The sequence below is a fragment of the Bacteroides faecalis genome (assembly GCF_003865075.1).
GTDB classification, from domain to species: Bacteria; Bacteroidota; Bacteroidia; order Bacteroidales; family Bacteroidaceae; genus Bacteroides; species Bacteroides faecalis.
In genome coordinates this window covers 1-57,671 of record NZ_BHWB01000022.1, presented here as the reverse complement: position 1 = coordinate 57,671, position 57,671 = coordinate 1, and the positions used below count along the sequence as shown (strand labels likewise).

The window sequence follows — 57,671 nt, the reverse complement described above, 5'->3', positions numbered from 1 at the left end:
CCCATTTTGTTTTTAATGTGTTCGGTGTCATCTGGGTGTTGATTATCTTCCATCCTTTTATGCAGTTCGTAAATTGGGTTGTAGACACATTCTTCCAGACAAGTAATCCTGAAGTGGCTATATCTTATAAACTATCCGCTTTCCATTCCATCTTCAATATCTGTAATGTATTCATATTGATTTGGGCTGTAAAACTCATAGAACGTACCGTATGTGCTTTAATACATCTGAAAGATGAAGACGAAGAGCCACGTCTCCGATTTATCACAGGTGGTATGCTTTCTACAGCAGAACTCTCTATTCTCCAGGCACGTAAAGAGATTCACCTGTTTGCAGAACGTACTCATCGTATGTTTGGAATGGTTCAGGATCTGCTGCATACCGAAAAAGATGATGACTTCAATAAGTTATTCAGTAGAGTAGAGAAATACGAAAATATCAGCGACAACATGGAGTTAGAAATAGCCAACTATCTGAATCAGGTTTCCGAAGGACGGTTAAGTTCTGAAAGTAAGTTACAGATTCGCGCCATGCTACGTGAAGTTACTGAAATTGAAAGTATTGGTGACAGTTGTTACAATCTGGCTCGTACCATCAACCGGAAACGTCAGACAAACCAGGACTTTACAGAAAAGCAATATGAGCATATTCACTTTATGATGAAACTTACGAGCGATGCTCTTTCACAAATGATTGTAGTGGTAGAAAAGCCGGAACATCAAAGCATTGATATCAATAAGTCTTTTAATATTGAGAATGAAATTAATAACTACCGCAACCAACTGAAGAATCAGAATATTCTAGATGTGAACAACAAAGAATATGATTATCAGATGGGAGTTTACTACATGGATATTATCGCCGAATGTGAAAAGCTTGGTGACTATGTGGTCAATGTGGTGGAAGCGAGTAGTGACGTGAAAGAGAAAAAGATCCCTTAATTCAATAATGGAATAACGAATCTCTTATTTTACATAAAAACGCACAGGGTGTTCGGAAACGGACACCCTGTTTTTACATATACATCTATAAATAAGCGCATTACTTCTTTGGCACAAACTTTGATTTATTGTCCAAAACTTATATAAAAAAAGATAGATGTATGGATAAAGCTATCTCCAAAGAAGAACGACAAAAAGAGTTTAAAAAGAAAATTATCAAATACTCTATCATCGGAATTGGTATCGGTATCATCATCGTGATACTTATTTCACTGATGAGAAGTAGCATAAATGAGAAAGACTTAAGTCTCTCTACAGTAGACAAAGGAGTCATTGAGGTTTCTGTCAGTGCAGCGGGTAAAGTGGTTCCTGCATTTGAAGAGATAATTAATTCTCCTATCGACACACGTATTCTTGAAGTATATAGGAAAGGAGGAGATTCTGTGGATATTGGAACTCCGCTTCTTAAACTGGATCTGCAAAGTACAGAAACAGAGTACAAGAAACTACAGGATGAAGAACAGATGAGAAGTTATCAGTTGGAACAACTTAAAGTAAACAACAAAACAAAAGTAAATGCTCTTGCCATGCAGATTAAGGTTTCTGCAATGAAATTGGACCGAATGGCTGTAGAATTGAGAAATGAGCATTATTTAGATAGTCTCGGAGCAGGCACTACAGATAAAGTTCGTGAAGTGGAACTAAACTATAATGTAGCTCAACTTGAACTAGAACAGTTGAAACAGCAATATGAAGATGATCAGCAAGTTCGAATTGCCGACTTAAAGGTGAAAGAGCTTGAATTCAATATCTTCCGTAAATCCATGGAAGAGATGAAACGAACACTAAATGATGCACAAATCCGCTCTCCTCGCAAAGCTATTCTTACTTATATTAACAACCAGGTAGGAGTACAGGTTCCCAAAGGAAGTCAGGTAGCTATTATTTCAGATCTTTCTCATTTCAAAGTAGACGGTGAAATAGCTGATACCTACGGTGATCGGATTTCAACCGGCAGCAAAGCAATCGTTAAGGTAGGTAATGAGAAACTACCGGGTATTGTCAGTAATGTTACTCCCCTTTCTAAAAATGGAGTCATTTCATTCTCCGTTCAATTGGATGAAGATAATCACAAGCATTTACGTTCGGGGCTTAAAACGGATGTATATATAATGAACGCTATGAAAGAAGATGTAATGCGAATCACAAACTCTTCTTATTATATGGGTAAAGGTGAGTATGAACTGTTTGTACTCCATGATAATGAGATTGTGAAACGTAAGGTAAAATTAGGGGAAAGCAGCTTCGAATATGTAGAAGTGCTGTCGGGACTTGATATTGGTGATCAGGTAGTAGTCAATGATATGACTAACTACAGAGCCAAAAATCGGATGAAAGTAAAATAATAAAATGTTATACAGCATTGACAAAATGAAAATAAACAAATAGATAAATCAATAAAAACAACGATTATGATAAAACTAACTTCACTTAATAAGATATATCGCACAGATGAAATCGAGACGATAGCATTGGAAAACGTGAACCTGGAAATAAACAATGGTGAATTCCTCAGTATTATGGGACCTTCCGGATGTGGCAAATCAACCTTGCTAAATATTATCGGACTGCTCGATGCACCTACCTCGGGAACTGTAGAAATCAACGAAGTACAAACAGCTACTATGAAAGACAAAGAACTGGCTGCTTTCCGTAACCATCAACTGGGTTTTGTTTTTCAAAGTTTCCACTTGATTAATTCTTTAAATGTAATGGATAATGTGGAACTACCACTATTATACCGAAAAGTACCATCCTCCGAACGAAGAATACTAGCACAGGAAGTACTCGCCAAAGTAGGATTAACGCACCGGATGCGCCATTTTCCAACACAGCTTTCCGGCGGACAATGCCAGCGTGTAGCCATTGCCCGTGCGATTATCGGAAATCCACAGATTATCCTCGCCGATGAACCAACTGGTAATCTAGACTCCATCATGGGTGCGGAAGTTATGGATATTCTCCATCGATTGAATAAAGAAGACGGGCGGACTATTATCATGGTGACCCATAATGAAGAGCAAGCCAAACAGACATCAAGAATTGTCCGTTTCTTCGACGGGCGTCAAGTTTGCTGAATACCCACCGAATAAGACTCAACAAATATGATAAAACAATATCTCAAACAGGTCATTTATCAATTGAAGGAAAACAAGCTAATTAGCTGTATCTCTATTGCTGGAACTGCTTTCACTATTGCCATGATTATGGTGATGGTCATCCTTTTTCAAATAAAGAATGCCAATTATCGTCCGGAGGTAAATCGTAACAGAACAATGTATGTACAGTTCGGTGAAACATTTGGAAAAGCCGATAATAAAAGATTTTCGACAAACTTTAATTTAACCCTACCTTTTATCAAAGAATGTCTGTATTCACTGAAAAGTGCAGAAGTAGTTACTGCCATGACAAGTAACACATCTCCATTTTCGGTTCCAGGAAGTAATGAGTTTATCTCCGGCAGGGTGAAATACATAGATACCGCATTCTGGAAGATGTTTGATTTTGAATTTCTAGCTGGAAAACCATTTACCGAGGCAGACTTTCAGTCAGGTATCAAACAAGTGGTCATACGTGAAAAGATAGCACAAAAACTTTTCCACACGACAGAGGTAGTAGGAAAAAGCATTCATGTACAAGGGATACCTTATACTATTTGCGGAGTTGTACGCAACTATTCAAAATGGGCCTCCTTTGCTCATGCTGATATGTTTATTCCCTATACAGTAGTAGAAGGATGGCAAAACTATAGATTACAAGGTCCATTTATCTGCTTGATCCTTGCTCCCAACAAAGATGCTTTTGATGCTATCCGGCGAGAAACAGATGCCAATGTAGAGCGTTTCAATGAACAACAATCCGAATTAATCATTGGCATACGTAAACAGCCCTATTCTCACTTTCAACAACGATTCTTTACTTGGGGACTTGATTTACCTCATGTAGCTGAAAACGTAAGACGCTATGTTATCATATTACTTGTTCTTTTACTCATCCCAGCCATCAATCTAAGTAGTTTGACTCTATCGCGCATGCAAAAAAGAATGCAGGAGATAGGGATACGCAGATCTTTCGGAGCTACTCGGAAACAGATCGTAAGTCAAGTATTGAGTGAAAATTTGATTATCACACTATTAGGAGGTTTATTAGGTTTGCTACTTTCTTATCTGGGTATATACCTGATGCATGACTGGCTACTAGATGGCGATCCGTATATCTCACCCGAAATGGTAGCTTCGCCTGTGGTCTTTGTACTAGCGTTCCTGTTTTGTCTGATACTAAATTTACTTAGTGCCAGTATTCCAGCATGGCGCGTTGCCAGAAAGAATATAACAGATGCACTCCGATAACTCATAAATACAGATGAACTATGATAAAAAATATATATAAGCAATTATGGAATCAACGCAAGGCTAACATATGGATTGTTACTGAATTATTTTTGGTATCTATTTTCCTATGGGTAATTGCAGATCAACTATTATTTCAATATAATCGTTTCAACCGTCCGATGGGATATGACATCGAAAATACTTATACTATATGGCTATATCAATTAAATTCTTCTGCCGAAGGCTATATATCGGAGGAAGAATCAGGAAGTAATCCACTTGATGACTTATTGACCATCTTTTCACGTCTCCGAAAGGTGGAAGGAGTAGAAGAAGTAGCAGCAAGTACTTGTTCCCGCCCTTATAGTAGTTGCAATGCAGAAATTATGTTTAGGTCGATACATGGAAATGATACTATCACCCATTCGGGAATAGTACGAATCGTTTCACCGGAACACTTCAAAGTATTCCAAATCCAGACGCCAGATGGACATGATCCGGTAAGCCATCCTTTTCAACGCCAATCAGTACTTTCAAAAGATCTTGCAGACAGCCTGAAAGTATCCCGTGGAGATTCCATTACGTGTGACTGGGCTAATATTCCTCTCTTTGCTGATATTTGCACAGAAATACGATATGCAGAAACATGGGATGATGTATCCAACGGATATTTAGTAATGCCGGAAGCTGAATTGGTAAGAAACCAGTGGCCGCAAGACATTTCTATTCGCCTATGTGATAATTTAAGTGAAGATCAGCGTATTGCTGTATGGGAAAATATAAAAGCAGCCTGTCATATCAATAATTTCTCATTCTTTCTTTCAAGATCCTATAAGGATATTAGAAAAGAATATGTATCCTATACGGTAGATGAGATAAAAAGCATGAGTTGGTATGCCATATTTCTAATGATCAATATATTTCTTGGAGTCATCGGTACATTTTGGTTTCGCACTCAGCAACGTCGAAGCGAGATTGGGCTCAGACAGGCTTTAGGAGCTAGCCGACGCTCTATTTTCACTCAATTGATAACTGAAGGAATTATACTGTTAGCTGTTGTAATCATACCTACTGTCATTGTATTAATCAATGCATGGTATCTTGATTTATTATCTCCGAATGGTTCCGTAACCCGGTTTTTATTCTGCATGCTAACTACTTGGCTATTGACAATGCTCATGATTATAGTCGGTATCTGGTATCCTGCTTGGCAAGCCACGAAAGTAAAACCTGCTGATGTTTTACATGAAGAATAAAAAGACAAAACATGATGATAAAAAAACGTATTAGTCTATTTGTATTAACATTGACCAGCCTCATTCCAGTATCGGTTACCGCAAAGCAACTAACTCTGGCGGACGCCATCAACATCGCCCGTGTACAAAGTGTGGATGCCGCTGTGGCTCTCAATGAGCTAAAAACAGCCTATTGGGAATACCGAACTTATTATGCTGATCTTTTGCCAGAAGTAAATTTTTCAGGAACTATTCCCAATTATAACAAAAGATACAACTCCTATCAACAGGACGACGGCTCGTACACCTTTGTCCGCAACAACAGTTTGGAAATGAACGGGCAACTTTCCATTGACCAAAACATCTGGATAACTGGAGGTAAACTGTCTCTCAACTCTTCATTGGACTACCTGAAACAACTAGACGGTAGTAGTGAACGGAGTTTCATGAGTGTCCCAATTACGCTAACCTTAACGCAACCAATCTTCGGAATTAATAATATCAAATGGAAACGACGGATTGAGCCTGTTCGATACCAGGAAGCCAAAGCAGCTTTTATCTCTGCCACAGAGGAAGTAACGATGAAAACGATTACTTATTTCTTTAACCTGCTCCAGGCAGAAAATAACGTTGCCATTGCTCGTCAAAACAAAGAGAATGCCAATCATCTTTATGAAGTGGCACAAGCAAAAAGAAAAATGGGACAGATCTCGGAAAACGAGCTATTGCAGTTGAAGTTGAAAGCTCTTCAAGCAAAAGCGGCAGTAACCGAGAGCGAAAGTAATTTGAATGCAAATATGTTCCAATTGCGCGCCTTCCTGAATCTTGGCGAGAACGAAACAATCGAACTAATAATGCCGGAATCGGCCCCAAACCTACATATGGAATATGAACGGGTGCTCAACAAAGCATTGGAAAATAATTCTTTTGCACTCAACATCCGCCGACGACAATTGGAAGCTGACTACAATGTAGCGGCTGCTAAAGGTAACTTACGTAGTGTAGATTTGTTTACCTCTGTCGGATTAACAGGAAAAGGAAGAGAATTTTCAGACACCTACAACACCAAGCATTTAAAAGATAACCAAGTCATAGAGGTCGGAATGAGGATTCCAATTCTGGATTGGGGAAAGCGCCGCGGAAAAGTGAGGGTAGCGGAAAGCAACCGAGAGGTAATCGCCTCCAAAATTAAACAGGAGCAGATGAACTTTAGCCAGAATATTTTTCTATTAGTGGAACACTTCAACAACCAAGCAGAGCAACTGAATATCGCCTGGGAAGCAGACAAAATTGCACAGCAGCGATATAAAACAAGTATAGAAACGTTCCTCATCGGAAAGATTAATACACTCGATCTTAACGATGCACAGACTAGTAAAGACGAAGCCCGGCAGAAGCATGTATCCGAACTTTATCTGTATTGGTATTATTATTATCAAATTCGTAGCCTGACACTTTATGATTTCAACTCCAACACCACGTTGGATGCCGCATTTGAGAAAATAATCAAACAATAATTTGCGTTTCATGATAAACCTTTATCTTTGTACTTAAATCATCTAGTAAACATGATCTTAATAATAGACGACGATAGCGCGATACGTTCCTCTCTTTCTTTCTTGTTAAAAAGGGCTGGTTATGAGGTGGAAACAGCTGTCTCACCCAAAGAAGCAATCGAAATAGTACGCTTTATCTCCCCTGAACTCATATTGATGGATATGAACTTTTCACTGAGCACGTCAGGAGAAGAAGGACTGGTATTGCTGAAACAAGTGAAAATATTCCGTCCTGAAACACCGGTTATTCTGATAACTGCTTGGGGAAGTATTTCTCTTGCCGTACAGGGAATGCAAACCGGTGCATTCGATTTCATAACCAAACCTTGGAATAATGCTACACTATTGGATTCCATACACACAGCTCTGGAACTTAATAAAAAAGAAGAAAATACTCCGGCCAAAGACCGCAGAGAGATTGACAATAAATTCTGCTTCGACAAAATAATAGGTAAATCTCCAACTTTAATTGAGATTCTGAATACAGTAGCACGTATCGCACGCACCAATGCATCAGTGCTTATCACAGGTGAAAGCGGAACCGGTAAAGAACTGATTGCGGAAGCAATCCATGCCAATAGCAAACGTTCGAAAGAGGCTTTCGTGAAAGTAAATCTTGGAGGTATTTCACAAAGTTTATTCGAAAGTGAAATGTTCGGTCATAAAAAAGGAGCATTTACAGATGCCTCAACCGATAGAACCGGACGTTTCGAACTTGCGAACAAGGGAACAATCTTTTTAGATGAAATAGGTGATTTAGATTTAAGTTGTCAGGTGAAATTATTACGTGTTTTACAAGATCAAACTTTCGAAGTACTTGGAGATAGTCATCCTCATAAAGTGGATATACGCATAGTCAGTGCAACCAACTGTGATCTGCGGACAATGGTAAATGAGCATACTTTCCGGGAAGATTTATTCTACCGCATTAATCTGATTACTATTCATTTACCGGCACTTCGTGAACGAAAGGAAGACATTCCATTATTAGCGCAACATTTTGCTGATAAGCTAACCCTGGAGAATGGGCTTCCCACCGTTCGTTTTTCTTCGGATGCAATGGATTTCTTGAAACGTTTACCTTATTCGGGTAATATCCGGGAATTGAAAAACCTGGTAGAGCGTACCATATTAATCAATAATAAGGACTCTCTTGATAGTATAGACATAGAAAAACAGTATCAGAATCATACTAGCAATCAGGATACGACAATTTGCCCCGGTATGACATTGGAAGAAATAGAAAAGCAAACGATCCTACAAACTCTCGAAAAACACAAAAATAATTTATCGCAGGTTGCAACAGCATTAGGCATCAGTCGTGCAGCTTTATACCGTAGACTCGAAAAATATAACATTACCATATAATGAGTCTTAAAGGAATATATTGGATATTGTGTAGTTTATTACTTGCGATACTATCTATCTTAACATACGTATCAATTCAAAGTAATTTAATTCTCTTCTATTTGCTAGAAGGGCTCATATTGCTGACCTTCATTCTTCTACTGTTCTTCTACCGGAAAGTGGTGAAGCCACTACATACCATTGGTAATGGCATGAGTTTACTACAAGAACAAGATTTTAGTTCACGACTTAACAGGGTCGGTGAATTTGAAGCCGACCGCGTAGTGGAAGTTTTCAACCGCATGATAACACAACTGAGAAATGAACGTCTACACCTCAGAGAACAAAATCAACTACTTGATCTTTTGATTAACGCTACTCCAATGGGAGTACTCACTTTAGGGAATGATGAAAGTATTACGTCACTGAATCCTACGGCACTAAAAATCTTAAATATAAACAAACCCGAAGAAGCCACAGGAAAGAAACTCAAAGAGCTAGATTCCATACTTGCCTATGAATTGTCTACCCTTTCTATGAACGAAGTACGTACAGTACGTCTCAACGATGCCAACATTTATCGTTGCTCCCTCCTTTCATTTATAAATCGAGGCTATAAACATCCTTTCTTTTTGATAGAAAGTCTAACCGACGAAGTGAGAAAAGCGGAGAAAAAAGCCTATGAGAAGATTATACGCATGATCGCCCACGAAGTCAATAACACGACAGCAGGTATTACCTCTACTCTTGACACTGTAGAACAAGCTCTGGGAGACATAGAACAAACGGAAGACATAAGACAAGTTATGCGGGTATGTATAGAACGCTGCTTTAATATGAGTCGGTTTATCACCAATTTTGCAGATGTAGTAAAAATCCCTGATCCTCAAAAAATTTCCGTGAATCTCAATGAATTGCTTCTTTCTTGCAAATGCTTCATGGAACCACATTGTCTCAACAAGAATATAATCATTCACACAAACCTATGCAACATACTAAATGAAATGAGATTAGATCCGATTCTTTTTGAGCAAGTGATTGTAAACATCATAAAGAATGCAGCGGAAAGTATAGAAGAAAATGGCAAAATTTTTATTACTACCACTCAAAATCCGGTTTGCATTGAAATCTCTGACACGGGGAAAGGAATCAGTAAGGAGACAGAAGCTAAACTATTTAGCCCCTTCTTTTCCACCAAGCCCAACGGACAAGGGATCGGACTGATATTTATACGAGAAGTTCTTTTTAGGCATGAATGTACCTTCTCTTTAAAAACTTATGCTGACGGCTTGACTAAATTCAAAATAATATTCAAAACGACTTGAGAAAAATGGTCGGATATGTTATCCATACATACCCGACCAATTCAATTCGCAGAATCTTTATTTCTCTCTTTTATTCTTCATACGGTTCGAAATCTTCTTTACCTACTCCGCAAAGAGGGCAAACCCAATCATCTGGAATATCTTCAAACGCTGTACCTGGATCAATTCCACCATCCGGATCTCCTTGTTCTGGATCATAAATGTAGTCGCAAACCGTGCAAATGTACTTTTTCATACTGTTCGTTTTTTATTGGTTTTCTATATAATAGAACACAAATATAAGCAAATTGTTCAGATTCCTTTTTTTATAAAAAGGAAAAAGGTATCTTTGTAATCACATCCCGAACAAAATACATCATGCACACAATATTGCTATTAATCTTCATTGTCATATGTATCGTCCTACTAAGCACTCTCTTGTGGGAACAAAGAAAACGTATTTACATGCAGCAACAATTACTCCAAGACGCCAAAGAGTTGAGGCATACCCATCATATTACAAATGCTATATTAAGAAATGTACATGCTTTTATTTTATTGATAGATAATGATTTTAAAGTACAAGAAACCAATTATTACCAACTAACAGGAGTATTGGAAAGCTTGGACAGAAAAAGAGTCGGCGATTTATTGCAATGCCGCAACGCACTATCTGCGATAGGAGGCTGTGGTACACATGTTTATTGTGGTACTTGCCCGATACGCCAAGCCATTCAACAAGCTTTCGATCAGAAAAAGAGTTTTACCAATTTAGAAGCAACTTTAAATGTAGTTACATCGGATAGCGAAACTGTTGAATGTGATGCTATTATCTCCGGAGCATATCTTCTGCTTGACAAGGAAGAAAAAATGGTAATTACCGTACATGATGTCACCCATCAAAAACAAATAGAAAAGGCATTAGTACAAGCTAAAAATAAAGCTGAAGAAGCCGATATTTCAAAATCTGCATTTTTAGCAAACATGAGTCATGAAATACGTACTCCACTAAATGCGATCATGGGATTTTCTGAAATTCTGGAAGCAACCAATAATGCAGAAGACAAAGCACAATATCAAAAAATAATCAAGACGAATGCTGAACTGCTATTACAACTGATCAACGATATTCTGGATATGTCAAAAATAGAAGCAGGAACTCTCGAATTCGTATATGCCGAAGTGGATATCAATCAGTTAATTTCTGAGTTACAACAACTTTTCCAGATGAGAATAGCAGGAATCGGAGAAAACGTAAAGATATTGACAGAAACCCCTCTCCCCTCCTGTCTGATACAAACAGACCACAACCGTATCTCGCAAGTACTCGCCAACTTCATGACCAATGCTATCAAATTTACAAAAGAAGGAAGTATCCGCATTGGCTACGAAGCCAGAGAAAATGAACTTTATTTCCATGTCACTGATACCGGAATTGGGATCTCGGCTGAAAAGTTACCGAATGTATTCGAACGTTTTGTAAAATTAAACAAGGATAAGAAGGGAACAGGATTGGGACTTTCTATTGCTAAAACTATTATTTCCAAGTTAAACGGATCAATTGGCGTAGATTCAGTAGAAGGAGAAGGTTCTACTTTCTGGTTTACAATCCCCTATAGTTCATGCGGCAAACCACAGTGAATAATTGCAACTTCATAAAAAATTTTAATTAAACATCTTATCACAATTTAATATTGTACTTTTGCAATCCTAACTAAACGCATGTATCTGCATGAGTGCAAAAAAAGATGATTCTAATCATTTAGGACTTACTGATAAGGAAGTCCTACAAAGCAGGGAAAAAAATGGTGTAAACCTGCTAACACCTCCTAAGCGTCCATCTCTTTGGAAACTTTATCTCGAAAAGTTTGAAGATCCTGTTGTACGCGTATTATTAATAGCCGCCGTATTTTCGTTGATTATCTCTATCATCGAAAATGAGTATGCCGAAACTATCGGAATTATTGCAGCGATTTTGCTTGCTACAGGTATCGGTTTCTTTTTCGAATACGATGCTAACAAAAAATTCGATCTGCTAAATGCCGTTAATGAAGAGACGCTAGTCAAAGTTATCCGAAACGGGCATGTTCAGGAAGTTCCTCGTAAAGATATTGTTGTAGGGGATATTGTAATTCTGGAAACAGGAGAGGAAATTCCTGCGGACGGAGAATTACTGGAAGCTATTTCTCTACAAGTTAACGAATCCAACCTAACCGGTGAACCGGTAATCAATAAAACTGTTGTTGAAGCTGATTTTGATGAAGAAGCAACATATGCTTCTAATCTGGTTATGCGTGGAACAACAGTGGTGGACGGTCATGGAACAATGCGTGTTTTACATGTGGGAGATGCAACGGAGATTGGAAAAGTAGCCCGCCAAAGCACAGAACAGAATCTTGAACCGACTCCATTAAACATCCAACTAACTAAACTTGCTAACCTGATCGGAAAAATCGGATTTACAGTTGCAGGATTGGCCTTCCTTATATTCTTTGTAAAAGATGTGTTGCTATATTATGATTTCAGCGCACTTAACAGTTGGCATGAATGGCTTCCTGTTTTGGAACGGACACTGAAATACTTTATGATGGCGGTTACCTTAATCGTTGTAGCTGTTCCGGAAGGTCTGCCTATGAGTGTTACATTAAGTCTGGCGCTGAATATGCGCCGTATGCTTTCCACTAATAACCTGGTAAGAAAGATGCACGCTTGTGAGACAATGGGTGCAATTACGGTCATTTGTACGGACAAAACCGGTACGCTGACTCAGAACCAGATGCAAGTATATGAACCAAACTTTTATGGAATCAAAAATAACAACCAGTTATCTGATGACGATATCAGTACTCTTATTGCAGAAGGAATTAGTGCAAACTCAACTGCTTTCCTTGAAGAAACTACAAATGGCGAAAAGCCTAAAGGAGTAGGAAATCCAACTGAGGTTGCTTTATTATTATGGCTCAATAACCAGAGAAGAAATTATCTGGAACTCAGAGAAAACGTACATATACTTGACCAATTAACGTTCTCTACAGAACGCAAATTCATGGCTACGCTTGTTGAATCACCGATTATCGGAAAGAAAATCCTCTATATCAAAGGAGCTCCCGAAATCGTTCTCGGCAAATGCAAAGAAGTTATATTAGACGGACGCAGGGTAGATACAGTAGAATATCGCTCTACGGTAGAAGCACAGTTACTGAACTATCAGAACATGGCAATGCGTACTCTCGGCTTTGCTTTCAAAATAGTAGGAGAAAATGAACCGAATGACTGCACAGAACTTGTCTCCGCCAATGACTTAAACTTTTTAGGTGTAGTTGCCATTTCAGACCCTATACGTCCGGATGTACCTGCTGCCGTAGCTAAATGCCAATCAGCCGGTATCGGTATTAAGATTGTCACCGGAGACACTCCGGGAACTGCTACAGAGATTGCACGCCAAATCGGACTATGGAATCCTGAAACAGACACTGAATGGAATCGTATAACTGGTGCTGCCTTTGCTGAATTAAGTGATGAAGAGGCATTAAAACGTATCATAGACCTCAAAATCATGTCACGTGCACGTCCTACGGACAAACAACGCCTAGTGCAGTTGCTTCAACAAAAAGGAGCAGTAGTTGCCGTAACAGGAGACGGTACGAATGACGCACCTGCCCTGAATCATGCTCAAGTGGGATTGTCAATGGGTACAGGAACTTCCGTAGCCAAAGAAGCAAGTGATATCACACTGCTTGATGATTCGTTCAATAGCATTGGAACTGCCGTTATGTGGGGACGTTCACTCTATAAAAATATCCAACGGTTCATCGTATTCCAGCTGACAATTAACTTTGTCGCTCTGTTAATTGTACTACTAGGCTCTGTCATTGGTACAGAATTACCACTAACCGTTACACAAATGTTATGGGTAAATCTTATTATGGATACCTTTGCCGCTTTAGCTTTGGCATCTATTCCTCCCAGCGAGACTGTAATGCAGGATAAACCCCGACGTAGTAGTGATTTTATCATAACGAAAGCAATGAAGCATAATATATTAGGTGTAGGTTCTGTCTTCCTTATCATACTGCTTGGAATGATCTATTATTTCGATCATACTCCTCAGGGTATGGATGTACAAAATCTCACTATCTTCTTTACTTTTTTTGTCATGCTTCAATTTTGGAATCTCTTCAATGCTCGTGTATTTGGTACTACTGATTCTGCTTTCAAAGGGATTTCCAAATCGTATGGTATGGAGCTAATTATTTTAGCCATTTTAGCCGGTCAATTCCTCATTGTACAATTCGGAGGAGCAGTATTCCGCACGACACCGCTCGACTGGCAAACCTGGCTTTGTATTATAGGCGTTTCGTCCATAGTGTTATGGGTTGGAGAACTTATTCGCCTTGTTCAACGTATTACTCACAAAAAGAAAAATGAAAAGTAAAGGAATTAAAAACCTCCTTATTGATCTTGGCGGGGTACTTATAAATCTAGACCGCCAACGTTGTATTGACAATTTTAAGAAATTAGGATGTGAACATGTAGAAGACCTGCTGAATTTCTATCATCAGCAGGGAATCTTCATGCAACAGGAAAAAGGAATGATAACTTCTGCTGAATTTCGCAATGGAGTCCGCGAAATGATGGGGAAAACGCTCAGTGATCAGCAAATTGATACTGCTTGGAATAGCTTTCTTGTGGATATACCTACCTATAAACTTGAACTCTTGTTGAAACTTCGCGAGAAATATGTAGTCTACTTGCTCAGTAATACGAATGCTATCCATTGGAAATGGGTTTGTGAGAATGCTTTCCCTTACCGCACATTCAAAGTAGAAGATTACTTCGAAAAGACTTATCTCTCTTTTGAAATGAGAATGATTAAACCTGAAATGGAGATTTTTAAAGCTGTCATCGAAGATGCAGATATTGATCCCAAAGAAACTTTCTTCATTGACGACTCTGATATAAACTGTAAAATGGCTCAGAAATTGGGTATTTCGACCTATACTCCAAAAGCCGGTGAAGATTGGAGCCATTTATTCAATAAAAAAAGGTAATTTTGCAGCTATGCAGATTATACGTGATACAGACGCTATAATTCCTGAGCCATGTGTAGCCACCATCGGTTTTTTTGATGGAGTACATATCGGACACCGCTATTTGATTCAACAAGTGAAAGAGATAGCGGCAGTCAAAGGTTTGCGTTCCGCCTTAGTTACTTTTCCCGTTCATCCTCGTAAGGTGATGCATTCGGATTATCGTCCGGAATTACTAACGACTCCGGATGAAAAAATCAATTTGTTAGCCGATACCGGAGTAGACTATTGCCTGATGCTTGATTTCACTCCAGAGATTTCTAGCTTGACAGCCTTGGAGTTTATGGAACGATTGTTGAAAGAACGATTTCAAGTACAATGTCTGGTTATTGGCTACGATCATCGTTTTGGACATAATCGGAGTGAAGGATTCGAAGATTATGTACGTTATGGTCAATCTATTGGTATTGAAGTCATTCGTGCTCTTGCATGTACGGATTATATAGAAATAAATGATACTAAAAAGATAACAGTAAGTTCTTCACTTATTCGGAAACTGCTTCATCAAGGGGATGTCGATCTAGCAGCCCATTGCCTGGGATACGAATATTTTCTGGATGGTACGGTCGTAGGTGGTTATCAGGTAGGACGGAAAATAGGATTCCCGACAGCTAACTTAAGTGTTGATGATCCTGATAAATTAATTCCTGCAGACGGAGTATACGCTGTTTGGGTGACTTTTGATGAGAAAACTTATATGGGAATGTTGAACATTGGAGTACGTCCTACTATTGACAATGGTTCTAACCGGACTATTGAGGTAAATATCCTACATTTCCACTCGGATATTTACGATAAATTCATAAGGCTTACTTTTGTAAAAAGAACACGTCCCGAATTAAAATTCAACAGCATTGAAGAGTTAATTGAAGAACTCCATAAAGATGCCAAGGAAGTAGAAGCTATATTAAGCTAAATACTGTCTATATTCATAGACTAAAGAATATAACAAATATGAGAACTGCAATCAAACTAATTTTATTATACCTCGTCATTGCGCAAATTGTCGCTCCAATTCTAGTAATGATTCCTTGTGTAATTTATCAGATAATAACCACTGGAAGTTTAAATAATGAAGCATTAATGAACATGATTATAATTCCAGCACAATTAACTGGACAACTCATGATGCTTATATATTTATGGAAAGCCGGCTACATCAGCAAACAAAAAACAACCTGGTCACCGGTATCCGGTTCTTATTTACTTCTTAGTGTGCTGGCAATTCTTTCCTGCACTTTTGTTGTATCCGCTATTACAGACTTAATGAAATGGATCCCTAATATCATGGAATTCCCTTTCGAGATTCTCCAATCTAACTGGATTGGAATACTTGTCATATCACTTATCGGTCCTATATTTGAAGAATTACTATTTCGTGGAGCAATCACCAAGGCCTTGTTGCAACAGTATAATCCAACAAAAGCCATTCTTCTTTCAGCATTTCTATTTGGCATAATTCATATCAATCCGGCTCAGATACTTCCCGCATTCTTAATCGGAATACTATTAACATGGATTTATTATAAAACAGCGAGTCTGATTCCTTGTATTCTTATACATGTTCTCAACAATTCACTGTCTCTTTATCTGAGCGCAAAATTTCCTGAAGCTAAATATATAGACGAAATTATCACTGGAGTTCCTTATATGATTACTTGTATTGTATCATTGCTTGTACTGACAGGAGTTATCCTATTGATGAATCGGACAACAGTTCGCTATCCATGGAAAAAGGAAGACAATAAATAAATCATATACAACAGTATAAGAAATCGATTTATTCATTATATTCGCAAATAAAAGTGTAACAATGTTACTTTCTCTTTAAAGTTGTTTTGTTACATTCACACAAATAAAACGAACAAATATTTACTAATAGACACATTAAAAATGAAATTAAAAAACTTCTTGGCAGTGCTACTTATGATAATGAGTTTCACTGCATGTGATGAAGACACTTTGAACACAATCAAAGAATTAAATCTAAAAATGACTTTCTATTATGATGGTACAGAAATCACCGATCTGAAGAATGTAATCAATCTAAATGGAACAGGAACACTAGCCTACACTTTAGACAGTGTAGCATTTGATGCACTGGACATAACAGCAAAGATTCTTGAAAAGACCTCGTCTACAAAAGAAGACGTTACAATCAATTTTGATAGCAAAAGCAACAAAGGAACAATCATTATCAGTTCAACACTCAAAGAGGAAGTGACTCTAGAAGTCACAGTTAAAAACAATGGTAAAGTTATTCGTACATACCAATTAAAGATAACTAATTTTATAGCTGAAGAAGAGGATAAAAGACCACGTATCTCTCTAGATGCTTTAGCCGGAGAAGGTGAAATATACAATGTTCATATACCTTTTCATTCCGAAAGTATACCATACTTTTACGAATTATCTGTAATTGCTGAGGGTATATATGCTAATGAACAGAATCTGAATGTAAATATATCTATTGATAGTGATACATTAGAAAAATTTAATCAAGAAAAATTTGGGTTTAGAAATGATTTACGCTACAAACAGTTACCTGATTCGTACTATTCTTGTCCAATTGTCTGTCATATACCAGAAGGGATAAATACACAGAAACTACCCATTGAGTTTAAGAATATGACCAATCTAGACATGAGTAAAAGATGGATACTTCCAGTAACGATTAAAAAAGATCCATCTTATATACTAAACATGGAGAATAAAAAGCACAGAGCTTTTTTAAATATTATATCCTATAATAATTATTCAGGTACTTACTCTTCAACAGAAATGAAAATTTATGTGAGAGAAACCACGAATGATCCTGCTACAGTAGATACTCGTACTGCGTTTGCAATAGATGCTCAAACTATTTTTTTCTATGCTGGTACTACTTGGATGGAAGATGAGAATCGTGATAAGTACAAAGTGATTGTCGAATTTGGTGAAGGAGTAAAAGATGAAGATGGAATAATCACCGGCCCGATTGTAGTCCAAGGCAATACGGATAATGAAGCACAGATTACACCTTTCGGTGAATGTACATATAAAAGAAGTATAACACAGCATACTACCCAACCACATATAAATGTGGAAACGACAATATTATACTTAAGCTATTATTATACGGATGTTACTTCAAATCCAGCTTACCCAATCCGTTATCGCGTTACTGGTAGTATGACTATGCAACGTTCGATTAATACTTTAATACCAGATAAAGACCAAGCCATCATATGGTAGTCCCCTAAATTGTAAAGTAAACAACTATCTAATTTTAAACGCAAATTACGCAGATTTCATGGATAAAATCAATTAATAATCCATGAAATCTGCGTAATTTGCACTTTCAAAAAGTATGGAACAGTTGCTTGGCTATTCCTTATGTTATAAATATCTCCGAATCACCTTCCCTCTTTTGCCTTAAACGCCAAAGCATACATACGTATCTGTTTCACCATCGAAAGCAAACCATTGCTTCGTGTAGGCGACAAGTGTTCTTTCAAACCAATTTTATCAATAAAATAAAGATCAGCTTTCAGAATTTCATCGGCCGTATGTCCGGATAGAACTTTAATAAGTAAAGCTATTATTCCTTTTACAATCAGCGCATCACTTTCTGCCTTAAAGACAATCTTACCATCCACGTCATCTGCCTGAAGCCACACACGACTCTGGCAACCTTCTATTAGATTCTGTTCTGTTTTATATTTCTCATCAAGCGGTTCTTGTTCGTTTCCCAGGTCGATCAGCAGTTGATAGCGGTCCATCCAATCATCGAAGTCATTGAATTCAGCAATTACTTCGTCCTGCAATTCATTTATTGACATATAAAATAATTATTTAAATTGGCAATATAACAATGCACCAATAGCCTTGCATACATACTTACATAAAAGCAACTAGGTACTTTAGCAAATTGGTACTTTGATAAATTATTTATTTTTCATTGTAGATTACTTCCAATACTGTTTGTCCTACAGCTTTCAAAGTATTCTTATCAATATGATCCATATTATCATTGATAGTATGCCAGGTTGGAGTAAACCCTCCTTCCGGATCAGAAGCAATGATATCAATTGTTTTAATACGTGCAAGTTCGTTTATAAACAAATGATCATCTGTAACAGCTCCTCCATTTTCATCAATGAACATTTTCCCATACCCCAGTTTCTTTGCGGCTTTCCATACCTTTTTATTAATATCCGGCGCATATCGCTCTGAGTTAGATTCTTTCAAAAACATAGTATTTTCACCTCCAACCATATCAAGTAAAATACCAAAACGAGCATTATATTTTTCTACATGTGGATTACGAGCCCAATATTGAGCACCCAAACACCATGATTCCTCTTTACCTCCACTTGCCCCATAATCTTCTGCATCCAGAAAAATAATATCAATGCCTAATTCCGGCTGTTGCTGATTAATCAACCGGGCAATCTCCAACAAAGCTCCTACTCCACTTGCCCCATCATTTGCACCCAGAATAGGAGTATGATGATTATTCTCGTCCGGATCATTATCAGCCCATGGGCGGGTATCCCAATGTGCAAACAAAGCAATTCTTTTTTTATTTTCGGGGTTATAGGAGCCAATGATATTTCGCGCTTTCAGTAAGGTCCCGTCATAAGCTATCAAATCGGCATATTGATTGGTTACTTTTGCTCCAAATGTCTCTAATTGTTTAGCCAGATAATTACCACATGCTACATGTTCTTTAGAATTGGGGACCCGGGGACCAAAATCAACTTGACTTTTCACATACAAATACGCACTATCCGCATCAAACTGAGGTACATTCACCACCCCTACACTCTCTGCATTGTTTGTACTTCCAGCTTTGCTACTTCCCCCACAAGAAAAAGCGGAGAATAACAAGAAAGTACTACCCAATAATATCATAGCTTTCTTTTTCATTGTCATCTTTTTATGTTAAGACTTCAAAATTAGTCATTTTCATCACAGTATCGTTCAAATGGAATAGATAATTAACAAATAAACTTTAGTTCCACATTTTTCTTACCAACTGTAAATTCGACTTTTGCTCCGTTGATTAGTGGAAAATTATGAGTGACATGGCCTACGGGAAAGTTAAAACAAACCGGATAGTCGTATTCTTTCACCAAATCTGCCAAAGCAGCATACAGTTCTTTACCTAACGAATGATCTTCATCGTATTCGGTAAACTGTCCAATGATCAATCCCGACAGTTTCTCCAGCACGCCTCCCAACTTCAGATTATACATCATGCGTTCAATAGCATGGGGACGCTCACTGACATCTTCAATAAACAGCACAGTACCTTCTGCAGGAATATCATAAGGAGTGCCTCGTAAACCGTAAGCTACTGCCATGTTTCCTCCGCGTAAAATTCCTTGCACACTTCCCTGTTTATTTAACTTATGTTTTTCACAAGTATATTCGGGCAGATTTCCGAATAAAATATCTTTCAAATAACCGGCACAAAGATCACCTTCCGGCTCTACTGTCAGATGGCGAGCCATCAACGAATGCAATGAAGCATAGCCATTTTTCTGGAAAAGATTATGCAAAGCGGTAATATCACTGAATCCAAGTAACCATTTAGGATGTTCGCTAAATCTGGTAAAGTCAATTTTATCAATCAAATGTACCACTCCATATCCTCCCCGACTACAAAGAATTGCTTTTACCTTCGGGTCATCCATCGCATCTTGAAGGTCTTTCAAACGCTGTTTGATAGTCCCAGCAAAACGTCCGGAAGAACCTCCGGCATGTTTTCCCATAGCAACTTTCAGCCCCCACAACTCCAAACGTTTCTTCGCTCCTTTTAGAAATTGACTATCAATTTTACTGGAAGGAGAAATAATCACCACTTTATCGCCTCGTTGCAAAAAGGAAGGAAATTGAATATCCATATTATTATTTTATTGATTTTCGCTGATAAAAACGTACCCAATCTACTTTCATCTCCACCGGAAGTTCTTTAGGATCGACTGTCCCCACCCAAGAACCGCCCAATTGCATATCAATCAACAAATAAAAAGGCTGATTAAATGGGAACTGCCCTTTCTCTGTTGTTTGTATACGAGAATAAGTAAATGTATGCACATTATTAATATAGAATGAAAGGCTGTCCGGATACATTTCTACCGCAAATACATTGTAGCTATCCGGATCTATCATCCCTTTAGAACCCGACTTAGGATGTTCTCTTAGACCTAACGTATAAGTATAATAAGAATGAACCGTCTGATAAGCGATGGAATCATGATTCAAACGTTCCATAATATCAATCTCGCCCCCTACCGGCCAATCGGCATTCTCGGCTAACATCCAGATAGCCGGCCAAGCTCCTTTCGCTGGATCTAACTTAGCACGAATTTCAATACGTCCATTGGAGAAAGCTTTTTTCCCCTTCGAATAAACACCACCAGTCAAATAAGGAGCGGTGTCATTGAGTTGCGTCTGATTGACAATGCCTCTTAGCACCAATTTTCCTTTACGCATTGCGTAGCAGGAATCAAAGTCTGTCATGTAATTATCCCAATCAGCTCCTCCACGAGGTATTTTGCTCCATACCTGTTCATTGAAACCTTTTTTCTGATTAAAATTTTCCTCCCACACCAGCGACCAGTCCGCAAGTCTTTGAGTCGATTTACAAGATATGAACATCCAGCAAAAGAGCAACGAGCTAATAAATAAGAGACCTTTATAATGTTTCATATCAATTTTGTTTTCAGGAAATTTTCTTTTGCAAAAATACACGAAAAAACGATTCTATGCATATCTGATCTTAAAAACAAATGCAATATAGCAAAATGTTATATTAAGGAGGATTTTTTAAGACCATTCTACCTGTTTTTTCAATCATTTTTCAGATATTTGCTAAAAACATAACGTTATGGAACCTATTCAAAGTTTTGCCCAATTAACAGCCCATCTAAAGAAACAACACCGTAGAAAACGAATAGCAGTAGTTTGCGCCAATGATGCCAACACAGAATATGCCATTGTCCGTGCCTTAGAGGAAGGATTTGCAGAATTTCTTATGATTGGTGACTCTGCTATCTTGAATAAATTCCCCACTCTCAAACAATATCCCGACTATGTGGAAACAATTCACATTGATGATCCGGACGAGGCTGCACGTGAAGCTGTACGTGTTGTACGTGAAGGGGGAGCAGATATTTTGATGAAAGGTATCATTAATACAGACAATTTACTCCATGCTATACTCGACAAAGAGAAAGGATTATTACCTAAAGGCAAAATCCTCACTCATCTTGCTGTTATGGAAATCCCAACTTACCACAAGCTACTATTCTTTTCGGATGCAGCTGTAATTCCACGCCCTACATTACAACAACGAATAGAAATGATTTGGTATTCTATCTGCATCTGTCGCCACTTTGGCATCGATCAACCACGCATCGCACTGATTCATTGTACTGAGAAAGTAAGTGCTAAATTTCCACATTCACTGGATTACGTGAATATTGTGGAATTAGCCGAAGCCGGAGAATTTGGAAATGTCATTATCGACGGTCCACTCGATGTGCGTACCTCTTGTGAACAAGCGAGCGGAGATATCAAAGGTATTGTTTCTCCTATCAACGGACAGGCAGACGTACTGATTTTCCCAAACATCGAATCAGGCAATGCATTCTATAAATCTGTATCATTATTTGCGAAAGCGGAAATGGCAGGATTATTGCAGGGGCCTATCTGTCCGGTGGTACTTCCATCACGTAGTGATTCCGGATTATCCAAATATTACAGTATCGCAATGGCTTGTCTGCAAGTATCAGAAGACTGCGAATGCAGAAAACAAATGCATCCGAATTCATAATTTAAAATTCAAGATTAATGAAGATTCTGGCAATCAACCCCGGTTCTACTTCCACCAAAATAGCTGTATACGAAAACGAGACTCCGATTCTGGTTCGCAATATCCGACATACGGTAGAAGAATTATCCGCCTATCCGCAAGTGATAGATCAATTCGAATTTCGGAAGAATTTGGTGCTTCAGGAACTGGAAGCTAATGGAATACCTTTTGCATTCGATGCAATTGTCGGACGTGGTGGTCTGGTCAAACCTATTCCCGGTGGTGTATACGAAGTAAACGATGCGATGAAACGCGATACCTTACACGCAATGCGTACTCATGCCTGTAACTTGGGTGGATTAATTGCTGATGAACTATCTTCTTCTTTACCTAGTTGTCGTGCATTTATTGCCGACCCTGGAGTAGTGGACGAATTGGAAGACATAGCCCGCATCACAGGGTCTCCATTAATGCCACGAATTACCATTTGGCACGCTTTAAACCAAAAAGCAATCGCACGCCGATTCGCTCAGGAACAACATACTCACTATGAAAATCTAGATTTAATTATTTGTCACTTGGGAGGGGGTATTTCTATAGCAGTCCATCATCACGGACGTGCCATTGACGCAAATAATGCATTAGACGGCGAAGGTCCTTTCTCACCAGAACGAGCAGGAACACTTCCTGCAGGACAGTTAATTGATTTATGTTTTAGTGGTCAGTTCACCAAAGACGAATTAAAGAAACGCATTTCGGGACGAGCCGGACTTACTGCCCATTTAGGTACTACAGATGTAGCAGCTATCATCCAATCCATAGAAAAAGGTGACAAAAAAGCAGAATTAGTAATAGATGCCATGATCTATAATATTGCTAAAGCAATTGGCGCCGCCTCTACTGTACTTTGTGGAAAAATAGATGCGATCCTTCTAACAGGTGGTGTTGCTTACTCCGATTATGTAGTCTCCCGCCTGACAAAACGTATTGCATTCCTGGCTCCCATACATGTCTATCCCGGAGAAGATGAAATGGAAGCATTGGCATTGAATGCTCTAAGTGCATTAAAAGGCGAACTTCCAATACAAATTTATAAGTGACTTATATCCCCGGACCTACATCTGGGTAGTACCGAGACGTACGTCTGAGGAAAGTCATTCATGCAATCAATTCAGAAAAGAGCTTCCTCGCTAATCTAAAAACTACTTCTATAACGACATTATTTACTCTACGATTAAACTTTTTTGAGTAAAAAAGCTATTCCAAAGAAAATTTTCTCATATCTTTGTAACGTGTTAAGTTAATAAATTGATTAAGGTCGATTTTTGACTGTTTCGAATCGGGAAGTATGGGGGTACTTTCCGATTCTTTTTTAGTATCATTCTGACAAAACGAGATATACATATAAATAAAATAGCCCGACTACTTAAAGTAATCGGGCCATCATCTATTTATATAGAAACAATTCGTTTCTTTATTTCTTTTCCGGTCTTGGCATCAAAACTTTTCTTGAAAGTTTGAATTTACCTGTCTTCGGATCAATATCAATCAATTTAACATCAATTTCATCACCTTCTTTGATTCCGGCTTCTTCAACTGTTTCAAGACGTTTCCAGTCAATTTCTGATATATGAAGCAAACCATCTTTGCCTGGCAAGAATTCTATGAATGCACCGTAAGGCATAATAGAACGAACCTTACCTTTATATACTTCACCTATTTCAGGAACAGCAACGATCGCTTTAATCATACGCATAGCGTCATCAATACACTTCTTGTTTGTTCCGGAAACTTCGATGCGACCGATTCCACCGATTTCTTCGATAGTGATCACGGCGCCCGTTTCTTCCTGCATACCCTGAATGATTTTTCCACCCGGGCCGATTATAGCACCGATAAATTCTTTCGGGATAGTCATAGTCTCAATACGAGGAGCATGGTCTTTCAAATCAACACGTGGTTCAGAGATTGTTTCAGTGATCTTACCAAGAATATGCATACGTCCTTCTTTTGCCTGATTCAAAGCACGTTCCAAAATATCATAGGACAAACCGTCTACCTTAATATCCATCTGAGTAGCAGTAATACCATCTTTTGTTCCAGTCACCTTGAAGTCCATATCTCCGAGGTGATCTTCATCACCCAAGATATCAGACAATATAGCGTATTTCTCTTCACCCGGATTCTTAATCAATCCCATAGCGATACCGGAAACCGGTTTGTTGATTTTCACACCCGCATCCATCAAAGCCAATGTTCCGGCACATACAGTAGCCATTGAAGAAGAACCGTTAGATTCAAGAATATCTGAAACGACACGTACTACATACGGATAGTCAGCAGGAATTTGTCCTTTCAATGCACGCCAAGCCAAGTGACCGTGACCGATTTCACGACGACCTACACCACGTTGTGCTTTAGCTTCACCTGTTGAAAAAGGAGGGAAATTATAATGTAACAAGAAACGTTCCTTTCCATGAGTCAATACATCGTCTATAATCTTCTCATCCAACTTCGTACCTAAAGTTACAGAAGTCAATGACTGAGTTTCACCACGAGTAAAGATAGCAGATCCATGAGGACCAGGCAGGTAGCCCACCTCGCACCAGATCGGACGAATCTCGGTAGTCTTACGACCATCCAGACGCTTGCCTTCATCAAGAATGCTACGACGCATAGCTTCTTTTTCTACATCATGATAATAACGGTCAATGAGCGGAGCTTTTTCTTCCAATTCTTCTTCAGAGAATTGTGCTTTGAACTCGTTACAGATAGCTTCAAAAGCATCCATACGTTCATGCTTGTTTTTGTTTCCGGAAGCAGCGATAGCATAAGCCTTGTCATAACATGCTTCACGTACAGCCTTACGCAAATCTTCGTCATTTACTTCATGGCAATATTCACGTTTTACAGTTTTACCAACTTCTTCTGTCAGTTCCATCTGAGCTTTGCAATGCACTTTGATAGCTTCGTGAGCTACCTTCATTGCTTCCAGCAATTCAGCTTCCGACACTTCACTCATTTCACCTTCTACCATCATGATATTCTCATAAGTAGCGGCAACCATAAGGTCCATATCAGCCTTTTCCAATTGATCAAAAGTCGGATTAATAACGAACTGTCCATCGATACGTGCTACACGTACTTCAGAGATCGGTCCGTTGAAAGGAATATCTGAAACAGCAAGTGCTGCAGAAGCAGCAAGTCCTGCCAAAGCATCCGGCATATCTTCACCATCAGCTGAAAAAAGAATGATGTTTACATATACCTCTGCATGATAATTATCAGGGAATAGAGGACGGAGAGCGCGGTCTACAAGACGACAAGTAAGAATTTCATAATCAGAAGCTCTACCTTCTCTTTTGGTGAAACCACCAGGAAAACGGCCGAATGCCGCAAATTTTTCTTTGTACTCTACCTGTAAAGGCATAAAATCTGTTCCGGGAACTGCATCTTTAGCGGCACAAACAGTAGCTAACAACATGGTGTTGCCCATGCGAAGCATTACAGAACCGTCTGCCTGTTTTGCCAACTTTCCCGTCTCGAGTGTGATGGTTCTTCCATCAGGTAGCTCGATCGTTTTAACAATTGGGTTAATCATAAAAATTGTTTTATCTATACTTTTCTTTCAAAATTCTCGCAAAGATACACATTTATCATTGTAATCAGGTGGAAATGAGGTAAAAAGTTAGTTGTAATATGATTTTTTTTCAAAATAAGGGTGAAGAAGCAGGCAAAATGCTTTTGACTAATCTTGAAAAGAAGTATATTTGCAACTCTTATAATAACACACGATATGAAAAAAATAACTTTTGCAGCTCTTGCTGCACTTACCATTACTGCTTGTAGTTCCGGCCCTAAGTTCCATGTAAACGGCGACATATCCGGAGCTGACGGAAAAACTCTTTATCTGGAAGCTTCCGGACTGGAAGGTATCGTTCCACTTGATTCTGTTAAGCTAAAAGGGGAAGGTAAGTTCAGCTTCAAACAACCCCGTCCCGAATCTCCGGAATTCTATCGGTTACGGGTAGAGGATAAAGTCATTAATTTCTCTGTGGATTCACTTGAAACGATTCAAATCAATGCCCCTTACACCGATTTTTCTACAGCATATACCGTTGAAGGTTCAGAAAACAGCAGTAAGATTAAAGAACTGACTATAAAGCAGATCCGTCTTCAGCAAGATGCTGATAATTTATTGAATGCACTGCGGGCTAATAAATTAAGTCACAATGTTCTGGAAGATAGCCTTACTGCACTGGTAAAGAGATACAAAGACGATGTTAAAATGAATTATATCTTTGCGGCTCCTAATACTGCAGCTGCTTATTTCGCTTTGTTCCAGAAACTCAACGACTACTTGATATTTGATCCGTTGAACAATAAAGACGATGTAAAATGCTTTGCGGCTGTTGCTACCAGCCTCAACAATGCTTTTCCTCATGCTGTACGTTCTAAGAACCTTTATAATATTGTGATTAAAGGGATGAAAAATACTCGCAAACCTCAGGCGCAGAATCTGGAGATTCCACAAGACAAGATTATAGAAACAGGTATTATCGATATCGCATTACGTGATGTGAAAGGAAATATTCGCAAACTGACTGATCTGAAAGGTAAAGTAGTGCTTTTAGATTTCACTGTATACCAAGCTCCGGCAGGTGCAACACACAACTTGATGCTTCGTGAATTATATAATAAATATGCTTCACAGGGATTGGAAATTTATCAAGTATCCTTGGATGCCGACGAGCACTTCTGGAAAACATCCGCAGCCAACTTGCCTTGGGTATGCGTTCGCGACGGCAATGGTGTGTACTCCAGCAACGTATCCGTATATAATGTTCGTCAGGTACCATCTATCTTCCTGGTTAATCGTAACAACGAATTAAAACTTCGTGGCGAAGACATCAAGGACATAGAAGCATCTGTCAAGTCCATGCTTTAAGTTGTTACATTTTAGCATATTTCATTTAAATATGTTACATAGCATTCTTTTTTGCTTGACACATATCACTTAAAAGACTATCTTTGCAAAGAAATCATTAGAAGAGGGTTCCAGCATGACTCATGTTGGAATTCTTTTTTGTTTATATGACCATTTTAAATTAAAGGAGGAAACATCATGGCTTATATGTCAGAAGAAGGTTACAAAAAACTTATGGCGGAACTGAAAGAACTGGAAACAGTAGAACGCCCTAAAATCTCCGCGGCAATAGCTGAAGCAAGAGATAAAGGAGATTTGTCAGAAAATGCAGAATACGATGCAGCTAAAGAAGCGCAAGGTATGTTGGAAATGCGCATTAACAAATTGAAAGCTGTTATCGCAGATGCTAAGATCATCGATGAATCAAAATTAAAAACAGATTCCGTACAGATTTTAAACAAAGTGGAACTGAAGAACGTAAAAAATGGTATGAAGATGACTTATACCATCGTTTCTGAAAGCGAAGCTAATCTGAAAGAAGGAAAGATTTCTGTAAATACCCCTATCGCACAAGGTTTACTTGGTAAAAAGGTAGGTGATATTGCTGAAATCAAAGTTCCGCAAGGTCAGATTGCACTGGAAGTAGTAAACATATCAATTTAATGTAAAGGCAGGTCTCCGTATGGAGCTTGCCTTCTTTTATCTATATACGTTATGGCAACAATATTCAGCAGAATCATCGCAGGTGAGATTCCCTGCTATAAGGTGGCGGAAGACGATAAGTTCTTTGCTTTCCTTGACATCAACCCGTTGGTAAAAGGACATACGTTAGTAGTCCCCAAACAAGAAGTGGATTATATTTTCAATTTAAGTGATGAAGATCTGGCAGCTATGCACGTCTTCGCCAAGAAAATAGCTAAAGCCATTCAAAAGGCTTTCCCCTGTCAGAAAGTTGGTGAAGCTGTTATTGGTTTGGAAGTTCCTCATGCACACATTCATCTGATCCCTATCCAGAAAGAATCGGATATGCTGTTTTCTAACCCTAAGTTGAGATTATCGGATGAAGAATTTTCAGACATAGCTAAAGCCATCAACTCCTTTCTATAAAACATGGTGATTAAATAATTGAAAGGTATCTCTATAGTGATATAGGGATATCTTTTTTAATTACTAGTCTTTAATGGATCCGCCGATTTATCTTTGTTCTCCGCTACTTCTACCAAATATACTCCCACACAGATAAACAAAATGGCAAAAGTTTGTGTCCAACTAAAACGGTCTTGACCTAATGTCAAAGAAGCTATCGTCGCAACAATCAGGATAAGGTAACCATAAATGGCAACTACTGTTGTCTTCAAATATTTTAAACCAACTGGAAGCAGCATATAGCTGATAGTGGTCGGAAATATCAGAACAAACATTAAGATCAGGAAAGGTGTCCAGTGAAATGGAAATGAAAAAACAGGTGCATCAATACCAACAATACAAGACACGATAATGGCAGAAACTGCCGCGCCGGAGAAGGTATATTTCAACATTGTCATTGCGCCGATAGAAGTTAGAATACGCTGGCTCAATACCAGATAGATAGCATAAACTATCGAACTGATGAGACAGAACATATTTCCAACAAAAGCATCGGAAGCCAGATCGTCACTTTGCTGAGTTAAGATACAGAGCAATGCCCCTATTAATCCAATAGATATTCCGATAATCTTTTTGCCGGTAGCTTTCTCCTTATAGAAAAAAATCATTATCAGAAAAACCCAAATAGGTTGCAGACTGGTAAAAATAGAACTGGAAACCGGAGTTGTTTTACTCAATCCTGTAAGGTAGAAGAACATAAATCCATAAAGTCCCAAAGCCCCCAATAAGAATAGAAGCCACTTATCTCTTGCTGTCGATTTCTCCGGAGGCATAAACCAACCTATCACCCAGAAAGCAACTGCTGCAAAAGTACAACGAAACGTTGCACCCGTCAGGGGACTCATCCACAATGGGAGGAGAAATTTCAGGGCATTCATATTTAATCCACTAAAGACTTTTGAGACTGCCATACTTAGGTTGGCTTCCAATTTTTTATTCTTCATCTTTGTTTTATTTCAATTGGTCATTAAACAGAAACTCGTGACGGCGAACATAAGCCCATATAAGAGTAACAATTGTGATACATAAATTAAATACAAAGCCAAACTGCTGAGTCTTTATGTGGAACATTGATTGGAAAAAGTCAATGATAAACGGACAAAGCAAAATGGCAAGATAGTTCATCATCATCACAAAAGCTAGTGCTAAAGTTACTTTTTTAGAAATGGCTGTATGAGTTGTCTTATCATAAATAATCGGTTGAATCACCCCATAGCCTAAACCAACAAGAATACATCCGGGTGCAATCACCCACTCCTTTGGAGAAATCCAGATCAAAGCAAGACCAATGGCAATGGATAGCAAACTATAAAATTTTGTTTTCTCTTTCAATCGACCAACAATTTGGTTGAGGAAAAAACCGGGAGCCATAATCGCCAAAAAGAATAGTGATATCATAATGCCAGAATTACCACTGGTAAAATGATATTCTTCCATCAAGAAAGGAAGATTGAAAGTTACAACTAATGCAAGGAAGGTAGACAATCCATAAAAAAACATTACTTGTACTAAGTGCTTCACATTGATACCATATTTGCTGTGCAATGTATCTGTATCCACTTCTTCGTCTTCACTTCCATCAGACGATTCTTTTTTAGCAAGTGAAGAATCACCTTCGCTATCCATACTTCTTTTCAAATAAACAGACAGAACAAGAGATACTATAGGAAGTAGATAAACCACAAAAGGCAGGTGCCAGTTTACTTCTGCTAGATAACCGGTAACAGTAGTGGCTACAACAAGTGTCACATTGGTTATTGCTGAGCTAAGTCCAAACTGCTTCACTCTGTAAGCTCCACTGAAGTATTTGGAAATCAGTCCTGTGGATAACGGGACAATCATACCGGAACCTACACCAAGCATAGCACTGACGGCGATCAATTGCCACATCTTATTAGATAATAAATACAAAATGCCACTCAATGCAAAAATCGCCAGTCCCGCTTGCAACAAACGGATAAAGTTCACTCTCTCTGTCAATTTACCTGCTAACAGAATAAAAGGTATAACCAACAATGAAGGTAATGACGAAAGCATCTGAATATCCAGCTCCGTAGAATGGGGAAAGATGACAGAAAGTTTCCCCAAAATAGGTGAAACAGCTAACCCCGGTAATGCATTCAATGCCGATATTGACCAGATACCAATCAGAGTGATAAGGGGAATAGTCCCATGGCCTGTCTGTATTCTCATATTGTATGAAAGTTAAATGTTTAGGTTTGAAAACAACAATCATACCGCAATAAAGTTCACCCTTAATAAACGCCAAATAATGTAAAACCAGCAAACTTTCAATACTATCTGCTGTTGTTGTGGAAAATTAGACGGGGAAAATCCCCATCGCCTAAACCTTTAAAAAAACAAATTAAGTATGGAAGATTTAAACTTTAGAAAAGGTGATGCCAAGACAGATGTATTTGGTTCTAACAGAATGTTGCAACCTTCACCCGTAGAAAAAATTCCTGATGGTCCTACTACCCCGGAAATCGCATATCAAATGGTGAAAGATGAAACATTTGCTCAGACTCAACCAAGACTGAATCTAGCAACCTTCGTCACTACTTACATGGACGAATATGCTACCAAACTGATGAACGAGGCTATCAACATCAACTACATCGATGAAACAGAGTATCCGCGTATCGCAGTAATGAACGGTAAATGTATCAATATCGTTGCCAACCTGTGGAATTCTCCAGAAAAGGATACTTGGAAAACTGGTGCCTTGGCTATCGGCTCTTCCGAAGCTTGTATGTTGGGTGGTGTAGCAGCATGGCTACGCTGGCGTAAAAAAAGACAAGCTCAAGGTAAACCGTTTGATAAACCTAATTTCGTTATCTCAACCGGTTTCCAGGTAGTTTGGGAAAAATTTGCTCAGTTATGGCAGATTGAAATGCGTGAAGTGCCTTTGACATTGGAAAAGACAACTCTCGACCCAGAAGAAGCATTGAAGATGTGTGATGAAAACACGATCTGTATTGTACCTATCCAAGGTGTTACATGGACAGGACTGAATGATGACGTAGAAGCTCTTGACAAAGCCCTTGATGCTTACAATGCAAAAACAGGTTTTGACATTCCTATCCACGTAGATGCCGCTAGTGGTGGTTTCATCCTTCCGTTCCTTTATCCGGAAACAAAATGGGACTTCCGTCTGAAATGGGTACTTTCTATCAGTGTATCAGGTCATAAGTTCGGGCTTGTTTATCCAGGATTAGGATGGGTAGTATGGAAAGGTAAAGAATACCTACCTGAAGAAATGGCATTCAGCGTAAACTATCTGGGAGCTAACATTACTCAAGTTGGTTTGAACTTCTCTCGCCCTGCTGCTCAGATTTTGGGTCAGTATTATCAATTCATCCGTTTAGGATTTCAAGGTTACAAAGAAGTTCAGTACAACTCTTTGCAGATCGCTAAGTATCTTCATGGCGAAATAGCTAAGATGACTCCGTTTGTAAACTACTCTAAAGAAGTAGTGAACCCACTATTCATTTGGTACATGAAACCGGAATATGCTAAGACTGCTAAATGGACATTGTATGATTTGCAAGATAAGTTGTCTCAACATGGTTGGATGGTTCCTGCTTATACGTTGCCTGAAAAGTTACAAGACTACGTAGTAATGCGTATTGTTGTTCGTCAGGGATTTAGCCGCGACATGGCAGATATGTTGTTGGGTGACATCAAGAATGCAATTGCTGAATTGGAAAAACTTGACTTCCCGACTCCTACTCGTCTGGCTCAGGAGAAGAATTTACCGGTAGAGGCTAAAATATTTAATCATGGCGGACGTCATCAGAAAGCTGTAAAAAAATAAATTACCTTATGGATAAGAAAATAACTCTTGCTCAATTGCAAGAAATAGTTCAGGAAGCATACGAACAGGTAAAGACAAATACAGGCGGCAAGAATGCCGACTATATTCCTTATCTGGCGAATGTAAACAAAGATCTCTTCGGAATTAGTGTTTGTCTGCTTAACGGACAAACCATTCACGTGGGAGATACTGATTACCGCTTCGGTATTGAATCCGTATCCAAAGTACATACGGCGATTCTGGCACTACGCCAGTACGGTGCAAAAGAGATACTAGAGAAAATCGGAGCCGATGCAACCGGATTGCCTTTTAACTCTATCATGGCTATCTTGTTGGAAAACGATCATCCTTCTACTCCGCTGGTAAATGCCGGGGCAATCACTGCTTGTAGTATGGTGAAACCGACTGGTGACTCTGCTAAAAAATGGGAAGCCATCGTTCAAAATATTACCGACCTATGTGGTAGTGCACCTCAACTGATTGATGAATTGTATAAATCGGAATCAGATACTAATTTCAACAACCGCTCTATCGCTTGGTTGTTGAAAAATTACAATCGTATCTATGATGATCCAGATATGTCATTAGACCTCTATACCCGTCAATGTTCTTTAGGAGTGACTGCTTTGCAGTTATCTATTGCCGCTGGTACAATCGCTAATGCAGGTGTGAATCCGGTTACTAAGAAGGAAGTATTTGATGCTAGTCTATCTCCTAAAATTACGGCAATGATTGCCGCAGTAGGTTTTTACGAGCACACAGGTGACTGGATGTATACTTCAGGTATTCCCGCCAAGACAGGTGTAGGCGGTGGTGTTATGGGTGTGTTGCCCGGTCAGTTTGGTATTTCCGCATTTGCTCCTCCTTTGGACGGATCCGGCAACTCTGTAAAAGCTCAACTGGCTATTCAGTACATCATGAACAAACTCGGTCTGAATGTATTCGGAAATAATCATATCATTGTTGGGGAGTAAAATTCGATTTTTTCTAACGTGAGAGAGGGCGCTATCCTGTAAAAGGAATAACGCCCTCTAATTTATTATATGAAATAGGGCTTTTATATCGGTTATTGAGCGTAATTATCTTCTATGAAGCAGATTTCTCTGTTGGTGATTGCTGTGATGTTTGTCCTTGTGGAGACGTTTGCCCTTGTGAAACTACTGATTCTTGTTGGGTTGTTTGTTGCTGATAATACTTGTTTTTCTGATCGTTAAAACGTTGTATCAAATTTGTAACATATACTGTAAAGATTGGAAACATCATCATACCCAATGCTGCTAATACAACAGACAACACACGCCCTGTAACAGTTACAGCTATAATATTCGAACCAACAGTAGTAACATCCATAAATGCCCACCATAAAGCATCACCATATCCGACAACCAAAGGATTCACTTTATGCTCAAGTACAAAAAATGCTAAGCTGGAAAAATAAACAGTTGCCAACAACATTGTCAGATAAGATATAAAAAGGCTGGAAGCTCTATTATGAGTGAGCCATCCTACCACAATAGCTAATGCATATCCTCCTCTCAACAAAGGAATAAAACGTAGCATATAAGTAACCTCCGGTGAGAATGTCCAACCATAATACGCAATAATATTCTGATAAGGTATCGCTACCAACAAGAAAACAAAGTGTGAGCGTAGGTAATGCCATTTATGTCTTGCCAAAAAGAATTCCAGCACAAAATCGAACAAAAACCAGATACATATCCATAACTGAACTTTCATATACGAAGTTTGCGTATAAAAAGGAATACCTTTGAAAGTATCAATAGAAATACTTATGACCAGAAAAAGAGACATCAACAAAATAACTACATGAAGAATGCCATAAATACCCTTTTTCTCCCATACAAAATCAGAAAGAGCGGATTTCATAATTGTTTATTTTAAAAAGTTTCTAATATTATTATGTACAGAAACAAAAATAAGCTACGAATGTTCCGTCAGTATACATTTGTTAATTAACCAACTTTGAACTATTATTTGCAAACATCTCCCAAAGAATCTTGTTATAATCACTGACTTTAAAATATTTTTCACTTAAAACCTTAACTTATGGCGAATATTAAAAATGCAGTGAAGCTAGGTGTGTTTACACTTGCTATCATGAACGTTACGGCAGTTGTATCCCTGCGCGGACTGCCAGCCGAAGCCGTCTATGGAATGAGCTCGGCTTTTTATTATCTTTTTGCAGCAATTGTCTTCCTGATTCCAACATCACTCGTAGCAGCCGAGCTGGCAGCTATGTTTCAGGATAAACAAGGTGGTGTATTCCGATGGGTAGGCGAAGCTTACGGAAAAAAAATCGGATTTCTTGCCATCTGGTTACAGTGGATTGAAAGTACCATCTGGTATCCGACCGTTTTGACATTCGGCGCTGTATCTATCGCTTTCATCGGCATGAATGATACTCACGATATGGCATTGGCCAGCAACAAGTTCTACACATTGGCTGTTGTACTCATTATCTATTGGCTTGCCACGTTCATCTCTCTTAAAGGCATGGGATGGGTAGGTAAAGTGGCCAAAATAGGCGGTATGGTCGGTACTATTATTCCGGCAGCACTGCTGATTATCCTGGGTATTGTCTATCTGGCAACAGGCGGACACTCCAACCTGGACTTCCATAGCAGTTTCTTCCCTGACTTCACGAATTTCGACAACGTTGTGCTCGCAGCTAGTATCTTCCTCTTTTATGCCGGTATGGAAATGGGCGGTATTCACGTGAAAGACATGGAAAACCCTGCGAAGAATTATCCGAAAGCGGTATTTATCGGTGCACTAATCACAGTTATCATCTTCGTGTTAGGAACATTTGCATTGGGTATCATCATTCCGGCTAAAGACATCAACCTGACACAAAGTCTGCTTGTTGGCTTCGATAACTACTTTCAATACATCCACTCTTCCTGGCTGTCACCGATTATCGCCATTGCTCTTGCATTTGGTGTGTTAGCAGGTGTATTAACGTGGGTAGCTGGTCCGTCAAAAGGTATCTTTGCCGTAGGTAAAGCCGGTTACATGCCTCCGTTCTTCCAGAAAACAAACAAACTGGGTGTTCAGAAAAATATCTTGTTCATACAAGGTGGTGCTGTTACCCTGTTGAGTCTTCTGTTTGTTGTAATGCCTTCTGTGCAGAGCTTCTACCAAATTCTATCTCAATTGACAGTTATTCTCTACCTCATCATGTACTTGCTCATGTTCTCAGGTGCTATCTATCTCCGTTACAACATGAAGAAGGCCAACCGTCCGTTCCGTATCGGAAAGAATGGCAATAGCCTGATGTGGATTATCGGTGGACTTGGATTCTGTGGATCTTTGCTTGCCTTTATATTAAGCTTCATTCCGCCGAGCCAGATTTCTACAGGTAGCAATACTGTTTGGTTCTCCGTATTGATTATCGGTGCTTTAGTTGTAGTGGTGGCTCCGTTCATCATTTATGCTTCAAGAAAGCCATCATGGACTGATCCGAACACTGAATTCGAACCGTTCCATTGGGAAGTACAAGCACAAACTGCTAATGTCAGTGCAACTGCCACAACTACTTCCTCCGCTACTGCATCTGCAAGCAATAGTACGTCTGCTAGTAATAGTGCAAAAACAAGTACAACAGCTCCGACTGGTGGAAGTTCCGCTTCATCAAGTAATCCTTCACCATCAGGTTCAGATGTTTCATCCGGCTCTGCCGATGACAAGGATAAAAATCCAACGTCTTAGTTGGATACAATCATAAATAATTAATAAACTTCTAATCCCATGATGGAGTCATAGATTCCATCATGGGATTATTTTATATATTTCATTCTCCTTTTTGCCATTTACAATGTCTGCATATCTCTTCCTCACTACATATCTTCTTCTTTTACTTGAATTTGGATATTTTTTCCATTTAAGTCATTGTGGTATTAAAAAATATACTTATCTTTGCACCCGCAAACAAGAAAGGTGCCATAGCTCAGTTGGTAGAGCAAAGGACTGAAAATCCTTGTGTCCCCGGTTCGATTCCTGGTGGCACCACTTTTGTGAGCGGAATGTAGCGCAGTTGGTAGCGCACTACGTTCGGGACGTAGGGGTCGGGCGTTCGAGTCGCCTCATTCCGACAGAAGGCGACAAACGAGCAGAATCGGTTGTCGCTTTTTCTTTTTCACCTTCGTAAACCGCTGTAATTCTGCGGAAAATCTTAAAAACTTCATTCTCGTTTTCTGTTCGATAATCATCATTTTCCTTGTCGAAGTAAATTCCGCTGGGATAGACTAAATTTTGTATTTTTTGCCTATTAGAAAAATCACTATTGCTTCACAAACTACCTAATTTACAAGACATTTCAAGCATCGGATTGATATATTTCATCATGTTCGATAAATATTTCCCTGCATCTTCAAGAAAATTCGGTTCATACTCAAATTCCGGAGACTATAAACGAATTTAAGTATGATCCGCAAGTAGATTATCCTAATTTCCAGAGATACTTCCGTATATCTCCACATCACCTATACGAGCAATTCCATCTTCACCTGCATCTTGTATTTGCAGACGAACATATCTTCCTTGTACCGGAGTAATATCGACATCGGTGACAGGCGCTGTATTATTGTCCTGTGAATCTACGCGTGTCCATTTCTTACCATCGCGGCTAACTTCCATCGTGAAGGATCGGGTATTCAATTGTTTCGGCATTCCGGCATTTCCGGCATGGCGTACTACATAACGGTTGATTAAATATTCGTCCTTAAAATCAAACTGAATCCATGCTTCATTTCCTTTTTCCTTGGAAACCCACATATGTCCCTCACATGGAGTTCCATCCGCTACAGTCTTCACATTTGTAGTGGCATTGCTGGAAGTAATTTTCATTTTCGAGGAAAGAGTCAGATTGAAAGGCAGATAATTGGCCTGACTATAGAGATTGAAGAAATGATCACCGCGACAAATCACGATATTACCCGGAGACAATTCTTCCAGACGCTTCTTTAATGCTACAATATTATCCGGTCCCATCTTCCATGACTCGCCTTGCGCCGAAAGGAATATAGGTTTTGAGCCATCAAATCCAGCTATTGTATCTTTCCAGAAAGAGTAGATAACATCCACTCCACTTGCATAACAAGGCAGATTGGGAACAAAGGCCAATCTGTGATTTTGAATGTAAGTCGGAACTTTGTAAGGATGGAATTCCCAGTCCTGCTGAGTTAAACCATATAGATAACGGCAATTGTAAGCGTAAGCAGCCATTTGTTCTTGATTCACCTCATCCCAAATAGTGATCACACGCAGTCCGCTTTTTTCCAAGTATTGTTGTGTCAGTTTGGCATAAGGGGTAAAATCCGTCCCAGAAGTTGCATTCCATAAATAATTGTGTGCATCATAGATTAATGAATATCCCATTCCGGATGGACCCGATGCAAAGAAATCATTGAGTGTAGCCGTACTATAATAATGATTAAGCAGCCCCGGACCGAAATCTACCAATCCCGGGCTAATGGTCCAGTTGATTGGAATACTGCCTCTTCCTGTCTTATCCCATAATTCAGACATTGCATGTTGGCAATATTGCACATTGTCACCGTCGCTTAAATAGATTGCAAGATAAATCTTGTTTTCCAGTTCCGGCATTTTAGGAACTTCCGGATATTTTATCTGTTGCTGCATTCCGGCGTATACAGTAGCATTCTCATAGAAATCTGATGGAATGGTTGAAAGTCCATATTCTGCTGCCAGTCCTATTCCAGAGCGCTCTTCAGCATACCAGCCAGTAATAATGCTTTCACCCGGTTTCATTGTTTTCAAGAATTTACGTAATACAGTGTTTTCTCTCCAGACACGTGGGTCCAGCCAGACTATAGCAGTTCCGGAAGCTACCGCCATGTCACGTACAAATCCCCGTTGGGGCGGAAGGCTGACTAATAAACGGTGAGTACATTTATTCCAGTATTTCTGAAACATGTATTCGTAGATTTCAGTAGATTTTATATATGGCAACTTTGTAAAATCTGCCAAAACAGGTAACAAAATTCCCTGTTGTTTTAACCGATCGTATAATTGAAGAGACACAGGAATTGCCTCTTCCAATCCGGCAACTGTAGAGGCCAGATTCAGATAATGATCACTCTTCGCCCGATCATATAAAATGACTCCTTTCAGCTCATCTTTGTATTTCTCTACTAATTTCAGATATTCTGTAGGTTCGAATTCACGAATGGTCAGGTTCAATAAACGAGGCCATTTCCCTTTGCCTTCACCACTATGATCGAACAAAAAGATACGTGGCTGTTTTTTATTGATTATTCCCTGAAGAGAGAGAATCATTGTTTTTTCTTCCAGTTGCAACTTGGCCTTTTGCAAATCAAATCCATCCAGTTGAGGTGCAGGAGTCGCAAAATGAGGAAGCATTTGACCATTCGGCCAGAAAATTCCATCTTCTACGGTTTGTCGCGGACTAACAGGGATATACTGGTTAACTCCTTGTTGAGCATATAATCCGGAAATTGATAAAGCTACAGCACCGACAAATATAAATAGTGATTTTAATAATCTTTTCTTTTTCATAATAAGAGTTTTGTTAGAAATACGTTCACAAAGGGTGAGTCAAAAGTATTTGTGATTTATGTTGAAATCATCTTTACTTTTGATACACTCTATTTCATTCAAGCTTTATTTTTATATAAAAGCTTATTTTATCATCAAATAATCGTAAGCTTCTATTTGAACAGGTCCTAATAATCCGGAAGATTGCAACGGAGAATTTGCGTTCCATGGATTCACCGCAGTCCAAGTAGGACGAAATTCCTCCGGTAACTGCTGATCGCCAATCAAACGATTCTCCCAATTGTTCACAACTTCAATTTTCAGAGTATTCTTTCCTGTACGCAGATAGTCAGTTATATTAAGTTGATAAGGATTCGTCCATACACCACCGGCATATTGGTCATTCACATATACCTTAGCCATCACCATCACCTTACCTAAATCAATATAAAACTGTTTTTTCGGTAATTTCTCTAGGTTGAATGTATTCGTGTAAATAGCCGTACCTGAATAATATTTAATACGAGCATCTTCCGAATCCTTCCAATCTATCAGAGTAGGGAAAGCAACAGCTTCTTCCGGTCCTCTAGCATTCTTATCAAAGACAACTGTCCATAGAGAATCTACTTTTACGACAACTTCTGATTGCGGATAATTGCTTCCTGACTGTTTTGCCTCTGATTTCTTACGGAACACAATAAAGGAACTCTCAAAAGGTTTCAATTGTAAAGGTACCGTAGTCAAACCGCCCTTATCAGAATACTCTGGTAAGAGGCGCATATCCTGAGTCAGCGGGTTCCACAATTCAGGAACTTTAGAAGAAATTCTAAAAGTAGCGTCAAAGGATATGACTTTATCACTCTGATTGGAAATAAAATAAAAATCCCCATCCGATGTTGTACGATGGATAAACAAAACCGGAGTATCATTACTGATACTACAATCCGGAGATAAAGATAACGCTGCAAAAACTTTATCCAGTGATTCATTGGATGAAAATACACGTCCTTTTCCATATGTTTGTCCGAAGCCCTGCCCATTCCATAAATCTGAAGCCATCGCTTTCACTTCCTGATCAGCTTTAGGATATCCAGCCAAACTTGGAGAATATTCCGGTGCTGTTCCTACTATTACAAGTCCGTTTTTTACCAGCTCTCTTACTTTCTTCAGTACCTCCGGTCTCATCGTATTCTGTCTAGGCAATACAAGTACACGATATTGCATACCACTCTGCAATGTCAATTTTCCATCTTTTACAGAAGTCTGGTTCAGAAGTATTTCAGCATTTATATAGTCGAAAGAATATCCTTTAGGCAAAGCCGGATCACAAACTCCTGTCATTTTAGGAGCATCTTCACCGATAAAGTAAGCAGCGTCGGCAACATATTGTCCCTGTTGCAACATAAAGTTACAACGTTTCAGATAACCAGTAAATACATCCATCTGACCGAACCATGTGTTATTGCGATTAAACTCACAACCAAACCAAGCACTCATACCAGGCAAACGATCGTTCGAAGGCTGATGGATATATACGTGCAATAAAGTACTGTTAATCCCTTCCGTAAAGAAACGATCCCCACGCTGTTTCATCAAATATGGATAACGATGAAAATTCGGACCGCCTGCTGTAAATGATTCTGCCCATACTTTCTTTTTTCCATAGATATGAGCACAAGAAGAGGCTGCGCGATTCTCAATATCCCCTAATGAGCCTTCACACCAGAATTCACCACCTACTTCATCCGACTGTCCACCGTATTGTAGAAATTCACCTGGAAATCCCCAATGACCATAATTCTCCAACCAAGTTGTCAAACCTTGCTTATGACATACTTCACGCAGGCCACCTACATAATCGTAGGCTACACGATCAGCTACCAAACGACGTAGGTCCCACAAGAAACGATCCGACTGATCAGGGCTACCAACGATCATCCCCTTCAAAACGGGAAGATAAACCACCGGATCATATCCGTATTTCTTTTTAAAACTAGCAATCATATCGTCTGTCCAGTTTTGCCCCCCGGTCTCATAACTATCTTGTACTACTACTTTAAACGTTTTCCGATCCTGTGCCGGAATGCGGCGTAGTATTTCTCCAATATAAGCATCAAAGTGAGTTGCTACATGTTTTTTGCTCATTTTATCCACTTCCAATCCCGTACCTTCCGGGCTGGCAGGACTATTGGTCACTTTCGTAGAGCGCATTCCTGTCCGCATGATAACCCATTCTCCTTCCGGAACTGCCCAATTAAGTTTTCCACCTTTAAAGGAGGAAGTTATATCCACCACTTTATCAGCCTTAACCAAATAATCCTTATCGGAAAGCCCCGGCATTCTATCCCACATATAATCGTGCCAAAGAGGCAGAGGAGTCTGGAACATTTTAGCCAACATCTTTTCCGGATAACGTTCCAACATCGGTTGTGAAGAAAGTGCAATATCCAATTCCGCATTCCCCCCGGCATGAATGACAAGACGGAACTCCTGTCCTTTTACTTCTGGCAAAGAGATTACAATAGGCGGATAAGGAATAAATCCGACATTCAGAGCAGCATTGCTTCTATCAATATGAATCTTTTTAAGGATATGATAATTATTTCCTTCTTTGATATATAAATCTGCATCGGTCTTTATAGGTGTATTTACTTGAAGAGAAAAGCTACGAACCGTAGTTTCCTGAGGGAGTTTCATCTCCACCACTTCTTCTTTCCCTTCTTGCTTCTTTACCTTCCAGTTACCACTCACTACATCACCTGTAGGAGCCGGAAAAGCAATGACTTTAACATCTTCTGCATCCTCAGCAATAACGGGTAAATCCGTCTGTAACATTTTGGGACCCGTTACTCTCAGTTCGGATGAAGCGAGGTAACGCATACTTTCGTTCGGTTTGATCCATGGTCCACCGGACTGGCTCCATCCCGGGCTATTGAAAATACCAATCTCAATATCCAGCTCCGTAGCCTTTTTCAAAGCAGCATGAATTATTTCCCACCATCCTTCTGTAAGAATCTTATGTTTTCCGGCTGCAATATCACCTAGACCGATATTTCCAATATAAGCACGACTGATACCTGCCGCTTTCATAGCTTCCAAATCCTTAATAACTCCCTCTTTAGAGATATTGTCGGAGATCCAATACCAATAAACAGCTACTCTTACATCATTCGGAACCTGCCGAAAGCCTGATTCAATTTTCTCAAAAGGTATAAACTTGTCTTTCTGTCCTGCACGTACTACAGAAGAAAAGACACTTAACAAAAGACATAAGATGACTGTCCTCATAATCTAAAAGTGTTTTAATAATATCGTTTATGTTATCAAGTTGCCAAAGATAACAAATATTCATCAAGGAGTCGATATTTCCAAGTCATCTTTTTTCGGTAAAGCCGGAAATCTAGCATGAGGTTCCACCTGATACCAGAATACCGTAGAAGAAATATCCGATTATTGTGCATTGTATCTACCGTCATGTCTCCATCCCAAATCCTGTATAGTCACCTTCAACTCTTTATCAAAACGGATCGGATCGACGATATGCCAACCATTATCGTAAACGCGCCATGCTAAATCTATTGTCCTTTACTTTAATTCCATCTACGAGTGTGTGTAAAACATCTTTTGTAAGATTGGAGCGGTGGAATTATACATGGAAATAAGTCTCATCTTCAACTGCATCTGTCAGTACATAATTCACTTGATAATAAAGAGTCATCGGAGCATCATTGATGTTCTCCATTGTTATTCTGCATTTTTTGCGAAACGGCATTTTCCAATAACAATTGAAAGCACCACCCGAATTCATACAAGCTGCTAACGAGCTCAATGGAGCGAATCGTTTTTTCCAGACTAACAGCACTACGGAAGCGAAATGAGGAACTTCATTCATTGGAGCAACCCATTACAGCTCGTTCCCAAATACCTTCTTCACTCATCAACCGAGTTGCCTTTTACCCATGTATGACCCAAATCACGCAATGCCTTTTCTTCTTGTGCCTCCGATATCACACTTTGTTCATTATCTTAAACTAAAGTCGATTTATGCCCCATCATGTGACCTTTTTCCCCATGAGTCAAGACCTAACCATATATTATATTTCCGACAAGCATCGACCAATTGTTCCAATTTTTCCAAAGCATTACAACTGAAATCAATAGTCACCTTCCCCAACAGAGAATAGTTAATGCTTCTCCCGGATTGTACCCCTTAGTAAATATAGTACTCTTTTGTAACAGATGTGAAGGGAGGCAATCGATTCGTAAGGTATTATCAACTTCAGCCACTCTTTGCTCTATATTCTCATAAGAACCTCCTTTTCCCAGATCAGTAAGCCACAAAAAATCCCACATAGCAGTGGTAAATCACGTGTTCTTATTCCAGTAATGGACTTTTTTATTAGGCGTTATAGACTTGTCTTTATTCTCTGTATCGAGTGGTTGAATTACTTTTTCAGTCATCTCATTAGCAAATAGCAATGAAGGGCTGACCAATGATAAAAGCGAACATTTTAAAAAGTTTAATCTGTCCATGATTTGTATTTTTTCGTTATTAATGATTCACTTTAGATGAAATTAGGTACACTAATAAGCAACAAAACCAAATTGATAAGTCTAATTTCTGTTGCATCATAATATTAGTTTTATATCATGATACAAACTAGGTATCATTTCACAGAAAAACTTTCAATATTCGCCAGAAAACTATAACTATTTGACACCGAACTCATCTCGGTATTCATTCGGAGATTTTCCAGTCTATTTCTTAAACCGAGCAGAAAAGTAAGCTGGAGATTCAAAGTCTAACCTATAAGCGATCTCTTTTACAGGAATAGTAGTAGTCAATAGTTCGATAGCTTTATGCAGTTTAAGTTCCTGAAAATATTGCACCGGAGCACAATTCATTTTTTCTTTAAACAGTCTACGGAAAAGCGAATATCCAATGCCCGACTTTTTAGCAATTTCTTGCATGGAGACAGGCTGGTCAATCAATTCTCTCATAAGTACACAGGCAGAATCTATTTTAGAAAAAATCGTCATTCGCTACACATAGATTCTTATCAATGCTGTACATCAATGCTACCAAATAAGCCACTAATCCACTAAGAACTCTTTTATATAATACTTGCTCTTCGTTAGCTACACAATGGCTTTTCATAAATAAAAACAATCTCATCATTAATACCTACTTTAAATACAGGACTTTCTTTCGAACAATATTCATTTGTCATCCGGCTATTTACTTCCAAACCTGCAAACCCAATCCAATAATGGCTCCAACCAGTTTGATAATTAGGATAATAAGTATGCCATTCTCTGGGAAAGAGGACAAAGATCATACTTCTTTAATAGTAAATCCCCCTACTCTTCGTCTCCAGCACTCCTTCAGTAATATAAACTAGTTGATACTCTTTTAGAATACGCCCTTTTTCAGGATCAAAGTAATATCCGGCAAAATGTTTTTGGCTGAGATAAGTAGTATTGGGAGCAATCTCTTCAAAACCAACTGAAGATATATCCCAATCGGTTTCCAGAGGGCGTCATTCCTAAAATATTTAATGGACATACGTTCCATAATATTGGGTATTTTTAAAAGAAACAGTGCGGCAATTTATCATGGAAATCCTAAACCTTCAAGAAACAAAGTAAAAACATGATTTCGCATTTTTGCCGTATATCCTATAAAAAATGACTGTTCTTTTCCAATTTATTTGCAGGCAAATAGAATCATTTATATCTTTGATAACTCAATTTATTTATTCATCATTAATCTTCATTTACACAATGAAAAACAAATTCTACATCTTAGCTACTGTCGCTTTTTCTTTGTTATGTGCAAGTTGCGCAGAGACTCAAGTAAACCACTCTAATAGTGGTAAATCTGTCCCACCACCTCTAATGGGATGGAGTTCATGGAATGCCTTCCGGGTAGATATCAGTGAAGATATTATCAAAAATCAGGCTGACCTTATGGTAGAAAAAGGTTTGAAAGATGCTGGTTATCTCAATGTAAATATCGACGACGGCTTCTTCAACGAACGGGATAGTAATGGAAACATGCAAGCCAACACAACTCGTTTCCCTAATGGTATGAAACCCGTAGTAGACCATATACACAGTCTGGGTATGAAAGCTGGTATTTATACCGACGCAGGAAATAACACCTGCGGTTCTATGGCCGACAAAGACCATGCCGGAGTAGGAGCCGGTATCTATGGGCATGAAGAACAAGACGCTCAATTATATTTTGGAGACTGGGGATTCGATTTCATCAAAATAGACTATTGTGGTGGAAGTTTTCTAGGACTAGATGAAGAAGAAAGATATACTTCTATCCGAAAAAGCATTGATAAAGTAAACAAGGATGTTTCCGTTAATATCTGCCGATGGGCATTTCCGGGAACATGGGCAGAAAATATAGCAAATTCATGGCGTATTAGTGGAGATATCAATGCTCATTGGAACTCATTAAAATACGTGGTAGGCAAAAACCTATATCTGTCTGCCTACGCCCGTAATGGACATTATAACGATATGGACATGATGGTAATCGGATTCCGGGATAGCTGTAAAGTAGGAGGAGAAGGACTTACTCCGACTGAAGAAGAAGTTCATTTTGGTTTATGGTGTATCATGAGTTCACCTTTATTAATAGGTTGTAATCTGGCAACAATGCCAGAATCTTCTCTACAATTAGTGACAAATAAAGAATTAATTGCATTGAACCAAGATCCATTAGGACGTCAAGCTTATGTAGTGCAACACGAAAATGAAGGATACGTACTGGTTAAAGACATTGAACAACAACGGGGCAATGTACGTGCTGTTGCTCTTTACAATCCATCGGATACAGTTTGTACTTTCTCTGTTCCATTTTCTACATTGGAATTCGGTGGAAATGTAAAAGTACGTGACCTGGTAAAACACAATGATCTAGGTACTTTCTCCGGTACCTTCGAACAAACACTTCCTGCTCATAGTGGCATGTTCCTACGTATGGAAGGAGAAACACGTCTAGAACCAACATTATATGAGGCAGAATGGGCTTATTTGCCTCTTTACAATGATCTAGGTAAGAATTCTAAAGGTATTGTATATTCCTATGACGGACAGGCTTCCGGTAAGATGAAAGTCGGATTTATTGGTGGACAACCGGAAAACTATGCAGAATGGTCCGAAGTATACAGTGAAAAGGGAGGACGTTATAATATGACTATCAACTATTCATTTGGTAAAGGTCGCCAATTGGATCTGACAGTTAATGCTATTACTACAAGAATCAATGCATTAGCTGATGATGATAATCATCATCAAATCACAGTACCAGTGGAATTAAAACCTGGTTATAATGTAATCCGCATGTGTAATAGTTATAACTGGGCACCGGATATTGACAACTTCACTTTAGCTAAAGAATAAAAGCTCATCTGAAAGTTATACTAGAAACGATATAAAATGTGAATCTCTTCAATATCACAAATTTCGTGGTTCTGTGTTGATATTGTAAGATTCGCATTTTATTATTTATAAGTTAATCTTAATAAGGGAATTCACATTTTTTCTCTTTTTCAGACACCATCATTCCATTGTAATACAAGACCTCTCATGAAGTGTAACATATGCAACCTTGCCTCTTCTTTTGTAGGAGTCCAAAACATACGTTTACACTCTCCTTTTTCTAATTGTACATCGGCATTATACCCCGTTAAGTATTCCGTATCAATATGACATGTTTTCGGATTCACACTCTACCCATCAATATGATCGAGATATAGATATAAATCACGACTATTCTCACTTTGAAGGTTCAGCAGATTAGCACATCTTAAAACATTGAAAGCCTTAAAATCACAATCCTCAACTGCAACAGAAACTGAAGCATCAATAGAAAGAGAATCCTGCGAGAGATTTCTGAGTACTAATTTCTGATTTCTGATATCACAGATAATAGTCTCCACATCCGATGGCATCCGCAATTGCCATTCAACAATAATCATATCCACAGACTTTTGTTCCTTAAATTTTTCAGAAAGCTTATCCATAGGATAATCAAAAGTAATTCTTAAAGTATCCTGATTACCTTCATTGTCAGATAATCATTTACCTCTTTGGGGCAAGAGAACACATGCTTTTCCCCTTCCGAAGGTAACACTTTCAGACAGGAGTTCGCCATCCAACAACACAATCCTCTTTTGCAAGTACCGACTGGGTAAGCCATATTACCCTAAATGTAGGAAACTCTTTGGTCACTTGTTCTCCCCCAAAAAGAATGTCATTGGAATCATAAGGTTTTCCTCCAGAAAACATCACAAGTATTCCATCCGCCAGTACAATAAGTCCAGCAATAAAAAGTCCTATTAATATATAAGTTGTGCGTTTCATAATCTTTACTTCAATTTACTGTTCTTTTTACAAAATTCCCGATACATATTAGTTATCTCCTGAATAGAAATATCAAGTGTTTTAATCTGCCGAAAGAAGTATTCTAGGTCTTCCTTCAAGAAAGTATCCTTTCTTAAAGAGAAAATCAGTTATTTGGCACCCATAACTACAAAGTAACCAATACCTCGTTTATTATAAATAATATTCTGAAGTTGAAGGTAATCGTACGAACGCACTACCGTATTGGCATTTACCTCCACAATAGCAGCATATTCCCTGACAGAAGGAATACGCTCCTCTTCAAGATATTGTTCCAGAAGTATCTCGTCACAAATTCTATCAGCAATCTGTAGATAAATACATACACTCTCCCCTTCTCCCCAAAAAGAGAAACATCATGCAATACAGTATGCTTGGATTTTCGATAAGAAAACGAAAGATTCTCAACAGTAATCATAGCTCTTAAATTAAAAGTTTATAGACCTTTTAGTGTATTAGTTAGTACACTGCAAAAGCGACAATCTTTTGAATATTCCAATAGAAAAGAGAAAAAATAATAAAAAAAGGAGGAGCTAAGAATCACTCTCCACTCCTCCTGTCACGACAAACAACTAAAATTATTCACTATTTGATGCCGTCCAATGCTCTTTTAGCAGTAGCATTAGCGGGGTCTATAGCCAGAATTTTGCTCCAGTATTTCTTAGATTCAGGCAGTTTATTAACTACCAGATAATAATATCCAAGGTAACTGTAACATTCAACCAACGCAGAATTGTACCGTGAATCATTCTTGCCTTCCAACATAGAAGCAACTGCCTCATAGAAAGGTTTTGCCAATCCCTGAGTTGTTTCAGGATCTAATGCAGAATTGGTACGAGCTCTCCAGAAATTACCTAAATAACTATCCGGAGCCGTTTCGGCAATGGTTTTAAAGACAGAGTCTGCCAACTCCAAGGCCTGCTTACGCTCTTCTACTGTGATTGCAGATGAATCAGCTTGCGTACCTGAACCATAATAAAGTCGCCCCATCTGAAATTGCAAATCAGGAGTTTGCTGTTCCTTCTCAAGTGACGAATAATACTTTTGGTAAGCACTGATTGCTTTTTTATATTCATTCTGCTCTTCATAAGCAAAAGATATATTTTTATATAAATCAGTCTTTGTTGAATCCAGTGCAACCGCTTTCTCGTATTGCTCTGCAGCTTCACCATATTTCTTTAAAGCTTCCAACAAATGACCATAATACATATAATCCAGATAAGAATAGTCTGCCTTATCACATTCATTAAAGAAAATATCAGCAGCTTTAATTGCTTCATCAAAACGTTTCAAGTCAGTGTAATTATACATTGCCAAACGATTGAACGCAACATGACGCGAATTTTTCTTCAACCCCATGTTAGCCACTTCAAGAGATTTCTGAAAATCATGCTTCAGGAAAAGTGCAAATGCGTATTTTGCCAAATCTTCTTCTGTTGCTGTTGGCTCCATCGCAAAATGCGAATAAGCATCGGCAGCTTTTACAAAATCATTTTTAAAATAATAAATTTCGGCTAATTTTCTGTCTACATTCGTGTTGGACGGTTCTAAGGTCTTTAATTGTTCCAGCTTCTCAATTGCAAGGCTTACATTGGCTGATTTATAAATATCCGCATACTTCAAATAAGCATTTACACAATGCGAATCGAAATAAATAGCTTCTTCATATTTTTGGGAAGCCAAACCAGCATTTTTCTGTTTTATTGCAATGTCTCCTTCCAGTAGAGAAGCAAGAGCTGATTTGCCATCCGCTTTTCTAGCAAGAGCTGCATATTCTCCTGCTTCTGTAGGTTTTCCAGCTTGCAAATAGACTTCTCCAATTGCCACCAAAAGATCAACATTTTTTTTATTTTTTCCTTTTATCAGTTGTTCAGCTTCTTCCGTTGCTTGAGTCGGATTCTTCTGAATAGTTTCTTTCAATTTTGCAACATCCTCCTGCCATTCAGCATCAGATGATTGAGCATAGAGCGACCCAACTGCTATAAACGCTCCAGCTAAAAACATTTGTACTCGTTTCATGATAGTCTCAAATTTTAGTTATTATTCGTCTTCACATTAACAATACGTGTCGGTTGCGTAGCCGGAAGAAGTCCCGACTTAAAAATAATCCGCTGTCCTTTATCAAAAGTCATAAAAGAAGCAAACCCCCAGGGCAGCCCTCCACGGGGATCATTCAGCAAAGCATAAATAGGTCGCGCCAACGGGTAGTTACCATAATATAGATAAGCCTGGAAAGGTTTATAACTATTGGCAACAGTTGCCACCTCTTCTGCACTTACTGCCATAACTCTGATTTCCTCTATAAAAGATAGATTAGTTGTATCCTTACGGTTGCCTAACCAGTTTACCCCAATTACTCCTATCGCATCAGGTGTCTTAGCTACATAATTTATAACCTGCAGGTTCGTTTCCAACGCACTTACATTGCCCGTTGCCAATGGCTTTCCATCACAGATAGAATCTATTGCAAAACGTACTGTACTCGAATTTTTATTATCGAACACCACTTGAATTTCTTTCAAACGGGAATCCGGATAAATTTCTTTCCAATTTTTCACTTCCCCTGTCAAAATACGACGGAAATCGCGTACACTCAACAAAGAGTCCGGATTCGAACGATTAACTATCAATGCCAGACCATCTGTAGCCAACTTTATCTCTTTAGGGAAAAACTTACGGCTATGGAATGATTCCATTTCCTCCTTAGTCAGTGTCCGGGTCGCAATAGCTAATCGGACACTGTCTTTCAGAAGTAAATTTATCGCTTCCACTTCCGTGGTATAACGAGGGACAATTCCGGCCAGAGGACAAAGACTTTCAAATACATCAATCTCTTCCTGTATTATAGGCTCGAAACTTGCATCCGCTGCAATAGCTATCACACCAGACGAATAAGTATCCGTCGGTCCACCTTTAGAACCGCAAGCACCAAATACCGTCAATAATACGATTCCTATCAGCCAAAATTGTCTCTCTATCTTCATTTTACGTCAATTTAAATAAAACCGGGACTGTAAATTTCACACGCACCGCTTTACCATTCTGTTTACCCGGAATCCATTTGGGCATACCTTGTATCACACGAATTGCCTCTTTATCCAAATAAGGATCTACTCCACGAGCTACATGTACATCCGTAATCGAACCGTCACGTTCTACCACAAATTGTATGATAACACGACCTTGTGTACCATTCTCCTGTGCAATTGTCGGATACTTAATATTCTTACCAAGATAAGCCAAAAGCTCACCTCCCGGGAATGAGGGCATCTGTTCTACTGCTTCAAATATAGTATTATCCGGTTCGGGTTCACCTTGTACTACGATCTGTTTCAAGTCTGCAATATCCGCTCCATGAACTTCATCATTACCTTTTACATCGGCAATCGAAATAGCCACATTAGTGGAAAGCAATTCTTCTTGACTCTTAATTTCATTCGTTTCATCAATTTCTGAATCCTTCTTGATTTTAGGAGTCGTAAACTTGATAGAGCTCTTCACTGCCTGAGGAGGAGGTGCCACAGGAACAACCTTTTTTACTTCATTCTGTTTCACTTCCGGTGCCTCCAATTTCGACAGTGTAGTCACTTCAGTTATTACTTCTCTTTGCTTCGGAGTTGCCCACTTAACCAATGTAGGAATAGTAAAACCAATCGCAGTTACCACCAATACAATCAGCATGGCGATATTATGACGTTTGGTCGAATTTTCGCGTATCCTAAAGGCACCATATGCTTGATTCTTACCTTCAAAAATCAGTTGACACCATTCCGAAGAAGTCAAATCTATTTTTGCCATTTTACTTTTCTTTTTTTAGGTGTTACTTATTTATTCAGCTAAATTTTTCGACAATTCTCCTTTTGCATCGAAGTTCTTCATCAAAAACTTATCTCCTTCTGCAATATCGGTAATTACATATTTACCAATATTACAAATTTGCATTTCATCCAGCACATCAACCAGATTCTCATAAGAAGCATCATCCGTAGCTTTGATAATAACAGTTGGCGTGTCTTTTGCACTTTTTATCTCAGAAACTTGCTTCTTAAATTCATCGTCAGTAATCACAAGATCCAATTTCTGTTGTTTCAATGCTCTTACCTTGTTCACTGCAACAGCATTCTTATGCAAAAGCACATCGCGCACTCCACTCGCAGCATAACTGGTCTGCTTCAACGAACTATAATCTTTATAGTTGGGCTCTCCTTCATAATAGTAAAGTTTGTTATCACCTCCCAAAAGCAGTGTTATTGCCTGAGAAGCTTTTACCATACTTTGCTGATCTTCTGTTATATCCTTATCATTCGACGGCATACTTATTTCCATCGTTTGAGGTATATTTAATGTGGTACAAAGCATAAAGAAAGTAATCAGCAGCATATTCATATCAACCATCGGAGTAAAATCTACCCGCACAGATATTTTTTTCTGCTTGCTTTTTCCTCTCTTTCCACCACTCTCTTGTACTTCGGCACTCATAATTTTTCCTCCATTTTATTCTTCAGACGATCCTTTGAGAGTAGTAATCAGATTATACCGATTCTCTCGCAAATCCTGAAGAGAGTTCATTACATTCTTTATCACTGAGTATGGAGTCGAAGCATCTGCCTTGATAGCGATTCGCAAATCCGCGTTAGCAGCACGCGCATTACGTACCCACGACTTAAACTGATTATCAGTACTATCACAAGGAATTCCTTCATTTTTCAGGATTTTATCCCGTTGCTCTTCCGGAAGATCCAAGTATTGTTGCATACTTCCAATAGGTACCCCGAATGTAGAAGCTACAATAAATCTCTTCTCTTGCTCTGGAGTAAACTTAATGCCATACTCATCACCCATACTCTCCAAAACAGCCTGCATATCTTGCTGTTTATCGAGGCTCATAAATACTTTTCCCTCCGGATCAATTAAAATCTGGAGCACATTTTTCTCCGGAATTTTAATTTCCGATACAGAAGCTGGAGTATTAACTGTTACCGGCTCTTTCTTCACAAATGCTGAAGTTAGCATAAAGAAAGTTAGAAGCAATACAGTTACGTCACTCATAGCTGTCATATCTATGAACGTACTTTTCTTTTTTATTTGCGCTCTGCCCATGGTTAATAGATTTAAAGGGTTCGCAAAATTAATGAGTAGCAGCAAAAGTCTGCACAATAGAGAATCCGACTTCGTCGAGTCCGTAAGTCAATTTATCAATTTTATTAGTGTAGTAGTTGTAAGAAATAACAGCCAATGCACCAGTCAAAATACCGAATGCAGTATTAACCAAGGCTTCAGAAATACCTTGTGACAATGCCAAAGAGTCAGTACCACCACCTACTGCTAAAGCTGTAAATGAACGGATCATACCGATTACAGTACCAAGCAATCCCATCAATGTACCCAATGTAGTAATTGTAGCAATAATAGGAAGATTCTGTTGCATCATTGGCATTTCCAAAGCAGTTGCTTCTTCCAATTCTTTTTGAATAGCCAATAATTTTTGTTCTTTAGACAACTCTGTATTCTTTTCCATCTCTTCATACTTACGCAAAGTAGAAGTAACAACATTAGCTACTGAACCACATTGTTGGTCACAGATTGCCTGCGCTTTTTTCACATCACCAGCAGATAAAGCATCTTTAATATTAGCTACGAATTTAGCTAATGAACCTTTACCATAAGCAGAACGAAGTGCGATATAACGCTCAACACTCAATGCAATAACTGTCAGCAACAATGTTTGAATAACAGGTACAATAACACCACCTTTGTAAATAGTACCTAAGATATTCAACGGATGGTTGTTGGGGTCATTATTCATAAAATTAGCCCCATTTCCTAATAGGAAATAAAAAATACACAAAGCTATTATAAAACAGCAAATAATAACAATGCCAGCATTCTTAATGCCAACGACTTGACTTTTTTTAGTAGTTTCCATAATAAGTTTTTTGTTAAGAAAATAAATTTTAGTTATTTAGAAAATTTGGTATACGATTAGACACACTGCGCTATAGACCCTACAACTTTTTAACCAAAAAGTTGTACAAAGTTCATACAGGGGTACGAAAAGTAAATAAAAAGGGGTAAAATACTAAATAAAGATACGTCTTAGAGCGAACACGTAATAGTCGCTACAGATAGTAGAGTAATGTGGATCCTTATCCGAATAATAAGATTTACTTTGGTCTAATACAAGTATATTTTCTCTTAACAAAAAAAACTTGTGCAAGACATCTTTAAAAAGATCATTGGCTTCAATGATCCTACGAAGACGATAGTTATTATATATTTCAGAAACAGACTTAATTGCCATTTCTGCATCAGAAATAGACAATGATTGTGATTTATCAAAACCCAATGATGTACTAGTGCTAAAAGAAAAGCTAGTATCAATATTAGAAGATGCTTCTGATAATTGGGATGAAGAACATTTAGTTGCAGAAATACAAGTAGAAAGACTCATAGCAGCGTTACTCATACTATATGATAGCATAAATAAAACAAAGGCTAATATGAATTTTACAGAAAATCTCATTGTATTTCTCTTGTTATTAATAGAATTCTCATGTTTCGATCACAAATGTACTAATAAAACACATTCGTTTATCGTTATTCACATCATTTAAGTATATTAGTTTAACTCTATTATTAAAACAATTCATAATCAGTTTTGTTCACATAACAAAATGACTATTTCGTTAAAATAGCTTTATTCACTATAAACTCATGAACTCTTTTTAAGTGAAATGATAATTAATATCTCATTAGTTCATAATCATTCTTATCTTTCTGATGCGTTTCTTCCTTATAAGGACAATCTTTGAGAACAGCATTCTAATGCAACAAAAATACTTGTTTTGGACTTCTCTATACTACTTAAAATATACTAGAATAATTCTTTAGTCATATATAAACACAATTTCCAGATTTCCTAACCGATACATTCATAAGTACGTAGGTATCACAAGAATTGTACAATAAGCACTCTCTTAATCAGAGCGGATAAAAAACAGAAAGCCCCTCCGGTCAATCGACTGAAGGGGCTTCTTCAAAAACGGCAGTTACCTACTCTCCCACTGTTACGCAGTACCATCGGCGTGACGAGGCTTAACTTCTCTGTTCGGAATGGGAAGAGGTGGAACCCTCGTGCTATAACCACCTGAAAAAGGTTATGACATGATGAAAAGTAAAATTACAGTAATCATTATTATCAATAGTATTTATTATATTAATAATCATAATACGCTAAACGTATATAACAAACAAAACCAGAAAGAAAGTAGACGGGCAATTAGTAATGCTCGGCTAAGATGTTACCACCTGTACACCTGCATCCTATCAACGTCATCGTCTTTAACGACCCTAAGAAATCTAATCTTGTGGCTGGCTTCGTACTTAGATGCTTTCAGCACTTATCCAATCCCGACTTAGATACCCAGCAATGCACCTGGCGGCACAACTGGTAAACCAGAGGTCAGTCCAACACGGTCCTCTCGTACTAGTGTCAGAGCCACGCAAATTTCATACGCCCACGATAGATAGAGACCGAACTGTCTCACGACGTTCTGAACCCAGCTCGCGTGCCACTTTAATGGGCGAACAGCCCAACCCTTGGGACCTTCTCCAGCCCCAGGATGTGACGAGCCGACATCGAGGTGCCAAACCCCTCCGTCGATATGAGCTCTTGGGAGGGATCAGCCTGTTATCCCCGGAGTACCTTTTATCCTTTGAGCGATGTCCCTTCCATACGGAAACACCGGATCACTATGCTCTAGTTTCCTACCTGATCGACTTGTGAGTCTCCCAGTCAAGCGCCCTTATGCCATTACACTCTACGGACGGTTACCAATCGTCCTGAGGGCACCTTTAGAAGCCTCCGTTACTGTTTTGGAGGCGACCACCCCAGTCAAACTACCCACCAAACAGTGTCCTCGAAATTACGAGTTAGAACTCAAATAATCAAAGGGCCGTATTTCAACAGCGACTCCATTCAAACTGGCGTCTGAACTTCAAAGTCTCCGGCCTATCCTACACATTAATTACCCAAATTCAATGTTAAGCTATAGTAAAGGTTCACGGGGTCTTTTCGTCCCATCGCGGGTAATCGGCATCTTCACCGATACTACAATTTCACTGAGCTCACGGTTGAGACAGTGTCCAGATCATTACACCATTCGTGCAGGTCGGAACTTACCCGACAAGGAATTTCGCTACCTTAGGACCGTTATAGTTACGGCCGCCGTTTACTGGGGCTTCAATTCAATGCTTCTCTTGCGATGACATCTCCTCTTAACCTTCCAGCACCGGGCAGGTGTCAGGCTGTATACCGAATCTTTCGATTTTGCACAGCCCTGTGTTTTTGTTAAACAGTTGCCTGGACCTATTCTCTGCGCCCAGCCGAAAAGCTGGGACCCTTTATCCCGAAGTTACAGGGTTAATTTGCCTAGTTCCTTAACCGTGATTCACTCAAGCGCCTTAGTATATTCAACCCGACTACGTGTGTCCGTTTACGGTACGGGTACCTCAAAGATTAAGTTTAGCGGATTTTCTTGGGAGTTTGATTACATACGCTATTACTTCATTCCGAAGAATTCGGTATACTATCAGGTTCGACTCTCATCCTGGATTTGCCTGGGATGATCAGCATCTACACCCTTTAACGGACTATTCCGTCAGTCCGCGGTATTGTCACTGCTCCGTCTCCACAATCACTCTTTAAGGTAGTACAGGAATATTAACCTGTTCTGCCATCGGCTTCGCCGTTCGGCTGAGCCTTAGGACCCGACTAACCCTGATCCGATTAGCGTTGATCAGGAAACCTTAGTCTTGCGGCGAGGGGGTTTCTCACCCCCTTTATCGTTACTTATACCTACATTTGCTTTTCCACACGCTCCAGTATAGCTGACGCTACGCCTTCGACGCGGAGTGGAATGCTCCCCTACCGATCATTGCTGATCCCATAGCTTCGGTAAAACACTTAATGCCCGATTATTATCCACGCCAAACTCCTCGACTAGTGAGCTGTTACGCACTCTTTAAATGAATGGCTGCTTCCAAGCCAACATCCTAGCTGTCTTAGCAATCTGACTTCGTTAGTTCAACTTAGTGTTTATTTGGGGACCTTAGCTGATGGTCTGGATTCTTCTCCTTTGGGACATGGACCTTAGCACCCATGCCCTCACTCCTGTGATTGGACTAATGCGCATTCGGAGTTTGTCAAGACTTGATAGGCGGTGAAGCCCTCGCATCTTATCAGTCGCTCTACCTCACATTAGTAACTCACAAGGCTGCACCTAAATGCATTTCGGGGAGTACGAGCTATCTCCAAGTTTGATTAGCCTTTCACCCCCACCCTCAGGTCATCCGGAAGCTTTTCAACGCTTATCGGTTCGGTCCTCCAGTTAGTGTTACCTAACCTTCAACCTGCCCAAGGGTAGATCACTTGGTTTCGCGTCTACTCCTTCCGACTGGACGCCCTATTAAGACTCGCTTTCGCTTCGGCTGCATGTCTCTAGACACTTAACCTTGCCGGAAAAAGTAACTCGTAGGTTCATTATGCAAAAGGCACGCCGTCACTGTTTTAACAGCTCCGACCGCTTGTAGGCGCATGGTTTCAGGGACTATTTCACTCTTCTATTCGAAGTGCTTTTCACCTTTCCTTCACAGTACTGGTTCGCTATCGGTCTCTCGGGAGTATTTAGCCTTACCGGATGGTCCCGGTGGATTCACGCAAGATTTCTCGTGTCCCGCGCTACTCAGGATACCACTACGCTTCGTCTGGTTTAGAATACCGGGCTATCACCGTCTATGGCCGAACTTTCCAGATCGTTCTTCTCACCAGATGTCATGCGACATCGTGGTCCTACAACCCCATAATTGCCGTAACAACTATGGTTTGGGCTAGTCCCCGTTCGCTCGCCACTACTAGGGGAATCATTATTATTTTCTTTTCCTGCAGGTACTAAGATGTTTCAGTTCCCTGCGTTAGCTTCCATCGAGGATGGATGTCATTCCTTCAGAATGACGGGTTGTCCCATTCGGAAATCTCTGGATCAGGGTTATTTGCACCTACCCAGAGCTTATCGCAGCTTATCACGTCCTTCATCGCCTCCGAGAGCCAAGGCATCCGCCATGCGCCCTTGCTTACTTTCTTTCAAACTGACTTC

General features: G+C 39.0%; 45 protein-coding genes, 2 tRNA genes, 2 rRNA genes and 4 pseudogenes (1 of these 53 running past the window's edge). 25 read left to right on the top strand and 28 right to left on the bottom strand.

Going from position 1 to position 57,671, the window contains the following annotated elements:
- The 8 genes and pseudogenes from EJF25_RS21595 to EJF25_RS21560 form a co-directional block, all read left to right on the top strand.
- Positions 1-941: pseudogene (locus tag EJF25_RS21595) on the top strand (Na/Pi cotransporter family protein) (it extends 757 nt beyond the left edge of the window).
- A gap of 161 nt (positions 942-1,102) precedes the next feature.
- On the top strand, positions 1,103-2,347 hold the full coding sequence (locus tag EJF25_RS21590; RefSeq protein ID WP_125042676.1) for an efflux RND transporter periplasmic adaptor subunit: 1,245 nt from the start codon (positions 1,103-1,105) through the stop codon (positions 2,345-2,347).
- A 66-nt stretch (positions 2,348-2,413) separates the two neighbouring features.
- The gene (locus EJF25_RS21585) at positions 2,414-3,079 is read left to right on the top strand and encodes an ABC transporter ATP-binding protein (protein WP_125042675.1); all 666 of its coding nucleotides are present in this window, start codon (positions 2,414-2,416) and stop codon (positions 3,077-3,079) included.
- Between the two features lie 27 nt (positions 3,080-3,106).
- Entirely contained in the window at positions 3,107-4,351 is a 1,245-nt protein-coding gene (locus EJF25_RS21580) for an ABC transporter permease (RefSeq protein WP_125042674.1), read from the top strand.
- A 20-nt stretch (positions 4,352-4,371) separates the two neighbouring features.
- Positions 4,372-5,589 carry an ABC transporter permease gene (locus EJF25_RS21575; RefSeq protein ID WP_125042673.1) on the top strand — a complete coding sequence of 406 codons (1,218 nt, stop codon included), beginning with the start codon at positions 4,372-4,374 and terminating at the stop codon, positions 5,587-5,589.
- Between the two features lie 17 nt (positions 5,590-5,606).
- Positions 5,607-7,085 (top strand): TolC family protein, encoded by a 1,479-nt coding sequence (locus tag EJF25_RS21570; protein WP_235016889.1) that lies wholly within the window; start codon positions 5,607-5,609, stop codon positions 7,083-7,085.
- Positions 7,086-7,136: 51 nt separating this feature from the next.
- A complete protein-coding gene (locus tag EJF25_RS21565; protein WP_125042672.1) occupies positions 7,137-8,492 on the top strand; it encodes a sigma-54-dependent transcriptional regulator in 1,356 nt (451 codons plus the stop codon).
- Entirely contained in the window at positions 8,492-9,796 is a 1,305-nt protein-coding gene (locus EJF25_RS21560; protein WP_125042671.1) for a sensor histidine kinase, read from the top strand. The genes EJF25_RS21565 and EJF25_RS21560 overlap by 1 nt, the downstream gene beginning before the upstream one ends.
- A gap of 70 nt (positions 9,797-9,866) precedes the next feature.
- Here the strand turns inward: EJF25_RS21560 and rd are convergent, their stop codons facing one another.
- Positions 9,867-10,031, bottom strand: coding sequence for a rubredoxin (gene rd, locus EJF25_RS21555; RefSeq protein WP_125042670.1), 165 nt, complete (start codon positions 10,029-10,031; stop codon positions 9,867-9,869).
- Between the two features lie 209 nt (positions 10,032-10,240).
- On the opposite strand from rd, the gene EJF25_RS21550 reads away from it, so the two are divergent.
- The 6 genes from EJF25_RS21550 (at position 10,241) to EJF25_RS21525 (ending at position 18,099) form a co-directional block, all read left to right on the top strand.
- Entirely contained in the window at positions 10,241-11,416 is a 1,176-nt protein-coding gene (locus tag EJF25_RS21550) for a sensor histidine kinase (RefSeq protein ID WP_125042669.1), read from the top strand.
- Positions 11,417-11,507: 91 nt separating this feature from the next.
- Positions 11,508-14,210 (top strand): calcium-translocating P-type ATPase, PMCA-type, encoded by a 2,703-nt coding sequence (locus EJF25_RS21545; protein ID WP_125042668.1) that lies wholly within the window; start codon positions 11,508-11,510, stop codon positions 14,208-14,210.
- On the top strand, positions 14,200-14,826 hold the full coding sequence (locus tag EJF25_RS21540) for an HAD family hydrolase (RefSeq protein WP_125042667.1): 627 nt from the start codon (positions 14,200-14,202) through the stop codon (positions 14,824-14,826). Before EJF25_RS21545 ends, EJF25_RS21540 begins: the two co-directional genes overlap by 11 nt.
- A 10-nt stretch (positions 14,827-14,836) precedes the next feature.
- Positions 14,837-15,781 (top strand): bifunctional riboflavin kinase/FAD synthetase, encoded by a 945-nt coding sequence (locus EJF25_RS21535; protein WP_125042687.1) that lies wholly within the window; start codon positions 14,837-14,839, stop codon positions 15,779-15,781.
- 38 nt (positions 15,782-15,819) lie between these two features.
- Positions 15,820-16,617 carry a CPBP family intramembrane glutamic endopeptidase gene (locus EJF25_RS21530; protein WP_125042666.1) on the top strand — a complete coding sequence of 266 codons (798 nt, stop codon included), beginning with the start codon at positions 15,820-15,822 and terminating at the stop codon, positions 16,615-16,617.
- Between the two features lie 141 nt (positions 16,618-16,758).
- Positions 16,759-18,099 (top strand): DUF4973 domain-containing protein, encoded by a 1,341-nt coding sequence (locus tag EJF25_RS21525; RefSeq protein ID WP_125042665.1) that lies wholly within the window; start codon positions 16,759-16,761, stop codon positions 18,097-18,099.
- A 161-nt stretch (positions 18,100-18,260) separates the two neighbouring features.
- Here the strand turns inward: EJF25_RS21525 and EJF25_RS21520 are convergent, their stop codons facing one another.
- The 4 genes from EJF25_RS21520 to EJF25_RS21505 form a co-directional block, all read right to left on the bottom strand.
- Complete coding sequence (locus EJF25_RS21520) at positions 18,261-18,686, bottom strand: SufE family protein (protein ID WP_125042664.1); 426 nt, start codon at positions 18,684-18,686, stop codon at positions 18,261-18,263.
- Between the two features lie 109 nt (positions 18,687-18,795).
- Entirely contained in the window at positions 18,796-19,776 is a 981-nt protein-coding gene (locus tag EJF25_RS21515; protein WP_125042663.1) for a M20 family metallopeptidase, read from the bottom strand.
- A gap of 71 nt (positions 19,777-19,847) precedes the next feature.
- A complete protein-coding gene (locus EJF25_RS21510) occupies positions 19,848-20,756 on the bottom strand; it encodes a S66 peptidase family protein (RefSeq protein ID WP_125042662.1) in 909 nt (302 codons plus the stop codon).
- Between the two features lie 4 nt (positions 20,757-20,760).
- Complete coding sequence (locus EJF25_RS21505) at positions 20,761-21,564, bottom strand: glycoside hydrolase family 16 protein (protein ID WP_125042661.1); 804 nt, start codon at positions 21,562-21,564, stop codon at positions 20,761-20,763.
- Between the two features lie 178 nt (positions 21,565-21,742).
- Here EJF25_RS21505 and EJF25_RS21500 point away from each other — a divergent pair, with 178 nt between their 5' ends.
- Together EJF25_RS21500 and buk are read left to right on the top strand one after the other, a co-directional pair.
- Positions 21,743-22,690, top strand: a complete 948-nt coding sequence (locus tag EJF25_RS21500; RefSeq protein ID WP_125042660.1) for a phosphate acyltransferase — start codon at positions 21,743-21,745, stop codon at positions 22,688-22,690.
- Positions 22,691-22,707: 17 nt separating this feature from the next.
- The gene (gene buk / locus EJF25_RS21495) at positions 22,708-23,769 is read left to right on the top strand and encodes a butyrate kinase (protein ID WP_125042659.1); all 1,062 of its coding nucleotides are present in this window, start codon (positions 22,708-22,710) and stop codon (positions 23,767-23,769) included.
- A 374-nt stretch (positions 23,770-24,143) separates the two neighbouring features.
- Here buk and pnp read toward each other — a convergent pair whose 3' ends face one another.
- A complete protein-coding gene (pnp, locus tag EJF25_RS21490) occupies positions 24,144-26,270 on the bottom strand; it encodes a polyribonucleotide nucleotidyltransferase (protein ID WP_125042658.1) in 2,127 nt (708 codons plus the stop codon).
- A 195-nt stretch (positions 26,271-26,465) separates the two neighbouring features.
- On the opposite strand from pnp, the gene EJF25_RS21485 reads away from it, so the two are divergent.
- The 3 genes from EJF25_RS21485 to EJF25_RS21475 all read left to right on the top strand — a co-directional run bounded on the left by EJF25_RS21485 (position 26,466) and on the right by EJF25_RS21475 (position 28,703).
- Positions 26,466-27,617 (top strand): DUF4369 domain-containing protein, encoded by a 1,152-nt coding sequence (locus tag EJF25_RS21485; RefSeq protein ID WP_125042657.1) that lies wholly within the window; start codon positions 26,466-26,468, stop codon positions 27,615-27,617.
- Between the two features lie 177 nt (positions 27,618-27,794).
- Entirely contained in the window at positions 27,795-28,259 is a 465-nt protein-coding gene (gene greA, locus EJF25_RS21480) for a transcription elongation factor GreA (protein ID WP_025075211.1), read from the top strand.
- A gap of 51 nt (positions 28,260-28,310) precedes the next feature.
- Complete coding sequence (locus tag EJF25_RS21475) at positions 28,311-28,703, top strand: HIT family protein (RefSeq protein ID WP_125042656.1); 393 nt, start codon at positions 28,311-28,313, stop codon at positions 28,701-28,703.
- Positions 28,704-28,759: 56 nt separating this feature from the next.
- On the opposite strand, the gene EJF25_RS21470 is transcribed toward EJF25_RS21475, so the two are convergent.
- Both EJF25_RS21470 and EJF25_RS21465 read right to left on the bottom strand, forming a co-directional pair.
- The gene (locus EJF25_RS21470; protein ID WP_125042655.1) at positions 28,760-29,686 is read right to left on the bottom strand and encodes a DMT family transporter; all 927 of its coding nucleotides are present in this window, start codon (positions 29,684-29,686) and stop codon (positions 28,760-28,762) included.
- Positions 29,687-29,693: 7 nt separating this feature from the next.
- Positions 29,694-30,935: an MFS transporter gene (locus EJF25_RS21465; protein WP_125042654.1), complete on the bottom strand. Its 1,242-nt coding sequence runs from the start codon at positions 30,933-30,935 to the stop codon at positions 29,694-29,696.
- A 178-nt stretch (positions 30,936-31,113) separates the two neighbouring features.
- Here EJF25_RS21465 and gad point away from each other — a divergent pair, with 178 nt between their 5' ends.
- Both gad and glsA read left to right on the top strand, forming a co-directional pair.
- Positions 31,114-32,559, top strand: a complete 1,446-nt coding sequence (gene gad / locus EJF25_RS21460; RefSeq protein WP_125042653.1) for a glutamate decarboxylase — start codon at positions 31,114-31,116, stop codon at positions 32,557-32,559.
- Positions 32,560-32,567: 8 nt separating this feature from the next.
- Complete coding sequence (gene glsA, locus EJF25_RS21455) at positions 32,568-33,533, top strand: glutaminase A (RefSeq protein ID WP_125042652.1); 966 nt, start codon at positions 32,568-32,570, stop codon at positions 33,531-33,533.
- A 112-nt stretch (positions 33,534-33,645) separates the two neighbouring features.
- Here the strand turns inward: glsA and EJF25_RS21450 are convergent, their stop codons facing one another.
- Complete coding sequence (locus EJF25_RS21450) at positions 33,646-34,446, bottom strand: potassium channel family protein (protein ID WP_125042651.1); 801 nt, start codon at positions 34,444-34,446, stop codon at positions 33,646-33,648.
- A gap of 180 nt (positions 34,447-34,626) precedes the next feature.
- Between EJF25_RS21450 and gadC the strand changes: the two genes are divergently transcribed.
- The 3 genes from gadC to EJF25_RS21435 all read left to right on the top strand — a co-directional run bounded on the left by gadC (position 34,627) and on the right by EJF25_RS21435 (position 36,671).
- Positions 34,627-36,288, top strand: a complete 1,662-nt coding sequence (gadC, locus tag EJF25_RS21445) for a glutamine/gamma-aminobutyrate antiporter GadC (protein ID WP_125042650.1) — start codon at positions 34,627-34,629, stop codon at positions 36,286-36,288.
- 227 nt (positions 36,289-36,515) lie between these two features.
- Positions 36,516-36,588 (top strand) — tRNA-Phe (locus EJF25_RS21440).
- A gap of 10 nt (positions 36,589-36,598) precedes the next feature.
- Positions 36,599-36,671: transfer RNA gene (locus EJF25_RS21435), tRNA-Pro, on the top strand.
- A gap of 352 nt (positions 36,672-37,023) precedes the next feature.
- Here the strand turns inward: EJF25_RS21435 and EJF25_RS21425 are convergent.
- The 6 genes and pseudogenes from EJF25_RS21425 to EJF25_RS25910 all read right to left on the bottom strand — a co-directional run bounded on the left by EJF25_RS21425 (position 37,024) and on the right by EJF25_RS25910 (position 44,435).
- Positions 37,024-39,117, bottom strand: coding sequence for a discoidin domain-containing protein (locus tag EJF25_RS21425; RefSeq protein ID WP_125042649.1), 2,094 nt, complete (start codon positions 39,115-39,117; stop codon positions 37,024-37,026).
- 123 nt (positions 39,118-39,240) lie between these two features.
- Positions 39,241-42,384, bottom strand: coding sequence for a glycosyl hydrolase (locus EJF25_RS21420; RefSeq protein WP_125042648.1), 3,144 nt, complete (start codon positions 42,382-42,384; stop codon positions 39,241-39,243).
- Positions 42,385-42,447: 63 nt separating this feature from the next.
- A pseudogene (locus EJF25_RS26390) lies at positions 42,448-42,934 on the bottom strand (DUF2961 domain-containing protein); the annotation flags it as partial.
- A gap of 323 nt (positions 42,935-43,257) precedes the next feature.
- A complete protein-coding gene (locus tag EJF25_RS21410) occupies positions 43,258-43,449 on the bottom strand; it encodes a hypothetical protein (protein ID WP_125042647.1) in 192 nt (63 codons plus the stop codon).
- A 405-nt stretch (positions 43,450-43,854) separates the two neighbouring features.
- Positions 43,855-44,097: a helix-turn-helix domain-containing protein gene (locus EJF25_RS25915; protein ID WP_235016887.1), complete on the bottom strand. Its 243-nt coding sequence runs from the start codon at positions 44,095-44,097 to the stop codon at positions 43,855-43,857.
- Positions 44,098-44,231: 134 nt separating this feature from the next.
- Positions 44,232-44,435, bottom strand: a complete 204-nt coding sequence (locus EJF25_RS25910) for a cupin domain-containing protein (protein ID WP_235016886.1) — start codon at positions 44,433-44,435, stop codon at positions 44,232-44,234.
- A 445-nt stretch (positions 44,436-44,880) separates the two neighbouring features.
- On the opposite strand from EJF25_RS25910, the gene EJF25_RS21400 reads away from it, so the two are divergent.
- Positions 44,881-46,515, top strand: coding sequence for an alpha-galactosidase D (locus EJF25_RS21400; RefSeq protein WP_200832967.1), 1,635 nt, complete (start codon positions 44,881-44,883; stop codon positions 46,513-46,515).
- A gap of 329 nt (positions 46,516-46,844) precedes the next feature.
- Here the strand turns inward: EJF25_RS21400 and EJF25_RS25905 are convergent, their stop codons facing one another.
- The 13 genes and pseudogenes from EJF25_RS25905 to EJF25_RS21340 all read right to left on the bottom strand — a co-directional run bounded on the left by EJF25_RS25905 (position 46,845) and on the right by EJF25_RS21340 (position 57,658).
- Positions 46,845-47,138, bottom strand: a complete 294-nt coding sequence (locus EJF25_RS25905) for a hypothetical protein (protein ID WP_235016885.1) — start codon at positions 47,136-47,138, stop codon at positions 46,845-46,847.
- A gap of 112 nt (positions 47,139-47,250) precedes the next feature.
- On the bottom strand, positions 47,251-47,478 hold the full coding sequence (locus EJF25_RS25900; RefSeq protein WP_235016884.1) for a hypothetical protein: 228 nt from the start codon (positions 47,476-47,478) through the stop codon (positions 47,251-47,253).
- Positions 47,479-47,483: 5 nt separating this feature from the next.
- Positions 47,484-47,837: pseudogene (locus EJF25_RS21390) on the bottom strand (GntR family transcriptional regulator).
- A 2-nt stretch (positions 47,838-47,839) separates the two neighbouring features.
- Positions 47,840-47,935, bottom strand: a pseudogene (locus EJF25_RS21385) (ABC transporter ATP-binding protein); the annotation flags it as partial.
- Positions 47,936-48,102: 167 nt separating this feature from the next.
- Complete coding sequence (locus tag EJF25_RS21380; RefSeq protein ID WP_200832966.1) at positions 48,103-49,536, bottom strand: tetratricopeptide repeat protein; 1,434 nt, start codon at positions 49,534-49,536, stop codon at positions 48,103-48,105.
- 14 nt (positions 49,537-49,550) lie between these two features.
- Entirely contained in the window at positions 49,551-50,501 is a 951-nt protein-coding gene (locus tag EJF25_RS21375; protein WP_125042646.1) for a PstS family phosphate ABC transporter substrate-binding protein, read from the bottom strand.
- A gap of 1 nt (position 50,502) precedes the next feature.
- A complete protein-coding gene (locus tag EJF25_RS21370) occupies positions 50,503-51,315 on the bottom strand; it encodes an energy transducer TonB (protein ID WP_125042645.1) in 813 nt (270 codons plus the stop codon).
- Positions 51,316-51,345: 30 nt separating this feature from the next.
- A complete protein-coding gene (locus EJF25_RS21365) occupies positions 51,346-51,996 on the bottom strand; it encodes an ExbD/TolR family protein (RefSeq protein WP_125042644.1) in 651 nt (216 codons plus the stop codon).
- Between the two features lie 15 nt (positions 51,997-52,011).
- Complete coding sequence (locus EJF25_RS21360; RefSeq protein WP_125042643.1) at positions 52,012-52,617, bottom strand: ExbD/TolR family protein; 606 nt, start codon at positions 52,615-52,617, stop codon at positions 52,012-52,014.
- A 28-nt stretch (positions 52,618-52,645) separates the two neighbouring features.
- Positions 52,646-53,443, bottom strand: coding sequence for a MotA/TolQ/ExbB proton channel family protein (locus EJF25_RS21355; RefSeq protein ID WP_125042642.1), 798 nt, complete (start codon positions 53,441-53,443; stop codon positions 52,646-52,648).
- A gap of 153 nt (positions 53,444-53,596) precedes the next feature.
- Complete coding sequence (locus EJF25_RS21350) at positions 53,597-54,040, bottom strand: DUF8440 family protein (protein ID WP_125042684.1); 444 nt, start codon at positions 54,038-54,040, stop codon at positions 53,597-53,599.
- Between the two features lie 517 nt (positions 54,041-54,557).
- Positions 54,558-54,668, bottom strand: a 5S ribosomal RNA gene (gene rrf / locus EJF25_RS21345).
- 108 nt (positions 54,669-54,776) lie between these two features.
- A 23S ribosomal RNA gene (locus EJF25_RS21340) occupies positions 54,777-57,658 on the bottom strand.
- Between the last annotated feature and the right edge of the window lie 13 nt (positions 57,659-57,671).

What these genes read in the sequence shown, in the direction of transcription:
- rd (WP_125042670.1), bottom strand. Translation starts at nt 10,031, where the DNA reads ATGAAAAAGTACATTTGCACGGTTTGCGACTACATTTATGATCCAGAA.
- EJF25_RS21470 (WP_125042655.1), bottom strand. Translation starts at nt 29,686, where the DNA reads ATGAAGAATAAAAAATTGGAAGCCAACCTAAGTATGGCAGTCTCAAAA.
- EJF25_RS21585 (WP_125042675.1), top strand. Translation starts at nt 2,414, where the DNA reads ATGATAAAACTAACTTCACTTAATAAGATATATCGCACAGATGAAATC.
- gad (WP_125042653.1), top strand. Translation starts at nt 31,114, where the DNA reads ATGGAAGATTTAAACTTTAGAAAAGGTGATGCCAAGACAGATGTATTT.
- EJF25_RS21575 (WP_125042673.1), top strand. Translation starts at nt 4,372, where the DNA reads ATGATAAAAAATATATATAAGCAATTATGGAATCAACGCAAGGCTAAC.
- greA (WP_025075211.1), top strand. Translation starts at nt 27,795, where the DNA reads ATGGCTTATATGTCAGAAGAAGGTTACAAAAAACTTATGGCGGAACTG.
- EJF25_RS25900 (WP_235016884.1), bottom strand. Translation starts at nt 47,478, where the DNA reads ATGAAACGCACAACTTATATATTAATAGGACTTTTTATTGCTGGACTT.
- EJF25_RS21500 (WP_125042660.1), top strand. Translation starts at nt 21,743, where the DNA reads ATGGAACCTATTCAAAGTTTTGCCCAATTAACAGCCCATCTAAAGAAA.
- EJF25_RS21370 (WP_125042645.1), bottom strand. Translation starts at nt 51,315, where the DNA reads ATGGCAAAAATAGATTTGACTTCTTCGGAATGGTGTCAACTGATTTTT.
- EJF25_RS25910 (WP_235016886.1), bottom strand. Translation starts at nt 44,435, where the DNA reads ATGATCTTTGTCCTCTTTCCCAGAGAATGGCATACTTATTATCCTAAT.
- pnp (WP_125042658.1), bottom strand. Translation starts at nt 26,270, where the DNA reads ATGATTAACCCAATTGTTAAAACGATCGAGCTACCTGATGGAAGAACC.
- EJF25_RS21355 (WP_125042642.1), bottom strand. Translation starts at nt 53,443, where the DNA reads ATGGAAACTACTAAAAAAAGTCAAGTCGTTGGCATTAAGAATGCTGGC.
- EJF25_RS21410 (WP_125042647.1), bottom strand. Translation starts at nt 43,449, where the DNA reads ATGTGGGATTTTTTGTGGCTTACTGATCTGGGAAAAGGAGGTTCTTAT.
- EJF25_RS21350 (WP_125042684.1), bottom strand. Translation starts at nt 54,040, where the DNA reads ATGAGATTTTCTGTAAAATTCATATTAGCCTTTGTTTTATTTATGCTA.
- buk (WP_125042659.1), top strand. Translation starts at nt 22,708, where the DNA reads ATGAAGATTCTGGCAATCAACCCCGGTTCTACTTCCACCAAAATAGCT.
- EJF25_RS21505 (WP_125042661.1), bottom strand. Translation starts at nt 21,564, where the DNA reads ATGAAACATTATAAAGGTCTCTTATTTATTAGCTCGTTGCTCTTTTGC.
- EJF25_RS21375 (WP_125042646.1), bottom strand. Translation starts at nt 50,501, where the DNA reads ATGAAGATAGAGAGACAATTTTGGCTGATAGGAATCGTATTATTGACG.
- EJF25_RS21450 (WP_125042651.1), bottom strand. Translation starts at nt 34,446, where the DNA reads ATGAAATCCGCTCTTTCTGATTTTGTATGGGAGAAAAAGGGTATTTAT.
- EJF25_RS21365 (WP_125042644.1), bottom strand. Translation starts at nt 51,996, where the DNA reads ATGAGTGCCGAAGTACAAGAGAGTGGTGGAAAGAGAGGAAAAAGCAAG.
- EJF25_RS21360 (WP_125042643.1), bottom strand. Translation starts at nt 52,617, where the DNA reads ATGGGCAGAGCGCAAATAAAAAAGAAAAGTACGTTCATAGATATGACA.
- EJF25_RS21475 (WP_125042656.1), top strand. Translation starts at nt 28,311, where the DNA reads ATGGCAACAATATTCAGCAGAATCATCGCAGGTGAGATTCCCTGCTAT.
- EJF25_RS21590 (WP_125042676.1), top strand. Translation starts at nt 1,103, where the DNA reads ATGGATAAAGCTATCTCCAAAGAAGAACGACAAAAAGAGTTTAAAAAG.
- EJF25_RS21560 (WP_125042671.1), top strand. Translation starts at nt 8,492, where the DNA reads ATGAGTCTTAAAGGAATATATTGGATATTGTGTAGTTTATTACTTGCG.
- EJF25_RS21520 (WP_125042664.1), bottom strand. Translation starts at nt 18,686, where the DNA reads ATGTCAATAAATGAATTGCAGGACGAAGTAATTGCTGAATTCAATGAC.
- EJF25_RS21545 (WP_125042668.1), top strand. Translation starts at nt 11,508, where the DNA reads ATGAGTGCAAAAAAAGATGATTCTAATCATTTAGGACTTACTGATAAG.
- EJF25_RS21525 (WP_125042665.1), top strand. Translation starts at nt 16,759, where the DNA reads ATGAAATTAAAAAACTTCTTGGCAGTGCTACTTATGATAATGAGTTTC.
- EJF25_RS21510 (WP_125042662.1), bottom strand. Translation starts at nt 20,756, where the DNA reads ATGGATATTCAATTTCCTTCCTTTTTGCAACGAGGCGATAAAGTGGTG.
- EJF25_RS21380 (WP_200832966.1), bottom strand. Translation starts at nt 49,536, where the DNA reads ATGAAACGAGTACAAATGTTTTTAGCTGGAGCGTTTATAGCAGTTGGG.
- EJF25_RS21530 (WP_125042666.1), top strand. Translation starts at nt 15,820, where the DNA reads ATGAGAACTGCAATCAAACTAATTTTATTATACCTCGTCATTGCGCAA.
- EJF25_RS21540 (WP_125042667.1), top strand. Translation starts at nt 14,200, where the DNA reads ATGAAAAGTAAAGGAATTAAAAACCTCCTTATTGATCTTGGCGGGGTA.
- EJF25_RS21580 (WP_125042674.1), top strand. Translation starts at nt 3,107, where the DNA reads ATGATAAAACAATATCTCAAACAGGTCATTTATCAATTGAAGGAAAAC.
- EJF25_RS21400 (WP_200832967.1), top strand. Translation starts at nt 44,881, where the DNA reads ATGAAAAACAAATTCTACATCTTAGCTACTGTCGCTTTTTCTTTGTTA.
- EJF25_RS25915 (WP_235016887.1), bottom strand. Translation starts at nt 44,097, where the DNA reads ATGAGAGAATTGATTGACCAGCCTGTCTCCATGCAAGAAATTGCTAAA.
- EJF25_RS21535 (WP_125042687.1), top strand. Translation starts at nt 14,837, where the DNA reads ATGCAGATTATACGTGATACAGACGCTATAATTCCTGAGCCATGTGTA.
- EJF25_RS21425 (WP_125042649.1), bottom strand. Translation starts at nt 39,117, where the DNA reads ATGAAAAAGAAAAGATTATTAAAATCACTATTTATATTTGTCGGTGCT.
- EJF25_RS21465 (WP_125042654.1), bottom strand. Translation starts at nt 30,935, where the DNA reads ATGAGAATACAGACAGGCCATGGGACTATTCCCCTTATCACTCTGATT.
- EJF25_RS21485 (WP_125042657.1), top strand. Translation starts at nt 26,466, where the DNA reads ATGAAAAAAATAACTTTTGCAGCTCTTGCTGCACTTACCATTACTGCT.
- EJF25_RS21550 (WP_125042669.1), top strand. Translation starts at nt 10,241, where the DNA reads ATGCAGCAACAATTACTCCAAGACGCCAAAGAGTTGAGGCATACCCAT.
- EJF25_RS25905 (WP_235016885.1), bottom strand. Translation starts at nt 47,138, where the DNA reads ATGGATAAGCTTTCTGAAAAATTTAAGGAACAAAAGTCTGTGGATATG.
- gadC (WP_125042650.1), top strand. Translation starts at nt 34,627, where the DNA reads ATGGCGAATATTAAAAATGCAGTGAAGCTAGGTGTGTTTACACTTGCT.
- EJF25_RS21565 (WP_125042672.1), top strand. Translation starts at nt 7,137, where the DNA reads ATGATCTTAATAATAGACGACGATAGCGCGATACGTTCCTCTCTTTCT.
- EJF25_RS21420 (WP_125042648.1), bottom strand. Translation starts at nt 42,384, where the DNA reads ATGAGGACAGTCATCTTATGTCTTTTGTTAAGTGTCTTTTCTTCTGTA.
- EJF25_RS21515 (WP_125042663.1), bottom strand. Translation starts at nt 19,776, where the DNA reads ATGAAAAAGAAAGCTATGATATTATTGGGTAGTACTTTCTTGTTATTC.
- glsA (WP_125042652.1), top strand. Translation starts at nt 32,568, where the DNA reads ATGGATAAGAAAATAACTCTTGCTCAATTGCAAGAAATAGTTCAGGAA.